Here is a 56,526-nt window from a genome sequence, read left to right as displayed (position 1 = left end):
ACTTCCGCCCGCGCGTTGCCGAGCCTGCCCCATGTCAGCGCAAGGTCGAGCGTGCCGGTGTCAACGGCCTCGACGAGATGCGTCCCACGGTCCACCCGTGCCTCGACGCGGGTTTTCGGGTGCGCGCGCTGAAACCGCGCCAGAAGGTCGGGCAGCCACGTCTCGGCGAAATCCTGGGGAATGCCGATCCTCACCCAGCCTTCGAGCGCCGAAAGCCCGCTGAGCGCCGTGCGCGCCTCGTCGTTCAGGTCCAGCATGCGCCTTGCATAGCCAAGCAGAATTTCGCCCGCCTCTGTCAGGGCAAGGCCGCGTCCCTTCTTCTCAAACAGCGTCTGGCCCACCTGTTCCTCAAGCTTGCGAAGCTGCAGACTGACGGCGGAGGGCGAGCGGCCGACCCGCTCCGCCGCCCTGGCGAAACTGCCAAGTTCGATCCCTGCGACGAAGGTCCGCAGCACATCCATGTCAAGATTGACGGGTGACTCAACCATTTAGTTATTCCAAATTATCAATTTTGGATTACGCGATTTTCAAAATAATCATGCGAAAGCACTATGCCTCCCGTCAAGCGACAAATCACAAGCAGCAAACCGGGAGATCGTCTCATGCCCTTCGTTCACATCCGCGTCGCCGGCCCCAGGCTCTCGCCCGATCAGGTCCGGGAACTGCAGCGCGAGGCCACCGCCCTCATGGCCGGCATCATGCGCAAGAAGCAGGAGCTGACCTCCGTTCTGGTCGAAGGTGCGGAAATCTCCGGCTGGGCAATCGGGGGTGCTGCCGTCCCCGTCGCCGCTCATCTGGACGTGAAGGTCACACAAGGAACGAACACGGAGGAGGAAAAGGCCCGCTTCGTCAGGGCGGCGAACGATCTTCTGAAAAGCGTGCTCGGCTCACAGCTTCCCCTTGCCACCTATGTGGTCGTCCACGAAATTCCCTCCACCGCATGGGGGTATGATGGTCTTACACAAGAAGCGCGGAAGGTAGCTGCGGCTTGAGCTTGAAGGCGCGCGAGCTGAAAATTTTTTGGCTCATATCAGCCGCGTTGCCGCGCGGAAGCGTCGGCATATCCGCCGTTCGCGCATCTCCAGGCAGTTCGGACCGATAAACGACAGCGTGGATTCTCTACTCCGTGGTGTTAATCTTCGGGGCGAAGGAGATGAGACGTGGAGCGCAGGCTTGTCGCCGTTCTGGCCGCCGACGTCGTGGGGTACACGGCCCTGATGGGCGCTGACGAGGCCGGTACGCTCGCGCGCCTCACCAGCCTGCGTGAAGGCTTCCTCGAGCCTTTGATCGACGAGCACCACGGCCGCATCGTCAAGCTCATGGGCGACGGGCTTCTGGTGGAGTTCGCCAGTGTGGTGGATGCGGTTGCCTGCGCCATGCTCTGGCAGGACGGCGTGGCGGAACGGGAGACTGAGGCCGAGGAATTCAGGCGTCTGCGGTTCCGCATCGGCATCAACCTGGGCGACGTGATCGTCGAGGGCGGCGATATCCATGGCGAAGGCGTCAACGTCGCCGCGCGTCTGGAAGCCATGGCCGAGCCCGGCGGCATTTGCATATCCGGCGATGCTTTCCGCCAGATGCGGGGCAGGGTCGAGGCGACGGTTGAGGATCTGGGCGAGTGCGACCTCAAGAACGTCGCCGAGCCGATCCGGGTTTATCGCATCGCGACCGCTGCCGGCGGTGCTGCGCCGGCCGCGGGCGAAGCTTCGGATGCATGGCCGAAACCCGCGATCGCGGTTCTGCCCTTCGCCAATATGTCCGGCGATCCCGAGCAGGAATACTTCTCCGACGGCATCACCGAAGACATCATCACCGCGCTTTCCCATTGGCGCTCCTTTCCGGTGATCGCCCGCAACTCAAGCTTCTCCTACAAGGGCCTGAACGTGCGGGTGCAGAAGATCGCCCAGGAGCTGGGCGCGAGGTATTTGCTGGAAGGCAGCGTGCGCAAGGCCGGTGCGCAGGTGCGCATCACCGCCCAGCTCATCGATGCCAAGAGCGGCCATCACGTCTGGGCCGAACATTACGACCGCCAGCTGGAAGATATCTTCGAGGTCCAGGATGAAATCACCAACCGGATCGCGGCGGTGATCATGCCGGAGCTGGAGCATTTCGAGCATCGCCGCTCCCGGGCCAAGCCGACGCACGATCTCAGCGCCTGGGATTATTACCTAAAGGGCCTGGACGCCTTCTACAATGAGACCTGCGAAGGTACCGCCGAAGCGATCGCCATGTTCGAGGCGGCGACAAATCTGGACCCCGCGTATTGCGACGCCTGGGCAAGGCTTGGCTGGTGCCACGTGCGGCTCATCATGTTCGACTGCGTGGAAGACCGCCAGGCGAGCCTGGCACGCGGATTGGACGCGGCGCGCAAGGCCGTCGCGCTTGATGACAGCTCGGCCCTTGCTCACATGAGCCTGGGTGCCGTGCACATCTGGACCGAGGAAACGGACCTCGGGCTGGCCGAGGCGCAAATAGCGCTGCAACTCAACCCCAATTTCGCCCATGCGGCCATGGCGGTGGGCAATCGCCTTGACCTTGTCGGTCGCGGCGCGGAGGGCATACAGCAGATGGAACGGGGCCTCGCTCTCAACCCGCGCGATCCCGTCCGCTGGCGTTACATGGCCTATCTCGCGCGTGCCTACATCAGCCATGGCGAACCGCAGATCGCCGCCGACTGGGCACGCCAGGCCGTCTTCTTGCGGCCCGACCTGCCGGAGGCCCAGTTTCGCTATGCGATTTGCCTTGCCCATCTCGATCGCGTGGAGGATGCGCGCGCCGCGCTTGAGCGTTGCAGCGCCCTGGACCCGGACTTCGTGGCGAGAAAGGCCAACTGGCGCCCCTATGCGGACGATGACAGAAACCGGCATCTGCTGAGCGGCCTTCGCCGGCACGGGTTGCTGCCGTAAGCGTAGCGACCGGGCAAATCCGTCGTCTTCGCCCCGCCGCCGGGCCGATAGCGACCGCATCCTTGGCGAAACTCCGCAAGCGCGGAAACTGGCAGCCTGCGTTTCTTATTCCCTGCGTCACCCCGCCTCAGCCGTTGTCTCACCCGTTGCCGTCGCCCCATCCTCAGCCGCCACCCCGCGTCCGAGCTGCTGTCCGGTTAAGACTTCGCCTAAGCGGTAAACGTCTTGAGAAACCTGCCAAATTGAACCTTTCCCGGAACCGGACATGGTTTGCGCAGGTCGGCCGCTTCGTTCCCCGGTTGCCCGGCACTGGGAACCGGCAGTGTCCATGCCTACTCCCCAGCGTCATCCCGCCTCTGCCGCTGGCTTACCTGCTGTCGTCGCCCCACCCTCAGTCGTCACCCCGGGCTTGACCCGGGGCCTAATCCACCTCGCCAGATACGACGAGATATCGGCAGTTTCCCGACAACTGCCTACTGCAACCAATGCGGCCCTCACTTGCGGAAACCTCATTGGACCCCCGATATTCGCCGCACTCTCAGTGTCATCCCGCCTCCGAGCGGGAACCAATCCACCTCGCCAATTACGACGAAATATCGGGAGATTTCCGGCATCCCCCTCTGAAATCTGCATCGTCCCCGCATGTTGCACGGTGACTGGGGGCCGGGTCCATGCCCGGGCGAAGACCCGGGTACTGGCGTGACGGCAGGGCGGGGAGACGCTGTGCAAGGAGCCGCTCGAAGTCTTCCTCGCCGGACTACGGCGCTATCGCATGGGGTTACGGCGGCAAAACGCTAGAAGTTGGGAAGGGAGCGTGATCGGCTTCAAGAACTAAACTCGAATCTTCCGCCAAGTTGGGCTATCAAAACTACTAGGTACCGCTGTCATGCGACGCCGGTACCCCTCGGCAGTGTCATTGGTGAAGACATAGCGCCTATTCCGAAGTTTTAAAAAAGAAGGCCATTTTTGCGGCACTGGCCTGACCGATTTTACGTGGACAAGTATGTCCCCGTCATCAGGTATGTCTTGCTTAGGTATAACAGCGTATCGGGTGTGAGTATCTGTGCTATAGTCACGAATTGCTGTGTTTAGTTCGAAGGGTTCTGTTGGTCTAAATTTTTTGTCATTATGTGCAATAGACTTGACATAATCCTTCGAGTCCAAATCACCGAAGTATAGATTTGCCGCGCAGTTCAGAACCTGCTGATGGTTGCATGCGTCGACGTCTAGCGGGTTCGATAGATCAATCCAACCGCTAGAATGTTCGGCCCTATAAACATCTCCGTCAAACAGGATGGCCAGCAATGTGGGTGATAGAGGTAAAAATAGAATGATACCTGCATTGTAGATGCCGAAGCCACTATGCTTAGCATATCGGCGGCTCTGATGCCATCTATTTGCAATTATAGCTGGGTCATCAGAAGTAATAAATGGAGTAGTAGTGGTATTTCTAACGATTCTAACTTTTAGATCATCTACAGATTCCATTGTTTCTGCGAAAATTTGCATAGCTATGATTACGCTATCTCTTATTGCATCTTTCATCGGCGGGTGTTGGAAGCTTGCTCCACCAATAGATGACACTGCAAAAGTCATCTCCGCTGAGCGACGCGCGGCGGCTTCCGTCCGTAGATGCTGCAGATAGGCGAAGCGCCTGAGGGCTACTTGGTGAAATTCGTCAATCGATGCATCTGGCTCATGCAATGATGATACGCATTTGGCGTAACCCCTCTCGACTGATTGTATGGCTTCTTCAAGTTTCTGGTTGCGTCCGTAAAAGTAGTCTTGTGAGCATTGTTTCTTTACAGAGGCATTGAATATTATTCGCATGTTATCTAGGTTAAAAAGATGAATGGCACGCCCTTCTCTGTTAATACTAAAAGGTTTGAAATGAGATTTTGGAACAAAATGCTGATTTTTATTATTTGCCATTTGAAAGAACTTTCAATTTAAGCTGATGAAGCTGATTTTTGATGGTGTTTTCGGTGTAGTAATGCTTGGACATGTGGGGCAGAATTATAATTATTAAATATTATTATAAGTTGTTATAGGGCATACAAATTATGTGGCTTCGTGTAAAGTCTGCCACCATACTCAAATCGCATCTCCCCCTCTAAAACCCCGTCAGTCGCGTTATCGCAGTCCCAATCACCAAACTGATCAGGAAATCGAGCATGACGATGCCGATGGCAAGGCCGACCGTGGCGTCGAGAGCGATGCGCGCCACCATGTAGCGGTAGCGGATGACGATCAGCATGGCGACGAAGCTCAAAAGCAGCATCGCAGACGCCGAGATGATGCCTATCGCATATAAAAGCGCCGGGATCGTATAAGGGATGACGGCGATCAGCGTCGTCCAGTTGCGCGCGACGATGAAGGGCACATAGGCCTGGCCCAGGTTCAGCGGGCGCGCCAGGAAAGCCAGCAGCACGGGCAGGATCACCCAGTCGAGGCCGAAGCCGATGGACTGCGAGAGGAGGTAGACCGCGTCATTGAATTCACCCGCCGGCAATTCGGGATTGGTGAGGATCAACTTGCGTTCCGCCAGAATAGCGATCAGGAACGGCGGCACCAGCAAAACAATGACGAGGAACGACCGCCAGAAGCCGGAAAGGCTGAGGTCGAAGCCCCGCATGCTTTCCGCCCGGCCCAGGAACAGGCCCCAGGAGGCGGAAAGCGACCGCTTTATTTCATCGCCCTGCAGCAGCATCCGCGCGTCGCTTGCCTTTCCTTCATTTGGGCCTTACCGGGCCGGAAAATAGCCTTCGAGGAACCTTCGGTAGATATTTGCAAGCCGGTCGAGATCGGCAACCGCCACACGCTCGTCCACCTGGTGCATGGTCTTGCCCACTAGGCCGAATTCCACCACGGGGCAGTAATTCTTGATAAAGCGCGCGTCCGACGTGCCGCCCCCGGTCGAAAGTTCCGGCTCCCGGCCGGTTTCCGTTCGGATCGCCGATGAAAGCATGTTTATCAGCGCGTCGTCGCGGGTCAGGAAGCTGTCGCTGCCGTCGCGCGAGAATTCGACCTTCCAGTCGAGCCCTTCGGGCGCGGCATCGTTCAGCGTTTCGCTCACCCGCGCTTTCAGCGTCTCGAGCGACCATTGGTCGTTGAAGCGGATGTTGAAGCGCGCGAAGGCGCTTGCCGGGATGATGTTGCTGGCCGGATTGCCGACATCGACCGTGGTCACCTCAAGGTTCGAGGGCTGGAACCGCTCGTTGCCGTCATCCAGATGCAGCGCATCGAGTGCGGTAAGCAGGCTCACGAGGCCGGGTATCGGGTTTTTCGCGAGATGCGGATAGGCGACATGGCCCTGTGTGCCCGTCACGGTGATTTCGCCGGTCAGCGAGCCGCGCCGGCCAACCTTGATCGCGTCGCCGAGCTTTTCCGGGTTGGTCGGCTCGCCGACGATGCAGGCGTCGAACCTGTGGCCCTGAGCTATCGCCCATTCCAGCAGCTTCACGGTGCCGTTCACCGCCGGGCCTTCCTCGTCGCCGGTAATCAGAAACGAGATCGTGCCGCCGAAATCCGCCCCCCGCGCGGCTCCCCTATCGGCAACGAACTCCAGCGCGGCGGCGGCGAAAGCGGCGACGCCGCCCTTCATGTCCGCCGTGCCCCGGCCGATCATCTCGCCGTCGCGGATTTCGCCTGAAAACGGAGGGGCGCTCCACTTCGCCTCGTCTCCGGGCGGCACGACGTCCGTATGGCCTGCGAAAACGAAATGGGGGTGGTCGGAGCCGATTGTCGCGAAAAGGTTTTCCACGTCCGGCGTGCCTTCGTCTGAAAAGACGGGCCGGGAGACGGTAAAACCCGCCTCGCTCAAGGTTTTGTCGAGGAAGGCGAGCGCGCCACCTTCCTCAGGCGTGACGGAGGGGCAGCGGATCAGCTCGCGGCAAAGCCGTGCGGCGGTGGAAAGCGTTTCGGACATCGGCGTTGAAAGCCTCGGCTGCGGAGTGTTCGATCAGGTCTTGCCGGGCCTTTGCCAGCGCGAATTTGCATAAGGGCCGTAACGGTTCGGCCTGTCTTCGCCGGGGATCAGCCCGAGCGCGATTATAAACAGCACATTGATGATGGGGAGAAACACCAGAATGGCGAGCAGCCCCGTCAGCCCCCGGTCCTGCAGCCGCTTGATGACGAGCGCCAGTTCCACCCATTGCACGGCGAAAAGCAGGATGGGGATAAGCGCGTTCGATTCCACGAAATCGGCAAGCGCCAGTTCCTCTATCCCGCCCGAAAAGTCGATCGTGCGGATCCAGATGTTGAAGGGAATGCCCATCAGCGCCCAGACGAGGGCAAAGCCCAACCAGTAGGGTTCGCGTGAGACGCGGCCGATCGGGTTGAAGAGGAGCCAGAGCACGCTGGGCGGGCCGGGGTGCGGTTGAGGTTGGGACATGGCCGGTCTTTATCACTCGGAGCGGTCGGGGGTAAAGCTGTCTCAGCCGAAGTAGGCACGGCGCGAATGCCGATCAAGCGCCTTTACCGGCTGACTTTTCGAATTGTGCCAGCTTTCTTGGAATTTCTTTCGCCAGCCAGTCGAGCACGCATCTCACTGTCGCGCGGGACTTGAGGTCCTCATGCACGACCAGCCAGAGCGGGCGGGTGACGGATATCGCAGGCTCGGCGGGCTCAAGCTCGCGGTGGGCCGCGATCGTCGCCAGCGGCAGCATGGCCGCGCCTAGCCCCGCGCCTGCGGCCTGGGCGATGCCTTGAAGCGAACTTATCCTCGCAATGGGCTCGCCATCGTAGACTTCCCGGATTTTCCGGATTTCGGGAAGGTCGTCGAGATCGCGCTCATAGGCGATGAAATGCTCCGGCTCTGTCTCCCGACGGGCTGCAAGTGCGAATTCGACCTCTCCGATCTTGCGGGCGGCGAGCTTTCCCCGCTCGGGGCGGGCGAGGCGGATCCCAATATCCGCTTCTCTAAGGGCAAGGCTTGCCGTCTCGTTGGAAGGCACAAGCTCCAGCGTGATGTCCGGGTGGCGGGCGACGAACTCCGGCAGGAGGGGGGCGATCAGCGTGTCGATCACGAAGGAGACGCTGCTGACGCGCACAAGGCCGCGAAGGAATTCAGAATCACCTTTTTGACCCATCAGGGAATTTTCCATCGCGAGTGCGGAATTGACCACGACGCTCCCTTTCGCGGTGGGTGTCAGGCGGCGGTTCCGGCGGGTAAACAACGTTGCGCCCGCGCGTTCCTCCGCTGCCGCAAGACGCCGCGAAACCGTGGTTTCATTGACGTTCAGCGCCTTCGCGGCGGCGGAAAGCGTGCCTTTCCGCGAAATCAGCAACACCAGATTATAGTCGTCCCATGTCAACATACCTGCATATTTGCAGGGTTACTCCGCAATATCGAGAGGTTTATTTGCGAATTTGCAGGATTATCATCGGAGCAGGATCTGAAAATCTGCGGGAAGTGGAGCCTAAGCACATGATATCAAATGAGAATTCAGAGCCGAAAACCCTTCTGGATATGGCGAGCAAGGGCACCTGGGTCCGCCCGGAAAGCGGTGTCGCGGTTATCATCATCGATGCTCAGGGCGAGTATCTCGATGGCAAGTTGCCGCTCTCCAGCATTGAAAAATCTCTGAATGAAATCAGAAAGTTAAGAGATTTCGCGGTATCCGAAGGCTGGCCTGTGGTCCACATTCGCCATGTCGGTCAGCCGGGCGGTCTCTTCGATATCGAAGGCCCGGGCGGTGCCTTTCTGGATGTCGCGGAACCTCGCGAGGGCGAAGCGGTGGTAGACAAGCGCCTGCCGAATTCCTTCGCCGGCACGGAACTCAATAAGCTATTGAAGGAGAAAGAAATTTCTACGCTCATCGTCGCCGGTTTCATGACGCATATGTGCGTTTCGGCGACCGTGCGCTCCGCCCTCGACCACGGATATGCCTCGGCGGTGATCGCCGATGCCTGCGCCACCCGTCCGCTTCCAAGCTACGACGGCGGCGCCGTGTCGGCGGAAGATCTGCACCGCGCCGCCCTTGCCGGCCTGGGGGATCGCTTCGCGCATATCCTGCCGAATGTTTCAAGTCTCTGATATCAAATAAAAAAGGCCGCACCGGATGGCGCGGCCTTCGAACCCGAAATCGGGTAATCAGTCCCGCAGCAGGTCGTTGATCGACGTTTTGCTGCGCGTCTTTTCGTCCACCCGCTTCACAATCACCGCGCAATAAAGGTTCGGCCCCGGCGTTCCGTCCGGCAGAGGCTTGCCCGGCAGCGAGCCCGACACGACGACGGAATAGGGCGGAACCTCGCCCATGAAGACCTCGCCCGTCGTGCGGTCGACGATCTTGGTCGACGCGCCGATGAAAACGCCCATGGAAATCACGGAGCCTTCGCCCACCTTCACGCCCTCGACGATTTCCGAGCGCGCGCCGATGAAACAATTGTCCTCGATGATGACGGGGCCGGCCTGGAGCGGTTCAAGCACGCCGCCGATGCCGACACCGCCGGAAAGATGCACGTTCTTGCCGATCTGCGCGCAGGAGCCGACCGTCACCCAGGTGTCGACCATGGTGCCTTCATCCACATAGGCGCCGAGGTTCACGAAGGACGGCATCAGGATGGCGTTCTTGCCGATGAAGGCGGAGCGGCGGACGATGCTGCCCGGAACGGCGCGAAAGCCCGCATCCTCGAATTCCGAGGCGCTCCAGCTGTCGAATTTCGAAGGCACCTTGTCCCACCAGACGGCCTGGCCCGGCCCGCCCTTGATGACTTCCATCGGGTTCAGCCGGAAAGACAGGAGCACGGCCTTCTTCGCCCACTGGTTCACCACCCATTCGCCGCCCTTCTTTTCCGCCACGCGCAAGCGTCCGCGGTCGAGAAGATCGAGCGTCGTCTCCACGGACTTGCGGATTTCGCCGGTCGTGCGGGTGTTGACGGAATCACGGTTCTCGAAAGCGTCGTCGATTACGGCCTCGAGCTTGGCAAGGTCGACTTGGTTGGTCATGGGCAGGCGTTCCCGTCAATGTGGCGGTTGAAATTGTGCGGACTAGGTCATGGACCCATAAATAAGGTTGGAATGGCGCTAAAACGGCAAAGAGATGCAAGGAGAAGCGCGCGGGGCGGGTCGGCCACCCGATCAAGCGGTTCGACGAAGCAGATCAAAGCCGTTTGCGCGTCCTCTTAGGATATGGCGGATTTGCCCGGCAACGTCGTTGTAAGCCTTTGAAAACCGGACGGTTTCCTGCAGGCGCGCGCCTCGTATCCGAACAAATCCGCTCATACCATTTCAATCTTACTTATGGGTCCATGACCTAAGCCGGACCGGTGAAATGTGTCAACCGGACAATACGCCATTGCGCGGCAGCGGGCGTAATTTCACCCCGTTGCGCAGAGAGCCGCCTTTCGGTTGTTGCATAAGTTTGCACTGACCGGCTATCGAGAAGCTCAGCCCTTCCGCCTCGAACGGTTCCATTCCAAACACAGGCCCGCCAGATGGATCTCTGGATCCCGATCACGATCGCCGCCGCCTTTTGCCAGAACCTCAGGTCCGCGCTGCAAAAACACCTGAAGGGAAAGCTCGGCACAACCGGCGCGACTTTCATCCGCTTCGGCTACGGCTTTCCTTTCGCGCTCGTCTATCTGGCCGGGCTGAATCTCGTGGCGGGTTACCCGTTACCGTCCCCGAATATGGATTTCATCATCGGCGGAGCAATCGGCGGCATTTGTCAGATAATCGCGACGTTTCTGCTCGTTTATCTGTTTTCCTTTCGCAATTTCGCGGTCGGAACGGCCTATTCGAAGACCGAGCCGGTGCAGGCGGCGGTCTTCGGGCTCCTGATCCTGGGGGAAACCGTCACGCCGGCCGGGGTGCTGGCGATCATCGTCGGTGTTGCGGGCGTTATTCTGATTTCCGTTGCGCAAGCGCCGTTGAACGCGCGGAATGTGGTTTCCTCGCTTGCCGGAAAGCCTGCGTTCTTCGGCCTGGCATCGGCGGCGTTCTTCGGTATTTCGGCGGTGAGCTACAGGGCAGCGTCGCTATCTCTCGGCGGGCCGAATTTCCTGATGCAGGCCGCATTCACGCTTGCCTATGTCACCGTTTTCCAGACGATCGTCATGGCACTTTGGATGCGCTGGCGCGAGCCGGAACAACTGGCGGCAAGTGGCGCGAACTGGCGGGCGGCCATTATCGTCGGCCTTTTCGGCGTACTCGGTTCCGCCGGCTGGTTCACCGCGATGACCTTGCAGAAGGTGGCCTATGTTCGCTCGCTCGGGCAGATCGAGCTGGTCTTCACTTTCCTGTCGTCCTGGCTCGTTTTTCGGGAGCGGATCGTCTTTCAGGAAATCGTTGGCTGTGTGCTGATCGTGCTTGCTATCCTGATCATCATGCTGGTGGCTTGATGCTCTTGTCGGGCGTGGCCCCGAGTGCGCCCAGGATAGCTTGCAGAAAGCCGGCCAGGTGATCCGTTACGAAATCGACGTGGGGCGCATCGCCGCCCTCCATTTCCCATGCCTCGCGGAAAACCTCGCGTGTGCCCTGCGGGACGACCAGAACTGTGCGCATGCCGAGCCGATGCGGCACCGCCAGATTGCGCGAGAGATCTTCGAACATGGCCGAGCGGGCCGGTGAAACGCCGGTCTTTTTCAGGAAAAGGTCGTAGGTTTCCCTGTTCGGTTTCGGCAGCAGGCCCGCGGCAACGATATCGAAGATGTCTTCGAACTCATCGGTCACGCCGAGGCTTGCAGCCGTGCGTTCGGCATGCGGACGGTCGCCGTTGGTGAAGATGAACTTTCGTCCCGGCAATGCGGCGATCGCCTTGCCAAGCTCCGGGTCCGGCGTTACCGGCGAATAATCTATGTCGTGGACGTAATTCAGGAACTCGTCCGCATCGATCCTGTGTTCTTCCATCAGGCCGCGCAATGTGGTGCCGTAATCCCGGTAAAGCTCTTTCTGCTTGCGCCGGGCATCTTCCTTGGCGATGCCGAGAAGCTTGGAGACGTAAGTCGATATGCGTTCGTCGATCTGCGAAAACAGGTTCACATGCGCCGGGTAAAGCGTGTTGTCGAGATCGAAAATCCAGGCCTCAACGCCCTTGAATGTGCGCAGGTCGGAAAGATGCGCATGCCGGCCTTCGCCGGCGATGGGGGCGATTTCGTCGTTCACGGGCGGATCAGCGTTCCCGCGCCATGTTCGGTGAAAAGCTCCAGAAGCACCGCATGGGCAACCTTGCCGTTCAGGATGACGACGCCTTCCACGCCGCGCGACAGCGCCTCGATGCAGGTTTCCACCTTTGGGATCATTCCGCCGGAAATCGTACCGTCCTCGATCAGTTCCTGGGCCTGCGAGACCGTGAGTTCCTTGATGAGCTTGCCATCCTTGCCGAGCACGCCCGGAACGTCGGTCAGGAAGAGGAGGCGTTTGGCGTTGAGCGCGCCGGCAATGGCGCCCGCGAAGGTGTCGGCGTTGATGTTGTAGGTTTCGCCGTCCCGTCCCGGCGCGACGGGTGCGACGACCGGAATGAGCTCCTCTTTCATGACGAGCTTCAAAACCGTCGGATTGATCTCCGTGGGCTCTCCGACGAAGCCGAGATCGAGAATCTGCTCGATCGCGGAATTCGGGTCGCGCACGCGCCGGTGAAGTTTTTCGGCGGTGACCAGGTTGCCGTCCTTGCCGCAAAGGCCGACCGCGCGGCCGCCTTCCGTATTGATAAGGTTGACAATTTCCTTGTTGATCGAACCTGCCAGCACCATCTCGACGACTTCGACGGTGGCCTTGTCGGTCACGCGCAAGCCGCCCTTGAACTCGCTCTCGATGCCAAGGCGTTTGAGCATGGAGCCGATCTGCGGGCCGCCGCCATGCACGACTACGGGCATGACGCCCGACTGGCGCAGCAACGTGATGTCCCGCGCGAACGCCTGGCCCAGCTCCGGATCGCCCATGGCGTGCCCGCCGTATTTCACGACGACCACCTGATCGTCGTAGCGCAGCATGTAAGGCAGCGCTTGCGAAATCACGTGAGCGGAATTATGCGGATCGTTCGTGGGCATGGCTACTCTGGTTACTGGCCCGTGGCCGGACTTGAGAATAACAGGATCAGGCGCTTTGCCTGATGACGCAAGTGGATCTACGCTTCGCTCTATAGCCGGTTTGGGCGGCGCGCTCAATCAACCGCCGAGGATCGCGACAAGGCGGGCGACTTCCGCCTTGAGTTCGGCAATGCCCCAGCCTTTTTCAGACGAGGTCGCCAGAATGACCGGATGTGCGGCGGGCCGCCTGGCGATTTTCCTGGCCGTTTCCTCCTTGAGCCGCGCAACGGCGGGCGGCTTGATCTTGTCAGCCTTGGTAAGAACGATCTGGTAGTTCACCGCCGCCTTGTCGAGCGTGGTCATTGCGTCCTCGTCGTTCTTCTTGATGCCGTGGCGCGCATCGATGAGAAGAAAGACACGGGCCAAGCTCGGCCGCCCCTTGAGATAGGCGAAGACAAGCTCCGTCCATGCATCGACCATGCCCTTCGGCGCTTCGGCATAGCCGTAGCCCGGCATGTCCGTTATCGCGAGCGTGGCTTCCGGCGGCGCGAAGAAATTGAGCATTTGCGTGCGCCCGGGCGTGTTGGATGTGCGCGCAAGCCCCTTTCTCCCGGTGAGTGCGTTGATCAGGCTCGACTTGCCGACGTTGGAACGTCCCGCAAAGGCTATTTCGATCGGGCCTGTCGGCGGCAGCTGGCCGATCTCGGCCGTGCTGGTGACGAAGTCCCAGGGTTTGGCGAACAGCAGGCGGCCTGCTTCGATATCGGTTTCGGTGTAGTCGAGTTCGTCTTCCATAGTTCGCCTTTTATCGGCACGCGGGGTGCGCGTCGAGCGCCTTCCGCTTGTCGGCCTCAGCCTTCCTTCGCCGCCCGTTCGAGCATGGCGAGATCCGCGCCGCGAATCGCATCCATGTGCCTCGTGATCTTGCCGACGGGCCAGTTCCACCAGGCGATTTTGAGGAGCGTTTCGACAATCTCGAGGGGAAAGCGGTAGCGGACGATGCGCGCCGGATTGCCGGCGACAACGGCAAAGGCCGGCACATTGCCCGCAACAACGCTGCAGGCGCCGATAATCGCACCATCGCCGATCGAGACACCCGGCAGGACCGTCGCGTCGCGGCCGATCCACACGTCGTTCCCAACATGCGTGTCGCCCCGATATCCTTCCGCGTATGTCGCCGGGTCGAAGCCTTCGGCCCAATCCTCGCTGAAGATGTTGAACGGGAAGGTCGAAAAACCGGACGTCACATGATTGGCACCGTTCATGATGAAATGGCAGCCTGTGGCAAGCGCGCAGAACCGGCCGATGACCAGACGGTCTCCTACGAAATCGAAATGGTAGAGCACATTGCGGCTCTCGAAATCCGCCGCGTGGTCGGGGTCGTGATAATAGGTGTAGTCGCCGACGATGATTGTCGGCTTTGTGATGACGGTCTTCAGAAAAACGGTATGGGATTCGCCGTTGAGTGGATGGCGATTTTCCGGATCGGGACCGGGCATGGGTTCTCCAATGAGCCTTTTATTCTGAAACGCTGGTTGCGGCTATCTGCATCCAGCCGCTGTTCGCGAGGGAAAGTTCCCTCAGGCTCAGTGGATCATCGTCCCGGTTCTCCGGTTTTGTTGTCCAGAGGCGGCTACAAGAGCCGCCTCCAGATTCTTCAAGTCGGTCAGCTCTTGTCCTCGACCGGGGCCTTCTTCTTGAAGGTCGATCGCAGATTGTCCCAAAGCTCCACTTTCACGCCCTGCCTGCGCATGATGACGTATTGCTGCGCGATCGAGAGCGAGTTGTTCCAGGCCCAGTAGATCACGAGACCTGCAGGGAAGGATGCCAGCATGAAGGTGAAGATGACCGGCATCCAGGTGAAGATCATCTGTTGCGTCGGGTCGGTCGGCGCGGGGTTCATCTTCATCTGGACGAACATCGTGATGCCCATGATGAGCGGCCAGATGCCGAGCATCAAAAACTGTGGCGGGTCCCAGGGTATTGCGCCGAACAGGTTGAACAGGGACGTCGGATCGGGGGCAGACAGATCCTGGATCCAGCCGAAGAACGGCGCATGGCGCATTTCGATCGTGACGAAGAGCACCTTGTAGAGCGAGAAGAAAACCGGGATCTGGATCACGATCGGCAGGCAGCCGGCCAGCGGGTTGATCTTCTCTTTCTTGTAGAGCTCCATCAGCGCTTGTTGCTGCTTTTGCTTGTCGTCCTTGTACTTGTCACGGATTTCGGTCATCTGCGGCTGCACGAGCTTCATCTTGCTCATGGAGACGTAAGACTTGTTGGCAAGCGGGAAGAAGATGAGCTTCACCATGACCGTGACGAGCAGGATGGCAACGCCGAAGTTTCCGACCAGCTTGAAGAGCCAGTCGATGACGAAGAACATCGGCTTCGTCAGGAAGTAGAACCAGCCCCAATCGATCAGCAGGTTGAGCTGCTTCACGCCGACGCTTTCCTCATAAGCATCGAGCAGGGTCTTCTCCTTGGCGCCGGCAAAGAGATTCGATGACGTCTCGCCGCTCGCGCCGGGGGCCACTTCAATCGCATCGCCCAGATAGTCCGTCTGGAAGTTGTCCGCCCCCTGGACGTAGGAAAAGCGCGGCTGGAACGAGGAACCGGGCGTGGGGATAAGCGTCGCCGCCCAATATTTGTCGGTGATGCCGAGCCAGCCCTGATCCACACGCTCGGGCCGGATGTCGCCGTCGTCCTGAAGGTCCTTGTAATCGACCTCGCGCAGCCCCTCCTCGCCGAATACGCCGATGAGACCTTCGTGGAGAATGTAAAAGCCGGTGGTTTTCGGTGTGCCGTGCCGGGAGAGAAGGCCGTAGGGGTAAAGGGTGACAGCTTCTTGCGAGCTGTTTTGCACCGACTGGGCAACGGAGAACATGTAGTTCTCGTCGATTGAGATCGTGCGTGTGAAAACGAGGCCCTCACCGTTGTCCCACGTGAGCGTGACCGGCGAAGAGGGTGTAAGCTTCACGCCTTCGGGCGCGCTCCAGACGGTATCCGGGCCGGGCAGGGAAACGCTCGCGCCCTGGTCGGCGACCCAACCGTAATCGGCGTAATATGGACGTGGCGAGCCCTTGGGCGAGAAAAGGACGATTGTCGGGCTCTGCGGATCCACGGTCTCGTGGTAGTCCTTGAGGCGCAGATCGTCGATCCGTCCGCCAGTGAGGTTGATGGAACCGGACACGCGAGGCGTGTCGACCTCGACGCGGGGGGTCGCGGCGAGCGCGGCGTCGCGATTGACAGCCGCCGCCGCGCCTTCGCCCGCGCTGGGTGCCGAGGCCTGACCGCCGCTGGCGCCGGGTGCCGGGGCCTGTGCGACGCTCTGGGTCTGCGCGGCCTGTTCCTCGGCCTGCTGCTGTGCAATCTGGCGCTCGCGTTCGATGCGGGGCTGAGCGACGAAATACTGCCATCCCAAAAGGACGATCAACGACAACACGATTGCGAGGATGGTGTTCCGGTTTTCAGCCATCGGTCTCGTTCATCCTTTCGAACGGCGCTGAATCAATGAATGGAATTTCGTTCGGAGGCGGTCTTCGGCCTTTTGCGGCTTCCGGATCGGTTCGCATCGGCCCGCGTGCGCGGGTTTTTCAACGCGGCGGCCAATTCGTCGACCATGACCTTAAAGTCCGCCTCGAGCGCACCCTGACGCCCGATAAGGACATAGTCGATACCCGGCCGCGCGCAATGGGCCACTTCGCGTATCGCCGCCCTCAAGCGGCGCTTGACCCGGTTGCGCACAACGGCGTTGCCCACCTTTTTCGTCACGGTAAAGCCAACCCGCGCTCTCCCGGCCTGCCGGTTCTGCGCCGCATCCCGCTCGATCGCCTGTAGCACAAAAGCGCGCCGAGCCAGCCTGCCGCCCTTGGCGACGGCAAGAAACTCGGAGCGCTTTTTCAGTACCGGCAACGCGGCTTTCGCGGGATCGCCATTCACGAGCTATCCCTCCGCGCAAAATAGATCGAGCTGGCCTGCTCAGGCCGAGAGCTTCTTGCGGCCCTTGGCGCGGCGGCGCGCCAGCACCTGACGGCCGTTCTTGGTCGCCATGCGCGCGCGAAAACCATGGCGGCGCTTCCGGACGAGACGGCTCGGCTGATATGTACGCTTCATTGTTCGATCCCCGCGCTCCGAGCGCGGCCCTTATTGCGAATTGTCCTGCTTGGAAAGCGTCCGTGCACCGGTGGCGCCCGGCCCCGATTGGAAGCCCGACGGACGGCAAGTCCCGATCGTGCGCGCTTATACGGGTGGCGGAAGGCGAAGTCAATGCGCTGCAAGCCGCAGGCCTCTGGCCGAGGCTTTCACGGGCGCTTGAGTGAATCGCAAACCTCAATCAATTCAGGGTGAAGCGCCGGATTTTCGTTCCGTCATTTCCTAGATTGCCCGCATATCAATGCTCTTTCCCGCAGGGGTGAGGCAGTAAACCTACAGGCATCCGGAGCCGAAGCATGAACGGACCGTCCGCAAGTAACAACGGCCACGCGGCAAGGGCGAAACTTTCCCGGCGCGGCTTCATCGCGGGCGTCGCGGCTGGCGGATTTGCACTGGCGGTGCCAGCTCGCGCCCTGGCGGGCGCCGATGACAGCGCCTGGACGTCGCTTCTTGAGCGATACGTCGTCTCGTCGGAAGATGGCATCAACCGGGTGCGCTACGCCGCCTTCAAGCGTGAGGCCTACGGCGAACTTTCCGCTTATTTGCGGGAAATGCAGCGGGTGAGGGCTTCCTCGCTCGGGCGTGCGGATCAATTCGCCTTTTGGGTCAACCTCTATAACGCGGAAACCGTGCGGGTGGTGCTTGAGCATTATCCGGTGCGCTCGATTCGCGACATAGACCTGGGTGGTGGGTTGTTCACCAGCGGCCCCTGGAGGAAGAAGCTGCTCGTCGTGGAAGGGCGTCAGCTTTCGCTCGACGATATCGAGCATGAAATCCTTCGCAAGGATTTCGGCGACAAGCGGGTGCATTACGCGGTCAATTGCGCATCGATCGGCTGTCCCAACCTGCAGCGCCAGGCCTTCGCCGGCTCGAGGCTGGATGCGATGCTGGATGCCGGCGCGACCGGCTATATCAATCATCCGCGTGGCGTGAACGTGGCAAACGGGCGAATTACGGCGTCGAAGATCTACAGCTGGTTTTCCGAAGACTTTGGTGGCAAACCGGACCTGATCGGCCATTGGCGCAACTATGCTCGCTCCGAACTCGCTTCGAAGCTCGACGAGACGCAGCGCATTTCCGACTATGTTTACGATTGGGGCCTTAACGATGCAGGTTGAACGCGGCCGCACTGCGAAGCCCCGCGCGGAGGAGCATATGATCGACCCGTCCGACCTGCCATCGCGGGAGGGCATCTGGCCGAAGTTCAGGCGGTGGGCGCCGATCTGTGCGATCGTCCTGCTGATGGCCGTGGGATTTCAGCAGGGCTGGCACGAGCATCTGACGCTTTCCAACCTCATACGCGAACGCGCCCGGCTGGTCGGCATGGTAGAGGGCAATCTGACGGTTGCGATGCTCACATACATGGCGGTCTATGTCGCTGCGGTCGCACTTTCCTTTCCCGGCGCGTCGTTCCTGACGATACTGGGTGGCTTCCTGTTCGGGTGGCTGGCAGCAGGCACGATAACGGCGGTTGCAGCCACCATCGGCGCCTGCCTTATCTTCCTCGCCGCGCGCAGTTCGCTGGGGAATGCGCTGAAAGACAAGGCCGGCCCGTTCGTCAACCGCCTTTCCGACGGATTTCGCGAGGACGCATTTCACTATCTTCTGTTCCTCCGGCTGACGCCGATTTTTCCGTTCTGGCTCGTGAATATCGCGCCGGCGCTGTTTCGCGTTGCATTGCCGACTTATGTGGGTGCGACATTCTTCGGCATCCTGCCAGGCACCTACGCCTATTCCTTTGTTGGCGCCGGTCTCGATAGCGTGATCGAAGCGCAGGAAGCCGCCAACCCGGGATGTGGCGCAGCAGGAACATGCCGGATCGATGTGTCCGCGCTGGTGACCAAGGAACTCGTGCTGGCCTTCGCCGCACTCGGCATCGTCTCGCTCATTCCGGTTGCCCTCAAGAAATGGCGAGCCGCGAAAAAGGCCCGAAAAGATTAGACACACATGCGCTGGCCGCGAACATCTGACTTGAGGTCGGGTTCATACCGAAGGGAGACTGCATGGCACGGGTTCTGACACCCGATATCTGCGTGATCGGAGCCGGGTCTGGCGGACTGACCGTTGCGGCAGCGGCGGCTGCCTTCGGCGTCGACGTCGTTCTCATCGAAAAGGGAAGGATGGGAGGCGATTGCCTGAATTTCGGCTGCGTTCCCTCCAAGGCATTGATTGCTTCCGCGCGCCGCGCGCAGAACGCCAGGACAGGCTCGCAACTCGGTGTGAGTACGGACGGCGTGAACGTGGACTTTGCCCGCGTGCACGAACACGTTCATTCCGTCATAGCGGCGATCGCCCCGCATGATTCGGTGGAGAGATTCGAGGGGCTCGGTGTTACCGTTATCCAGGAAACGGGGAAGTTCCTTTCGAACGATACGGTGCAGGCGGGCGAGACGACGGTCAAGGCCCGCCGTTTCGTTATAGCGGCAGGGTCGCGCGCCGCCATTCCGCCGATACCCGGACTGGCCGAAGTTCCTTATCTCACGAACGAAACGATCTTCGATCTCACAGACTGTCCGCAACATCTGATCGTGATCGGCGCGGGCCCGATCGGCCTGGAGCTTTCACAGGCGCATCGCCGCCTCGGGGCCGAAGTCACCATTGTGGAAGCGGATCGCGCGCTTGCGCGCGAAGACCCCGCGGCTGCGGCTCTGGTTGTCGAAAAACTGCGCGGTGAAGGCATCGATCTTCTTGAAAACGCGGCCGTCAAGCGGGTTTCGGGTGCTCAAGGCGATGTTCGTATCATCGTCGAAGGAGACGGCGGAGAGCGCGAAATAAGAGGCTCGCATTTGCTGGTGGCGACCGGCCGCAAGCCGAACACCGATACGCTTTCCCTGGAAAACGCAGGAATTGCGTATGAGCGAAGCGGGATCACCGTCGACAAGGGATTGCGGACATCGAACCGCAAGGTATTCGCGATAGGCGACATTGCGGGGGGGCTTCAGTTCACCCATGTCGCGGGATACCAGGCGGGCCTTGTCATTCGCTCGATCCTGTTTCGCCTGCCCGTTGCCTATGATCCTGACATCATCCCGCTGGTCACCTACACCGATCCGGAAATCGCGCATATCGGCCTGGATGAGGAGGAGGCGCGAAAGCGCTACGGCAACAAGGTGAAGGTGCTGAAAGCGGAATTTTCACAAAACGACCGTGCGCAAACCTCCCGTTCGACGGAAGGGTTCGTGAAACTCGTCGTGGGTGCGCGAGGTAGGCTGTTGGGGGCGGGTGCCGTGGGCCCCTCGGCCGGGGAGATCATGAACCTCCTGTCGCTTGCCGTCGGCCGCAAGATGAAAGTCGGTCATCTTGCCGGCATGGTCTCGCCCTATCCCTCTCTCAGCGAAGCCGTGAAGCGGGCCGCGATATCCTATTATTCGCAAGCGCCTAGCAACCCCTGGATTCGGCGCGTGATAGGCTTTCTTGCCAAGTTCGGTTAAACTGGACCAGCTCGCGGCGGGTATTTGAACACCTTGGAGACGGCAGAACGTGAACGATGGCGAGGCCAATGCAAGGTCTATGAAGAGCGGAGATCAACCGGTACAGGAAACGCCCGAAGATACGATGCGGCCCACGCCGGAGGAAAAGAGGCGGAACTGGGCGGGGCTTTCGGGAAAGCTCCTTATTCTGACGATCCTGTTCGTGATGTTGAGCGAGGTGATGATCTATGTCCCGTCCATCGCGAATTTCCGCAATAACTGGCTTAACGAACGCCTGACGACGGCAGGCGTTGCGGCGTCGGTTCTGACCGAAACGAACACGCTCGCCCCCCGGCTGCAGGAAGAACTGCTGCGCGCGACCGGTGCGGTGGCCATCTCGCTCGATGAGGGCGACCGCCGCCGCTTGATCGCGCGAAGCGATGCTCAGCTTGAGATCGACAGCACCGCGGATATGAGCGTGATGTCGCCGCCGCGCGCCATCGGGGAAAGCTTCGAAATTCTGCTCGGCGACGGCAGCGGTCTGATGCGCGTTATCGGGCGCAGCCAGATGGGCTCCGGCGAGCGGGTGGACATGGTTCTGCCCGAAAAGCTGCTTCGCGACGACATGCTTGCGTTTTCCGTGCGCATCCTGGGCCTGTCGCTCTTCATTTCCGCGATCACCGCGACGCTCGTCTATTTCTCGCTGCGCTGGCTTTTCCTCAGACCGATGCAGCGCCTGACGCGTTCGATGGCCCGGTTTGCCGAGGCGCCAGACGATGCGTCGCGCATCATCGTGCCGTCCGGCCGAAAGGATGAACTGGGCGATGCCGAAACCCGCCTCGAGGCGATGCAGCGCGCGCTCAAGGATACGCTCAACCAGCAACAGCATCTTGCTGATCTTGGACTTGCCGTTTCCAAGATCAATCATGACCTGAGAAACCTGCTTGCCTCCGCGCAGCTTTTTTCCGAAAGGCTCGAGGCGAGCCCCGATCCGACCGCCAAGCGAATCGCGCCGAAAATCATCGCGGCGCTCGACAGGGCAATCGGCTACACGCAGTCGGTGCTTGCCTACGGCAGTACGCGCGAAGCGCCACCCCAGCGCAGGCTGGTGCGCTTGAGACGCGTTGTCGACGATGTCGGCGACGTCCTGGGCCTGACGGGGCATGAAACCATAAACTTTGAAAATTTGATCGCCGAAGAGATCGAGATCGATGCCGATCCGGATCAGATGTTCAGAGTCTTGATGAACCTTTCACGTAACGCCATGCAGGCTCTGGAAGCCAAAAGCGATCCGGCGCTCGTCTGCCGCATAGCGATCGAGGCTGAGCGCGAGGGTGGGGTGGTTTCGATTACCGTCAGCGATACCGGGCCCGGCATTCCCGAAAGAGTGAAATCATCGCTGTTCCGCCCTTTCCAGGCTTCGACAAAACGCGGTGGGACGGGCCTTGGTCTGGCAATAGCCTCCGAGCTTGTGCGCGCTCACGGCGGTGCAATCCGACTGGTGGAAACGAATGGTCCCGGCACCACATTCGAGATCGTCGTGCCCGACCGTGCGGTGGACCTGAAGCACTGGCGCAGGAGGGCGCAGCGGCAGCGGGCTTCGTGATCGCATGCACTCGTGGCGAAGCGCCCGTGAAGCTTTTCAACAGGTTGGACGATTGGAGAAAAATTCGACAAGACGGCCTTGCATTCGCTGAAATAGCGGAGTAGAGGTAGCGCCCTGTTCGGGAGCGTTTCGAGCGCGAAACGCAGCAACATCAAGCTTGTCGCTTCGCAGTGAGCTTGAATTGTACCGATAGATAAGCACCGGTAGCTCAGCTGGATAGAGCACCAGACTACGAATCTGGGGGTCGGGAGTTCGAATCTTCCCCGGTGCGCCATAATTTTCAATAACTTAGCTGATATCGGAGTTTTATGTTTTTTGATGGCGTCCAAATGGCGTCCACGCGTAATTCAACTGTCGGCTACCAGAAGCAATTTAGAGATAGCTTGGAAAGTAGCCTCACTGGCAAAATGTTCCAGTCGTACAGCGGCGACCCAGACACAGCCAAAGAACAGCGGCGCGAAATCCGCAGCGCTTTCAGGATGTGAAGCAAGGCATTCCCCAATCAAGAAGCCGCTTGGGCCATCTCAAGAAGCAAATACTGTGGATGATGCTCGTCGAAGACGGCACGCGTGAGCTTTAGGAAGTTCACCACACTCGGATTGCAGACTAAGCCGAACTTCGCCAGATGCGCCCGCAGGGCGTTCGCCACCATCGTGCGCTAACGCACTACGAGGGCCCGGGTCCGGTGAACCATGAGGATGCTTTGTTGCTCCGGTGTCTTGACCGGAACAAAGCGCATGGTCGGCCGCTGAACGGCTTCGCGGATCGCTTCGGCATCCGCAGCATCGTTCTTGCCCCGCTTCACGTTAGGCTTGACGTAGGCTGGTGGCATCAGCTTCACCTCATGCCCGAGTGCCGCCAGGGCTCGCGCCCAATGATGCGCCGTCGCGCAGGCTTCCATGCCGATCTGGCAACTCGGAAGCCTGGAGGAGAAGCCGGTCACCTGCTTCCTCAGCTGCCTCTTCGCCACGACCACGGTCCCGTCATCGGCGATGCCATGAACTTGAAAACGCTCTTGGCCAGATCGAGCCCAATCGTTGTAACCTTCATGCGGACGCTCCTTCCTCGGTGGTTCCGATCATCAACGACCACCTTAAGGCACGTCGATGCCGGTGCAGGGGGGACGTCCACCCCATCAAGATCCCTTGTAGGGCACCTGATGGGCGCCCTTTCGGACCTTTCCCTGAATGTTCTTCAAATAGAGTTCCATGCTGTGGTCCTTGAGATGCACTCGTCCCAAGTTGCGCCAAAACTCGCCGACCGAAAGGCGATCCGCATCATGCGCATCCAGGAAAACATAGTCTTGGCCCTTCTCCAGGATCAGTTCGGGACCGACGTGGCCATATCGTATCGCTAACCCTGCTGGTGGGATCATCGGAATAGGGTCATTTGGTCGGACAACGCGGGTGATCTTGCGAAGGCTCGGATTTGCTCGCCAGTACAGACTGTCGCTTTTGTCCTTAGTCACCTTCGGCTGACCGAACGTGACCAGACGTTCGACCATGTAACCGTCCTTGTAGAGGTAATTTGTTAGTATGAGAGCGATCGCTCCGCCCAGGGAGTGGCCTGTCACTCGGATTTCGTAGTCATTATTGAGGTGTGGTTTGACATCGTTGAAAACCTTCAGCGAGTCATTCTGGAAGCCTCGATGCAGCCAGAACCCTAGAAAGCTGTCTTTCACCAGAAGAATCTCGGCGTCCTCCCAGATATTGGGTTTATTGGCTGTTCCCCGGATTGTGATGGTCTGGGTCCTGTTTCGTGGATCGGTTTCCAGGAAGTACAGAACATCGATGTCGCTGATGGTCTTGACGAGCGTGGTATCCGGAAACTTGCGTTTGATATTCTCCGGCGAGGTATAGGATGCCCGCGAACGCAGCGCGAAATATTCAAGTTCGCGGAAGTCGATTTTTTTTGGCGCGACTTGCGTCAGCGAGCGCTGCATGTCCATTGGCAGGATGCCCGCACAACCAGGCATCAACACCAGAGAGAAAACCACAACAAAGCGTGCCAATAACCTCAGGGAAAGATAAGAGGACAGATTTCGGATTTCCATGAAGGGTATCCTCTTCAAATCCGCCAGACTGTTACGCGAACACTAGCACGAACTTGACGTCCGGAACGCTGGCGAGTTTTGCGATTGCGAATGGCGCAGCCGCAGCGGATGGAATCAATCATGCTCCGCCTGCGAGTAAAATCGTCCACCTTTTTCCCGAAAGAGCGCCTCTTGTAGCCTTCCGGCACTAGCTCTTTATTGTTTTTCCTGCGGTTCTGGCATCGCCTGCAAGACGTAAAATCCCTTCCCCATCGCGGTCGGGAAATAGACGCGCCCTCCGAACCCTGGCGTGGTCAGCGAATTCGGTGTCAGCGGCTCGAAGAAATCCGATGCCGCCAGAATTTTTCCAGTTGCAGCATCGCGCCAGGTTAGTTGTTCTGTGTAGTCCGACTTCTGCACGACTACAGGAATGGGCTCAGCCTCAATCGGCAGCTTGATGTTGGTTAGCACCAGAACACGCTTGCTCGCTGGACCCAAGACGGGTTGGAAGGTGTTGGTGATGTCATTGATGATGAAGGCGGTCTCGAGCTTACCGGTCACCTGGTGGATCTTTATGCCAGCGACCTTCTTCATGCCCATATCTGCCGAGTAGATCATGCTGTTTTCAGATCGGCTCCGATTTTCGGAGGGGCAAAGCTCCATTGGTGCGCTTCAAGTTCGCCGAAAGGAAAAATGGTTTCGACCTTGCTGGCATCGTCCTGATGGATGACGATCACGCTTGAGGCTTTTTTGTCGCTGAACAGGCCGTTCGTCTGGATCGCGATCCAGTCGCCGACCACGGTTGGCGCTGTCATCGCGCGCTGACCTTCGGCGAGCGGTTTGATCTGCCAGGTCTCGTCGGCCGACAGCTTCTTCGCGGCCAGATCCCAGAAGAAACGCCCAGCTGTATTCTCCATGCCCATGTAGATCGCGATCTTGTCGCGATAGGGTACGACAATATGCGGCGAGGGAGCAGGTTCTGGTAGGTTCAATTGATCGAGCACCTCAAGGGTATCGGGATCGACAGCAACGAGAACTGAATTTGGCGACTTCATTCCCTCTTTCGCACAGGTAATTATCGCCATCGTGCCTTGCAGCGTGCAGCCGACGGGGCGTGTCTGATCCTTCAAAATCAGTGTGCCGTCGGGTGCGATAGTCAGATGTTTGAAGTTCACGTCTTCGATCGGCGCTTCTCCATGCGGCAGGGTGTTGGTTTTCAGGATTAAGCCAGTATCGCCGTGGATCAACACAATGAAGTGCGACCAGGCAAACGCAATGTTGCCGTTGGGCAGGATGTTGAGGTTGGCATTGCCGATCCAGCGCCCCGAGATGTTTGCGTTCTCGAGGTATGTCCGCCACATCTGCTTGCCCGTGGAGGCGTCGGCCTTGGCAATGTAGGGGCCGACCTGCCTCGGATCGTCGGGCGTAGGGAACTCGCCACCAACGATGTAGAGTTCACCCGGCTTGCGGTTGTTGATATAGGAGATGCCCGGATAGTCGTCGACGCCGCGGAAAGCGAAGACCCCATTCGGCCCGTCATGGCTGCCGGTGAAAGTGGCGCACGGGAAAATACCGCTGCGCTGCGCATCGGCGATTTCCGCGCCGTTGAGCGAGGAATAGTAGCCGGGCGTTGAGATATCTTGCTGGCAGGCGAATTCCTCTGCGTAAAGGGTCACGTTGCCAGAGATCGGACCGTTCGCCGCCTCGAGATTGGATTCCGCGGCATTCGCCGTCGGGGGGAGTGCAATGGCCACGCTGAGTGTGATGGACAGTGCCGCGATCCGCCGTGTCATTTGGCTTCCCATTTTCGGACTTTCCTTCTTCGTGCGCTCCTGGCGGGGCGGCGCCCCGAATTCTTGCTTAGAATCAAGGTTTGCTGCCAAGCGCTTCGAAAGCTTCCTTCGTCGAATATTTGCCGCGCGGGTAGTAGGCGCCCATGACCGCTTCCTCTTCCCCGGGCTTCGTGATGTTCGCCGGGCTCTCTGCCCAATCTGAACTTGGTGCCATGATGCGGATCATCAGCATGCCGAAGTCTGTCCTGTTCGCAGGGGTGTCGAGACCCTCACCCCTCTGGCTCCATTCGATCCAGGCGACGCCGTTCTCGGCGGTCGCGTTTTTCGGGCGATCCTCGGCGCGGCTGTAAACAATGATGTAGTTGCCGTTCTCGTCGATCGGGATCTGCATGTCGGCAAGCCCGTCGACAATCTGACCGGATGGCGCGGCTTCGCAGCTGACAATCGAGAAATACTGCATCTGTGCTTTCGGCATTATCTCGAGCCCGCGGCCGGCAGCGCCCGCATATGTGTCGGGGAACGTCGGCAGCTTCCCGCGGGTGACAAAGACTGGCCCGAATTTCCGTGACAGCTGTATGAACAGATAGTTCGTGTCCGGGTCGCCTCCGCCGTCGATTGGTCCGGCATAGGGGATTCTGGCCCGCTTTTCGGCGGTTTTAAACGAGCCAAGAATTGAATACTGGATGTTCCAGTATTTCTCCCATTTCGGGTCCTTGCGAGCTGGAGCGGTGGCCGGATCTAGGGTGGGATCGTTGTCCTTGGCGTTGATTAACGCGTCCCACTGGGCGGCGGTGAAGGGTTGCGCTGTATTTCCGGCTATGGGCTTACCGATTGCTGCGATGGCTTCGTCGCCGGTCAGTTGACTGCCGTCCGCGAGTGTCAGTTCGATATCGGGCAGGCCGCGTCGCCGCACCGCCGATGCCCAAGGGGCCCAGCCTGCGCCGTCGCTGCCAGCGTCGGAGAGATAAATGCGCGTAACAAACTGCAAATCTCCACCGCCGCTACCGGCGTAGAGTGTGTTCGCTTCGCGATCCTCCTTCTTCGCCGGGGCGTCCTCGGCAACGATGGTGACCGTGTCGTCGCGCGGATCGCCGAGCCTGTAGTTGCCGACGACGAACGGATTAGTCGAGCCCGGATCGGGAGAAATGTCCCATCCGGCGATATCCTCGCCCGTCGACACGAAGGTGCCCTGCTCGGCCTTGTAGAGCGCGAACTTGAAATAGCGCGCCCGCGGGAACGCGCCTCTGAGCGTCAGGGTGTCGCCGGCCGGCAGAGCGAAGCGGGACAGGAAATAGGTGGACTGCGAGTCGGGCCAGAGATTTGGGTTCTGGATCGGCTTCGGATACTCAAGCAGTTTCCAGTAGGGCCAGCCGCGCGGTCCCTCGAAGAAGACGTCGCCGCCATAGCGATGGTCGGTGCGAATGACCGTTTCCAGCGATTTATCGCCAAAGCGTCTGGCGTCGAGGGCGCGCGCATTGGTCACGGGAACGATGCCCGGCGGCGCCCAGGTGCCGCTCCCGAGCGGCAGGACCGAAGGTGCCTCCGTCTTCGGCCAGTAAAGACGCATGACCACGAACATCGGTCCGTCGGGCGCCGGCAGCCAGTTCGTCTCCCCGGTCCTTTCCGGGCAAGTCGTGTTGGATGTAGATCGTCATTGAACCATCAGGGTTCTTTTTCAGCTCCGGCAGCATGGGCGAATTGATCAGATACCGGTTGACCGGATTGTCGATCAGGAGCTTTGCGCCCGCCGCCCTCAGTGACCAGTTGCCGTCGAAGAAGGCCCGGCTCCCCGCCGCCGCACCGATCTGCCAGCCGTCGATCATGGTGCCGACGCTCTCAGCGGCGGCGGAAATCTTCGCGTTGCCCTCCTTTATCGCCGAGCTCAGCGCGTCCTGCTTTTCGGGTGAAAGCTTCGTCGGATCGAAGGCCTTGCCCGCGCCGATGCCGATTTTGGCAAACTCCGCACGCAAAGCCTTCTCCGACGCCGGGATTGCGGCGTCGGGCATAAACTGCAATAGGAAATTGAGATAGCGCGGAAATTCCGCACCAAACATCTCATTTCCGACCGCTGGCCAGTCAACCCTCGGAGCAGGCTCAGGTGCAGGACGTCCGAGGTGGCTTGACAGCGACACGACCGAATAACCGGCTTGCACCTTCTTAACATTCGCAAGGTCTGAAGGATCGAATAGCTGGGTACGGAAGATGGCGAAGGTGAACGCAGTTTCCGCTTGAAACATCTCGGCGATATCGTTGGGCACGTCGCCCGACGAGGCGGGTCCTGCGACCATGTAGCAACCTGCGCCGTTGCCTGTGCTGCGGCTATCCATATAGCCGAAGTTGAAGGTATACATATCGGTGAGCTGGACGTCGTAATAACGTTTCGGATCAATATCCGGCAGGCAAATCACCATTGGCTCCGCGCGCAGGTCGAGTTGAAGGAAGGAATACGGCGTGTCGCTGTTCGGGGTGCTAACGGCCGTGTCCTTAGGCGAATAGACGCGCGCTTCGTTGTGCAGTTCGTTGAAAGGTGCGATGTAAGCGCCAGAATTTTTGTCTACTTTATAGTTGTATAGAACTTGATAGGCGACGAGCAGAGGAAACGCGTAGATATAAGCTTTCTCGGCGATTTCCTTAAAGCGCGCTGCGTCGACCTGTGATTTGTCTTGTGCGTTCACCAGAGACGGCGCAACGCTCAAGGCAAGCAAAGCGAGAAGACCAACTCGCAATTGCGAGCATAATTTCGACCTGCTTTTCATTATCTCCGGTTCCGCGTCCAGATTCCGAAAATATTCATGTTGCTTCGTCAGGATTTTTCGGGCTATTTCGAAATTGTTTTCGCTTCACACGCCAAATTCGTCGTGTCAGAAATATTACTTACTTTAAGTTAGAGTAAGGAGCGCGCATGGCGCACGCCATTCCCATGGTCCGGGCGATGTCGCTTTTGCCCGTCCTGCGGTGGCTGGATTCCAACGGGCATGATGCAAGGCCATTCTTGCGCGACTCCGGGCTCGTCACCGCGGTTCATAGCGACCCGCTTCGCCCGACTCCACTTCTGCGCGTTGGCAACCTTCTACGATTGATTTCGCAAACGGAGGGACCTGATATCCCATGTCGTATCGTGTCCGACGCAAGCATTCTCGATTTGACGCTTGTTGGGCGGGTTGCGCTCGGCAGCCGTTGCCCAATGGAAGCTCTGCAAAGGATATCGGCGGCGCTTCCACTGTTCTGTTCGCACGAAAATCTTTTCGTTTCGGATGACCAGGATACTCTGGTTGTTCGGCACAATTATGGGTGTCGCTTCGACACGGAAGCCGCGCATCTGATGCTGCTCTATGCAATCGCGATGTGTGACCGACTTTGCGCTATGACAGGGGCCACTGTACCGCGAATTCAGCATATCGAGGTTCTTCCTCATCCGATTGCCGGTGTAGACCATCTTCGAGAATTGTTCGGGGTAGGGGTGGTCCCCGTTCGTAGCCATGCGGTCGTACTCCGCGTACCTCGGGGCATCGCCGAGCGTTCGGTTTCATCGATCGCGCGCGATCGCATGGCGACTTCGAGAACGTCGTCGTTGTTACCGCTGAGAGGAGACGGAACATTTGCAAGCTCAGCTCGCATAATGCTTGCCTCCATGGTGGAAGACGGTCTTCCGGCACTGCGTGATCTTGCGATCGCCGCCGGTACGAGCACGCGAACGCTGCAGCGACGGTTTAGCGAGGAGGGCACTTTCTTTGGTGCTGTGCTCGACGAAGTTCGGAAAGAGCGTGCGGAGAGACAACCTGCGGGAAGCGACGTGTCCTTCCTGTCAATTGCGACCGAGCTCGGTTACGAACGCCAAAGCTCACTTACACGAGACATGCGTCGTTGGACCGGGAAAACACCTTCAATTTTCAGAAAGCGCATTCGTGAAGGCGAATAAGAACAATTCGCAAGAAGCATTGTATAGAGGCTCATGCCATGACAGCGCTCGAGGAGTACGCGTCTTCGAAGACGAGCGTGACGTTCTGAACGCATATCAACACAAGGGCGCCAGCCTACTACAGCCGTGCCTTCATGCTGCATATGAGTATCCTGCCTCGTGCCTATAGGTTCCGACAGAAAGCGCAGGGTTGGAGCCGTTCTCTCCACGGCAGCTCTGTCAGGAAAAACCTCTTCGCCAGAATGGCGACTTGATTATCGTGAGATGATACGTTTTCGCGATAAGATCGGTTCATTATAGGCTCATCATGAAGCCTGCTGAATGGATTTCCGTCGCGCCGCTGCGCGACCTTCGTTCGCGTAGGAATTTGCTGCGAAAACCTGGGAAAACGGATCTTAAAGACCGGCTTCGGCCAAAAAGTTACGTTGCGTAACTTAATCTCTGTGCGATGACCTCTGTTCGAATACATTTGAAGGAGAAGCGAAATGCTTAAGTTCTTGGCTAATTGGGCGAAGATCGTTTTGGGATCCGCACTCATCCTCGGCACTCCTGCGCTAGCGCTGGCGGACTGTGCGGAGGATATCGACAAGGTCGAACGGGCTCTTGGTAACCCGGGCGATAACGATCTCGACGAGACGACTATGGAACAGATGCGGGCCCTTATGGCGCAGGCCAATGAGCAGCGTGAAGCGGGCAATGAAGCCCAGTGCCAGGAGATCATCAATCAGGCAAAAGAGATTGGTGGCGTGGATTGACGGAAACCTCCGTTCGAAACGGTAGCCGATGGCGCTCGGCGGCTAAGGGCAGGGCGGACGGTCAAGCCGATGCGGCCCGCTCGTCTTCAAGCATATCGGGAAGCCATCGCCTTCCGACAAGGAACGAATACATGAACCGAAGAGATGCTATTCTTGTGGGAGCCGCGATTCTGGCCGGACCGGGAGTCGCCCGGGTTGCGGCGGACGATGAGGCCGTGGAACTTCTATTCGTCCAGACGAGCGGCGGCGTTACGCTTGGCGACGGCAAGCTCACGTTGCAAGTGGCAAGCCCGAATACGCTTTACTTTTCTGACCGTCCCGAGCGTATCGTGGGGCGGGTGACGACCAAGGATTTCGTCGATCACTGGGCATCCGGGGACGACAGCTTCAAGCAGGATCCGCCCAATGCCGTCTTGACTGCCGACAACGGCGGGATGGCGGAAGAAGTGACGGTCGTTCTGCGCGATCCACGCCTCGAAGGGGGCGACCTCGTTTATGACGTTGAAATTCTGAGTGGCGCCAAGGAGCTCAGCGGAAAATGGGCTTCGCTCTTCATCGACCTGATCGGGCGACCGCTCACGCCGTTGTCCTATGCCGGTGTCGCACGGCGGGCGGGACGCAGAACCGCGCGGCGGATCATGTGGCGCTGATCGACTGGACGTTTTTGGCCTCCGATCCGTTCAGATGGCGCAGCGATTTTTTCGCCATCTTTGCTATCTGCCGGGAAATCAGGAGGCGGACATGCCGAACCGCGAAAGCAATGCATCGGGTTTCAACGACCGTTCAATAAAATTGCTGGGCAAGCCGACTGTTTTCGCCGGGATGGCGATGCTTGCCTCGTTGGGTGCATCGGATCCGGGCCTCGGACAGGAGGCGGCCGATCGCAAGGCGTGGTTCGGCGAACAGCACATCCACACGAGCTGGTCGGTCGATGCATGGCTCTTCGGCAATCACACAACCGGGCCTGACGATGCTTTGAAATACGCCCGTGGCGAGACGATCAAGCATCCATTGGGCTATGACATCACGATCGACAAGCCGCTGGACTGGATGGGCGTGACAGACCATTCGGAATACGTCGGCATCACCAAGCAAGCGAACACGCCCGGCACTGCCGTCAGCAAGATGCCGCAGGCCCGGCCCCTGATCCTGAAAGATCCGAACGACCCGGCGGACGTGCAGAAGGTTTTCAACTATCTCGTATCGCTGGTGAGCAAGCCACCGATCAAGGCTTTCATGACACCGCAGGTCGCAGGCTCGGTATGGAAGGACAACGTCGACATCGCCAACAAGCACAACAAGCCCGGCGAGTTCACGGCCTTTTGCTCCTACGAGTTCACATCGCAGTATGATCTCCGTAACCTCCACCGGAACGTCTACTTCCGCGACTGTGCCAAGGTGCCTGAACAACCGTATTCGGCGCTGTTCTCGTGGCATCCAGAGGACCTCTGGAAATGGATGGACGAGCAGCGCGCCGCGGGAAACGAATTGCTGGCGATCTCTCACAATGCCAATCTCTCGGATGGCTGGATGTACCCGACCGACGTCGACAGCCTCGGTCGACCGATCGATGCGGCCTGGGCGGAATCGCGCACGCGAAACGAGCGCCTGATCGAGATCAAGCAGATCAAGGGTCAGTCCGAGACGCATCCGCTGCTCTCGCCGAACGACGAATTCGCAAATTACGAGATTATGAGCTTCCTTATCGGCCAGCCGGAAGATTCCGGTCGCGTGCCTGCTATCGTTGGTTCCTACGCGCGTCAGGCGCTCAAAGACGGTCTGACGATGCAACACGCGAAGGGCTACAACCCCTTCAAGTTCGGTTTCGTCGCCGGATCAGATTCTCACAATACAGGCGCGCCTTATCGCACGAACAACGCCTTTGCCGGGCATGGCATCAACGACGGCCTCGTTCAGCGGCGTATGTCGGGCCATCTTTTCACTGGTATGGATGTACGTAAAGAAAGCACGGCCGGACTAAGCGCTGTCTGGGCCGAAGAGAACACGCGGGAGTCGATCTGGGACGCCATGCACCGGAGGGAGACTTTCGGCACCAGCGGTGTGTGGATACAGGTGCGCATGTTCGGTGGCTGGGATTATGGCGAGGACCTGCTGCAGGATGCGGAATGGGTGGCGAAGGCCTACGAGCGCGGGACGCCCATGGGCGGTGACCTTGCCGCGGCCCCGGCGGATGCCAAGGCGCCCTCATTCCTCGTCTGGGCCGTGAAGGACCCCGACTCCGGCAATCTCGACCGCATCCAGATCGTCAAGGGCTGGACGAAAGCCGGCCAGAGCTTCGAAAAGGTCTACGACGTCGTCTGGGCCGGCGACCGCGAGCCCGCGCCTGATACGGGTCGTCTCCCGCCCCTTCCCAGCACGGTGGACCTCACCACGGCCACATATAGTGACGAGCAGGGGGCGACCGAGCTATTCACGGTCTGGACCGACCCGGATTTCGATCCGGATCTGAACGCCTTCTATTACGCGCGCGTCCTAGAGATCGAGACGCCACGCTGGACCACGGTCCAGGCCGTCAAGCTCGGCGTCGAACTCCCGGATGTCGTGCCCGCCACGGTTCAGGAGCGCGCCTGGGGCTCCCCCATCTGGTACACCTCGCCGAGCGACAGCGCGGCCGCATCCGACGCGGTGACAGTGGCGAGCCTCGAGGAAAGCGGCGCCACCGCCCTGACTGACGACGAGTTGGCGGCCCTGATCGTCGACAAGGCGATCTGGATCAGGAACAACGTGACGGGCGAAGTGATGAAGGTGCACTACGACAAGTCCGGCACCTTTGACGTGAACTACGTCGGAAGCAGAGCGCAGATGCCAAGTCTCCACGGAGACCTGCCTCGTGAGTCCTATCTGGTGCTCGCAAGGCCCTATACCATTGCGGACGGCCAGATAAACACCTTTGTCTCGAGCACACCGATCGGCATGAAGGTCTACAAGACCGCAGGCGCCCAAGGCGGAAACACGCATAAGGAGCACGCCACCTACTACGGCGCCCGGAGCAACGAGTTCGGCTATGCCAACTACGAGGTTCTGCTGAAGGGGCCGGGCAATCTGGTCGACCTGCCCAAGGACAAGATGGACATCCCGGCCGGCGAACAGCCCAAATACCTGCACGAAACCGTCGAGCAATAGGCGAGACCGAGGGTTCTATTCCAGGAGGATTTCATGGCAGGTTCCAGATCGAGCCCAAGGTCATCCGCATCTCCTGCCGGACTGTTACTGGCGGCTTCGGGCCTTGCGCTGGCGGTTCTATTGAATTTGCCGGTTGCTTCCGTGGCACAGGATGCAGGTCCAGGCGATCCGGCAAGTCGCAGGGCGCTCTTCGGCGAGACGCACCTCCACACCAGTTGGTCGTTGGACGCCTGGATATTTGGAAATCACGCCACGGGTCCTGCTGACGCCTACAAGTACGCCAAGGGTGAGACCATCAAGCATCCGCTCGGCTACGACATCACCATCACCACGCCGCTCGACTTCATGGGCGTGACCGACCACTCTGAATATGTCGGGGTCACCAAGCAGGCGAACACGCCGGGCTCGTACACCAGCAAATTGCCCGAGGTTCAGGGTCTGATCATTACGGACCCGAACAGCAAGGAGCAGCAACAACGCGCCTTCCTGGCGCTTCTCAAGATCATGACCGGTCCACCCATCAAGGCGTTGATGACTCCGGAGGTTGCCGGCACCGTCTGGAAGGACAACAACGACGCCGCCGACGCGGCGAACGAGCCGGGCAAGTTCACCGCCTTCTGCTCCTACGAGTGGACGTCAATGCCCGACAACCGGAACATGCACCGTAATGTGTTCTTCCGCGACTGTGCCAAGGTCCCGGAAATGCCTTACTCTGCGCTGGACTCGGTGCACCCCACGGACCTGTGGACCTGGATGGACGGTCAGCGCGCCGCTGGCAACGAACTGCTGGCGATCTCGCACAACGCCAATCTGTCCGATGGCTGGATGTATCCCACTGATGTCGACAGCCTTGGCCGGCCTATCGACGCGGCCTGGGCGGAGTCGCGGATGCGTAACAATCGGCTCGTCGAGATGAAGCAGGTCAAGGGCCAGTCCGAGACCCACCCGCTGCTTTCGCCTAACGACGAATTCGCCAGTTTCGCAATCTGGAACGTATTGCTCGGGCTGCCCCCGGACTCCGGACGCGTCGACAAGATCGTCGGCAGCTACGCGCGCCAGGCATTGAAGTACGGCCTCGCGATGCAGGACGTGCGGGAATTCAACCCCTACAAGTTCGGGATGGCAGGCGGCTCCGACTCTCATAATGCCGCGAGCCCCTATCGCCAGGAGAACTTCTTCGGCGGGCACGCACACGAGGACGGGACGATCGAGACGCGCATGGCCGGCCACAACTTCGCAGGCATCGATGTTCGCTATCTGGAACCTGGCGGACTCACCGGCGTGTGGGCGGAGGAGAACACGCGCGAGTCGATCTGGGATGCCATGTATCGCAAGGAGACTTTCGGGGTCAGCGGCCCGCGCATCAAGGTGCGCTTGTTCGGCGGCTGGGGCTACAAACCCGAAATGCTTGATGACCAGGACTGGGTCAGTGTTGCCTACGCCGCCGGCGTGCCGATGGGAGTCGACCTGCCGCCGAAGCAGGCCGAGGCGCCGACATTCGTCGTGTGGGCGGTGAAAGACCCAACCTCGGCCAACCTCGACCGAGTGCAGATCGTAAAGGGCTGGACCAAGGACGGCCAGAGCTTCGAGTGTGTCTTCGACGTGGCGTGGTCGGGCGAGCGCGAGCCCGATAAGTGGACAGGCAAGGTCCCTCCGATCAACAGCACGGTGGACATCGACGAGGCGACCTACACCAACAGGGTTGGTTCGGTTGAGCTGAAGAGGGTATGGACCGATCCGGCGTTCGACCCGAGTCAGCACGCGTTTTACTACGCGCGTGTTATTGAGATTCCGAAACCGCGCTGGACGACCATTCAGGCCAAACAACTCGGCATAGCGCCGCCGGATGTGGTGCCGCCGACCGTGCAGGAGCGCGCCTGGAGCTCGCCCATCTGGTACACGCCCGCGGTCGAGGCCCGCGAGGCGGCGAAGCCAGGGCTCACGGTGGCCGAGCTAACAGGCAAGGGAGCAACTCAGCTGAACCAGCAGCAGGTCGAGGAGTTGCTCGTCGGCAAGGCCCACTGGTACCGCAACAACGTGACCGGCGAACACTTCAAAGTCAGCTACAGGAAGGAAGGGCAGCACACTGTCTATCACGTCGGCAAGAACGTCCCTCAGCCGAATGAGGTCGGCGATGTCGCCCGCAACGGTTACGAAGGAGCGAGTTCAGCCTATTTTATCAAGGACGGCAAAGTGGTGACCTATCTTCAGGACCATCCCTTCGAGGTCGTCTTCTACAAGCTCGGCGATACGATCTACGGGGCGCGCAGCAACGAGTTCGGCTACGCCAACTACGAGATCCTGCCCAAGCCGCCTGAGTTGATTGACCCACTGCCCACGGCTGTGACGGAAAAATACGCCAAGCAGAATCAGGCCGAATTTCTCCACTTCGACAGCGAGAAGAAGTGACGGAGGATAAGGATATTGCCGCACAGCAGGTGCGTTCGAAGTCTGTGAACCGGACTGGCGAACGTAATGCTATCCGCGATCAAACGACTGCTGCAAGAACTGTCAGCGAGTTTGGATATGCCGATAACGAGCTTCTGTTCGAAGGGCTGTGGAAGGACAGGATGGAAATTCCAATCGACGATCAGCCGGACTATCCGCATCGCGACGTCGGGTGATCGGCCCGGCATTGGGGAGCTGACATGCCAAGGACAGCAATAGGACGAGCCGCGCGAAGCGTGGCTCGCGACCCGCTTTCGCATTTCCTCGTTCTCGGCTTCGTATTGTTCGGGGCTTACCAGATCCTGCAGCCCGACCTGGAACGTGTCGACCCGCCGACCGAGATCCGCTTCACGGTCGACGACCTCGCGCAACTGGTGATCGGCTTCGAGGCGCAGTGGAGCCGGCCGCCGACGCAGGCAGAGTTCAACGCGGTGCTCGAGGATCGCGTCCGGCAGGACATCCTCTACCGCGAGGCGCTCGCGCTTGGGCTCGACAGGGAGGACACCATCGTCAAGCGGCGGATGGCGCAGAAGATGCAGTTCCTCGCCGAGGACCTTGCGGCGGCGCGTGAACCCACGATCGACGAACTGAAGGCATGGTACGCGGATAACACTAGGCTCTTTGAAATGTCGCCACGCCTAAGCTTCCGCCACATCTACTTCTCGCCCGACAGCCGGGGCCGGAAGGCCCGCGACGATGCCATGGCTGCGTTGGCCACGCTTGCCGGCGCCCCCCAGACGCTTCCTGAAGGGACAACTCTCGGCGACAGGTTCATGTTCCAAGACTATTACGGAGAACGCTCACTGCAGGAGATCGCACGGGAGTTCGGGCCGCAATTCGTCCAGGAGGTCGTGCAACTGCCAAGCGGTGCCTGGATCGGTCCTGTTCAGTCGGGATTGGGCTGGCACTTAATCTACATCGACAAGGTCATACCCGGTCGAGTCCCGGCGTTCGAGGAAGTTGCGAGTGACGTGAAGACAGCGTGGTTGGGTCAGCAGAAGGCTGAGGCGTGGCAGAAGGCCTATGACGAGATGCGGGCCAAGTACACAGTTCTGCTGCCGGTGCCGGAAACTGCGGCGGCCGGGATCGGAGCAGCGATTTCAGGACCGGCCCTACCCGAAGGAGATTCCTGATGCCTTCCGCCCCGTTGTTGCGCGCGGTCGGCCTGATTTTTTTTGGCCTGATCGTTGCTACGATCCTGTCTGGATGTTCAGCCGATGCGCATGAATCCCGCCCAGCCTATCTGCAGATCACCCAGACCGCGCCATCGCAGTTCACCCTGCTCTGGCGAACGCCGATGCGCGGCAGCGTTCCACTTCCGGTAATCGTGAAACTGCCGGCCGACGTGAGAGATATCCGCAATCCGTTGGTTCAAACACTAAGCGACTCGCGGCTGGAAAGGCGCTGGATCGAGATCGGGCCAGAAGGCCTTGCCGGCGCTCGGATCGGTTTTCCGGGGCTGGAACTGACCATTACTGATGCGATCACGCAGGTGAAAATGCTGGACGGACGATCCTGGATGGCGATTGCCCGCCCCAGCCAGCCTTGGGTCGAAATGGAGCCGGACCGTGGCCGCGCCGAGATTTTTGCGGACTTCCTTCGACAAGGCGTACATCACATCCTCTACGGCTTCGATCACCTGCTATTTGTGTTTGGCCTTCTGCTGCTCGTTCCCGCACGGTGGATGTTGGTGAAGACGATCACCGCGTTCACGGTCGCTCATAGCATCACCCTCGCTGCGGCAACCTTAGGCTATATCAGCCTCCCGGCGCCGCCTATAGAGGCGGCGATCGCACTCTCCATTCTCTTCCTCGGTGTTGAGGTCGTTCGGGCGCAACGAGGGGGAACAAGCATTGCCATCCGCCATCCCTGGGTCATTGCTTTCGCATTCGGATTGTTGCACGGATTCGGATTTGCAGGCGCGTTGTCGGCGGCGGGCCTTCCGCCTGCGGACCTCCCGTTGGCGCTTGTGTCTTTCAACTTAGGCGTAGAAGCCGGCCAACTGGCCTTCGTAGCTCTGGTGTTGTTGGTGGTCGGCAGCATGCGGCGGCTTGGAATCGCCTGGCCGCAGCAAGCGGAATTAGCGCCGGCTTACCTGGTCGGCGCACTTGGCGCGTTTTGGTTCCTGCGGAGATTGGCTTTCCTATAGCCGCGCTGGCTGGCGGCATTCTGAGCTACCTCCCGAAATTAGGAAACTAACGTAAGCTACGATTTGTTGTCTGCTGGTCTTCAAGAGCAAGGCGATCGGAGATGTCGAGACGCAAGCAGCATTCGCCGGAATTCAAGGCGAAAGTCGCGCTGGAAGCCTTGAAGGGCGAGGAGACGGTATCGGAACTGGCGAGCCGCTTAGGCGGTCACCCGACCATGAACCATCAATGGAAACGGGCTCTTCTTGAAGGTGCCTCGGATGTGTTTACCCGTGGCGGCAAACCAAATCAGGAGATTGACGAGGACCAAGTGAAAGAGCTCCTTGCCAAGATTGGGGAGCTGGCGGTCGCCAACGATTTTTTGTCCAGCAAGCTCAAGCCTTGGGGCGTGAAGTGAGGCACAGCATGATCGAGCCGGGACATCCTGGGTTGTCGGTCGGCAAACAGTGTTCTCTGCTATCGATCTCGCGGTCGTCTTTCTAATAAACGCCAAAGGGCGAGAGCGCGATGAACTTCACCTTGATGCGCCAGATCGATGAACAGGTCCTGCAGAAGCCGTTCTTCGGTGTCCGGCAGATGATTTTTGGTACCTGCAGAACGAAGGTCATCCGGTGAACGAGAAACGGATCCGGCGGCTGATGCGGCTCATGGGTCTGATGCCGACCGACCAGAAGCCCCATAAAGGCGGGTCGGCCAAGGGGCACAAGATCTGGCCATATCTGTTGAAGGGAATGAGGGTGGAGCGACCGAAGCAGGTTCGGGCGTCCGACATCACGTATTTACCGATGCGCCGTGAGTTCCTCTACCTGGTTGCGATCATGGGCCAGTTCACCCGCAAAGTGTTGACCTGACGCATCTCCAATACGTTGGAGGCCGACTTTTGCGTCGAGGCGTTGAACGAGGCAGTCCACAAATTCGGTGTGCCGGAAATCATGAATACGGACCAAGGATCGCAGTTCACCTCCTTTGTGTGAACGGACCGGCTGCGGCGGATGGGCGTCCGCATCTCGATGGACGGCAAGGGACGGTTCCTCGAAAATAATCTCGTCGTGCGGCTGTGGCGCACGCTCAAACACGAGTGCGTCTACCCCTGCGCTTGGGAAACCGGATCGCAGGCCAGGGCAAGTGTCCGAAAGTGGGTGGATTTTTATGATCGGAAGCGCCCGCACTCTGCCTTTGGCGGAAAACCGCCCACCTTGGTCTATTGGCAGCGCATCGAACAAAACCAACCCGATCAGCAGGTCCAGAGAGTAGCTTAACCCTTCGAAACGAACTGACTTCGAAACGCTCTTCGGTGCGGCAACGCAACCGCGACCAGCATCAACGCATTTGGGCTCGATCACATTCTTTGCCTGGGGGCTTGCTATCTTCGTGCCCAAGGGGCGGTCATGGATCTAAGCTTGTTTCTGGAAGCTATGAGCCGAGACGATTTGCAATCGGTTGCAATATTTGTAGCAAAACTTCATACTGCCGCTCGGTCCGACATGCGATATGACATCAATGACAACAAATCGGACTTGAATTCGCCCATGGCCGTAACCTTGAAGGAAGTTGCCGAGCTTGCCGGTGTTTCACGCTCGGCTGTTTCGCGGACATTTACCGATGGCGCTTCGGTCTCCGACAAGACGCGGCGCAAGGTCGAAAAGGCGGCTGCCGAGCTCGGGTATTTGCCGAATATCCTCGCCCGAGGCCTTACCACCCGACGGACAAAGCTTATCGGACTGGTTTCGAATAATTTCCATAATCCGATTTTTCTGGAGGTCTTCGACCAGTTTACCCGCAAACTACAGGAGCAGGGCTTGCGGCCGCTCCTCGTTAATCTGTCGGAGGAGACGGATCCCGAGGCGTCGGTCAGGATGCTCCGACAATATTCGGTGGATGGTGTCGTCGTGGCCTCGTCCACTCTGCCACCCGGTTTTTCAAGGGCGTTCAAGGATGCTGGCGTGCCCGTCGTGAACAGCTTCGGCCGGTGCTCCACCACCCCTGAATGCCATGTCGTCGGTATCGACAACGTCGAATGCGGCCGGATCGCTGTCTGGGAATTCATCAAGCGCGGGTATGAGCGTATCGCCTTTCTCGGCGGTCCGGAAATGGCGACATCCACGCAAGACCGGCTTCGAGGCTTTGAGGAGGAGGCGGGGCGTCATCCGGATGTCGAGGCAAGTTTCAGCTTTGCGGACGCATATACCTTTGAGGCTGGAAGGAGGGAAATGCGGCGTCTGCTGGAAGCTGGAAATCCGGCGGAAGCTTATTTTTGCGGTGACGATGTCCTGTCGATCGGCGCATTGAGCGCGATAACCGACGCCGGCTTGAAAGTCCCGGAGGATATCGGGCTCCTGGGCCTCAACGACATGGAAATCGCCGGCTGGCAAAACATCAATCTCACGACGATCCGTCAGCCGGTCCAACAGATCATCAACTCGTCTGTCGAACTGCTTGTTTCCACACTGGATGATCCGGCGCGCTATCCGGAAGCGCGGCTGTTCCCGTGTCAGGTCATAGAACGGGGAACGTTGCGGCCGGTGGCCGGATGAACGGGCGCCAGATCCTTGCAGCCGTCTGGTTTACCTGAACATCGGCGGGCGGGCGTCGAGCCATTTGCCATTTGCCTTGCCGGATTCGGCAACCGCAAAAACAGCCGCCATGGAACGCAGGCCGTCTTCAGCCCGTGGATACAGGTCGGCAGCCAGGTCCATCGACCGTCCATCCTTCCTGGCTGTGATAGCTTCGGCAAGATCCTTGTAGATATTGGCGAAAGCCAGCGGCATGCCCTCCGCATGACCGATCGTCACGCGGGATGTCCGGTCCGCTTCCGGCGACAGATTGCTTTCGCCCCGTTCGATCGTCTCAAGACGGCCGTTCAGCGGCATCCAGTGGAGCTGGTTTGGTTGCTCCTGCGACCATCTCAACCCCCCTTTCTCTCCAAAGACCTGGAGGGTCAGCCCATGCTGGCGACCGATGGCAATCGACGATGTCCATAGCCGGCCGACAGCACCGCCGCTCATGCGGAAATTCACCATGGCGTCGTCTTCCAGCTGGCGGCTTTCAATGCAGGAGACGGTATCGGCGGACAATCGCTCCACTTCCTGGCCCGTGACGAACGACGCCATGTGCAAGGCATGAATCCCACAGTCGGCGAATTGGGCGGAAACGCCGGCCTGGGCCGGGTCGTAACGCCAGCGGACCCGTGGATTGTCGGCGGCCTCTGCGTCGGCGTGATGACCATGCGCGAATTCCGCCTTCACAAGCCGGATCTTGCCAAGGTCGCCTCGAGCGACCATCGCCTTCATGTGCCTGACGAGCGAATAGCCAGTATAGCCGTAGTTTACGGCGCAAATATTGCCGGTCTTACGGGCCAGCCTGACTATTTCCTCGCCCTCTTCGACCGTCATGGTCATCGGTTTTTCGCAAAGGACGTTAAAGCCGGCCTCCAGAAATGCTTTGGTAATTTCGAAATGGGTCGCGTTTGGGGTGGCGACCGTAACCAGGTCTATACGGTCGTCTCGTCCCCGCTCGCCTTCCAGCATTTCACGCCAATCGCCGTAGGCGCGGTCCGCGGCAAGCCCAAGCCGCCGTCCGTATTCCCGCCCGGCTTCCGGCCGGTGGTCGAGGGCGCCCGCCGTAAACGCAAAGGCCCCGTCCAGCCCGGCGCCCAATCGATGCGCGGGGCCGATCTGGCTGCCCTCGCCGCCACCGATCATTCCCCAATTCAAGCGTGTCATGCCGTTTCCTCAAATGAAGCCGATGGATTCCAGATAGTCGCGGTTGGTTCGAGCGTCAGCGATCGGGGAGACATCAAGCGTCGGATCGCAATCCTGTTCGACGGTGCACCAACCCTCGTAGCGGTTGTCCAGAAGTATCCGGCGTACCTCGGGAAAATCGACATCCCCCTGGCCGAGATTGCAAAAGATACCCTGTCCGCAGGCATCGTAGAAGCCGGTGCGGTTCTCTATGACGTCTGCCTTCACTCCTGGATCGATATCCTTGAAATGCATGTAGGATATCCGGCCGATATGCCGTTTCATGAATGAGACGGGCTCGAACCCGGCGTAGGAATGGTGGCCGGTATCAAAACAGATTTTGAGATGCTTTTCGTCGACTTCGTCCAGAAGGCGCTCCAGTTCCGGCTCAAAGTCGATGAAACCGGCGGCGTGAGCATGAATGCCGACCGTGAGGCCATATTCTTCCGTGCCGATACGGGCTGCCTCGGCAATCCGGTTGCGGAAGGCGCCCCACTCCTGGCCGTCCATTTGTTCCGCCTCATTCGGGCGCCCGGCGGTTGGGGCGCGGCGCGGAGAAATGGAATCGATCAGCACCATGTGCTGCGCCCCGTGTGCCCAGAGCGCCTTTCCGGTGCGGTGAATGGCATCGAGAACGGTTTCCCAGGAACCGGGGTCATGGAACGGGCGGAAAACGACCCCGCCGATCAGTTGCAATCCATTCCCGGCCAAGGCTTCCGCCAAGATTGTCGGGTCTTCCGGCATGAAGCCGACAGGGCCAAGCTCGATCCCCCCGTAACCGGCCTCGGCGCATTCCTTCAAAACGGCTTCCCATGGCGGATTGCGCGGATCGTCCGCAAACTCAACGCCCCAGGAACAGGGAGCGTTGCCAATCTTTATGCGCATGTCAGTGAACCTTGCAGATCATTTTATGAGGTTGTGATCGTTTGCCAGCTTTTCGTCCTCGACGAAGTCAACGCGGCATGGACGATACGCTTGACTTCGAGCCCATCCCGAAACGTCGGCCAGCGGGATTCGCCGGTGGCAATCGCCTCCAGAAAGTCCCTCGCTTCGATGATGATCTGATCCTGATACCCCGTCCCGTGGCCGGGGCCCTGGCAGAACGGCAGATAATCGGGATGAGCCGGGCCGGTAAGGATTTTGCGGAACCCGCGCTCGGCCTCCGGTCCGTCCCGCAAATAAAGCCAGAGCGCATTTTGGTCTTCCTGATCGAAGCGGATCGCGCCCTTCGTCCCGGAAATCTCATAGGCGTAACCCATCTTCCGGCCGGTTGCGACGCGGCTGAAATACATGTGCCCCATCACACCCCTTTCGAAGCGGACCATCATCTGCGCGTGGTCGTCGTTGGTAACCATCCCGCCGGGCCGGCTTTCATGCACGCATTCGACTTCCGCCATGACGTGGGACACAGGCCCGACAAGGGCAAGGGCCGCGTTGATCATGTGAGGAGCAAGATCTCCCATGGTGCCATTGGCTTCGCCTTGCGTTCGCCATGTGGCGGGGGCTTCGGGGTCGGCATAGAAATCTTCGGTATGCTCACCGCGGAACCAAGTGATCTCGCCAATCGCTCCTTCGGCAACAAGCTTTCGCGCATATTGTGTCGCGGGCGTGCGAACATAGTTGTAGGCGACCATGGTCACGCAGCCGCTTTTTTCGGCGGCGGCGACCATGGCCCTTGAATCCTCAAGGGTCGCGCCCATCGGCTTTTCGCAAAGAACAGGTTTTCCCAACGAAAGCGCTGCCTCAGCGACTTCGCGATGGGTCGATTGCGGTGAGGCGACGACGACCGCCTCGACCTTCGGGTCTTCCACCAGTTCCCGCCAGTGCCGGGCGGCCCGCAGGAAGCCATAGGCATCGCGGTATTTTTCGGCCGAAATCGCGCTGCTTGCGCCCACCATCTCAAGACGCGGCCGTAATCTGGTCTGAAAAACCGCGCCGACTGCGGACATCGCGACCGCGTGTGCCTTGCCCATATAACCGCCGCCCAAGATTCCAATCCCGATTTCCGGCATGTCCCGTCCCTATCTTCGGATCCGGCGACCCGGTTTCGAAAAAGATTTGCAACCGGTTGCAAAATTTGTATCTTGAGATCCGGCGATACGCAAGCGGCAATCGACAGCGCCTGCTATCTGGAAACACGCCTGGGAGAGGTCGCATGGGTACGAAAACGGTCACGCTTACGACCGCTCAGGCGATCGTCCGCTATCTCGCAAACCAGTTTATCGACGTTGAAGGCGAAGTCATTCGCGTGTGCGGCGGCGGGTTCGGTATTTTCGGCCATGGCAATGTTACCTGCCTGGGTGAAGCGCTCCATGACCACCAGAAAGAACTGCCGCTCTACCGTGGGCAGAACGAGCAGAGCATGGGCTTTGCCGCAGCCGCTTACGCCAAACAGTGGTTGCGCCGGCGTTTCATGTTCTGCACCGCGAGCGCGGGGCCGGGCACGACCAATCTCGTCACCTCGGCCGCGCTTGCTCATACCAACCGTTTGCCGATGCTGCTTCTGTGCGGCGATACCTTCCTTACACGCCTGCCCGATCCGGTATTGCAGCAGCTAGAGCACTTCAACAGCCCGGCCCTTGGCGTAAACGATGCCTTCAAGGCCGTCAGCCGTTATTGGGACCGCATCACGCATCCGGCGCAGGTCATACAGTCGCTTTCGGCGGCATTGGCGACGCTCCTTGATCCAGCCGATTGCGGCCCGGCCTTTCTGGGTCTGCCGCAAGATGTGCAGGGCTGGGCGTACGACTATCCGGAGGCTTTTTTCGAAGCCCGGGTCCATCGCATTCGCCGGGTGACGCCTGATGGCGGAGAAGTCGCCGATGCGGCTACGCTGCTGAAAACGGCCAGACGTCCGCTCATCATCGCAGGCGGCGGCGTTCAATACAGCGGGGCTGTCACGGAGCTGACCGGTTTTGCGGAGAAACATCAAATCCCGGTGGCCGAAACGATTGCGGGGCGCGCAAACCTATTGGCCGATCATCCTCTGAATGCCGGTCCAATCGGAGTTACCGGGTCGGACAGCGCCAACAACATCGCCTCGCAAGCAGACGTCATCGTTGCGGTCGGCACGCGGCTGCAGGACTTCACAACCGGGTCGTGGACGGCTTTTGCCGGCGACGCCCGTTTCATTTCCATCAATGCGGCTCGACATGACGCCGGCAAACATCTTTCGCTGCCTGTTGTCGGTGACGCCAGATTGAGCTTGCTCGCCCTTGAAGAGCGGATCGCGGACTATCGAGCGCCGGCGGACTGGGTTCGCAAGGCCGCGGATGAACGCAAAACATGGAACGCCTATGTCGCGAAGAATGTTTCCCATGGCAAACGCCCGAATTCCTACGCCCAGGCGATAGGCGTTGTGAATGCGCTGTGCGACCCGCGCGACCGTGTGGTGACCGCAGCCGGTGGCTTGCCGGCCGAACTGGCTGCGAACTGGCGCACGCTCGATACCGGAACGGTCGATATCGAATTCGGCTTTTCCTGCATGGGATATGAGATCGCCGGTGGCTGGGGCGCCCGCATTGCGCAAAGCGAGCGCGAGGCGAACAAGGATACGATCGTCTTTGTCGGCGACGGGTCCTATCTGCTCATGAATTCCGATATCTATTTTTCGGTTCTGACCGGAAAAAAGCTGATCATCCTTGTGCTGGACAACGGTGGCTTCGCGGTGATCAACAAGCTTCAGAACAACACGGGCAACGAGAGTTTCAACAATCTCATCAAGGATTGCCCAACTGTTTGCGAGGCTTTCGCTGTAGACTTCGAAGCGCATGCCGCGGCAATGGGCGCGCATGCCGAGACGGTTGAAAATCCGGCGGAGCTTGGTGAGGCCTTCAAGCGGGCCAAGGCGGCGGACAGGACCTATGTCATCTGCATGAAGGTGGACCCCTATGAGGGATGGACCGAGCAGGGACATACATGGTGGGAAGTCGGATCGCCGCAAGTCTCTATAAGCGGCAAAGTGCTTGCCGCCCATGAGAAATGGGAATCCTCGCGCACCAGGCAACGTCGGGGGATCTGATGCTTCTTGAAGGAATTTCCCGCAATCATTTCGTCATCATCGGGCGCGCCGGTATCGATTTCTTCACCGATCCGGGTGTGAGGGCGGAGGATGCGGAACGGGTCGGCGTCGGCCTTGGCGGTTCGGCTGCAAATATAGCTGCAGGTATCTGCAAGCTTGGCGGAAAGGCAGCGCTCGTAACCCGCGTGTCAGACGACAGTATCGGCAGCTACTGCATTCGCCAGCTTGAGAAATACGGTGTCGAAACCACGCATGTCAGGCCGGTCGGCGGGGAATATCGAAACTCGCTTGCCTTCTATGAAACGGTAAGCGGGGGCCATCGCAACGTCATCTACAGGAACGGCGCCGCCGACTTCCAGATGGATGAAAACGACGTTTCGGCAGTGGATTACGCCAGCTTCGGTGCCTTGATAACCGCCGGTACCGTCTTCGCCGCCGAGCCTTCCCGTTCGGCCAGCTTCATGGCTTTCGAACGCGCGAAAACCTCAAGCCTGCCGATTATATTCGATGTCGACTACCGGCCTTACTCCTGGCCGTCGGCCGAGATTGCCTCCGATATTCTTTCAAGAGCTGCCGCACTGTCCGACATGATCGTGGGAAACGATGTCGAGTTCGGTTTCATGGCCGGAGATTATGACAAGGGACTTGAAAAAGCCCGGGAACTTGCCCGCACGAGCGCGCAACTGGTGATCTACAAGATGGGCGAAGAGGGCGCTATCACAATCACCCGCGACGAGGAGTTCAAGACGGGCGTCTATCCGGTTACGGCACTGAAACCGGTTGGCGCGGGCGACAGTTTCATGAGCGGCCTGCTGACATCGATCGCCAATGGTTTCAGCCTTGAAGATTCCGTTCTGCACGGTTCCGCCTGCGCGTCCATCGTCGTTTCAAAACCGGGGTGCGCCTCGGCCATGCCTGACCCTTCGGAACTCGAGGAGTTTCTCTCCTCCCATCCCGGTCCCACCTCCGCCTGAAAGGATCGCCCCATGCATATCGCCCCATATGACAACCGGAACAAGCCAATCGTGGACGCTGGCGATCCAACAGTGCCGCTCAACTATTTTAACATCGTCAAGCTGAAGAAGGGCGAGACATTCGAGTACCAGGTGCCTGGATACGAAACCTGCATCGTCCCCGCGACCGGTACCGTTAGTGTCGATGTCGAGGGAGTATCTTTCGACAAGCTCGGCAACCGCGGCGAAGATGTCTGGGATGGGGAGCCGGAAGGCGTCTACGTTCCTGTCGGCGCAAAGGTAAGGATTGTTTGTCAGTCCGAACAATCGGAAATTTTCGTTGCCGGCGCACGCTATGATCGGGCTCTGGAGCCGTTCGATGTGCGCGGGGATGACATCGATCTGGTTCAATACGGCTCCGATGACACGAAGACCCATCGCAAGATCAAGCACATCCTGGGCCAGAAACAACGAGGCAAGGTCGGCCGTCTTCTGGTTAGTGAGCTTTTCACCGTCGGTCAGGGCGGCTGGTCGGGCTTTCCGGCGCACAAGCATGATACCGACCGCCTGCCGCAGGAGACCCGGCACGACGAGACCTACAACTTCCGTTTCCGCCCGAAGCATGGTTCCGGTGTTCAGGTCCTCCAGCGCGAGGATGGTGTGCCGGGCGAAGCGTTCCACATTGTCGACGGTTCCACTTTCGTCATCGACAAGGGCTATCACCCGTGTGCCGTTATGCCTGGTTATGAAATGTACTATTTCACGATCCTCGGCGGGTTGAGCCAGCGCCCGCTCGTGCAGTATTTCCAGCCGACCCATGCATACCAGGTGGAGACGATCCCGGGCATCAAGGACATGGTGGCAAAGTTTAAATGACGCTTGCGACCCTTGCCGAAGTCCTCCAGCCGGCTTTGAAGAACGGCTATGCCGTCGCCGGCCTCGTGGCACTCGGCTGGGAAGATATGCGAGCCTATGTTGCGGCTGCGGAAGGGGAGAATATGCCAGTGGTTCTGCAGGCTGGCCCCTCCTGCAGGAAGCACACGCCTCTGCCGATTGTCGGAAAGATGTTTCGTTATTTGGCAGAGAATTCCAGTGTCCCGGTGGTTGCCCATCTCGATCACGGCTTTTCGCTTGAGGAATGCCGGGAGGCGCTCGACAGCGGGTTCACGTCGCTGATGTACGACGGCTCCCGAAAACCGCTTTCCCAAAACATCGACGAGACGGCGCGTGTCGCGGAGCTTGCGCATTCGGCGCGTATATCCTGTGAGGGGGAGATCGGCTTCGTCGGCTACGCGCAAGGTGTGGCCTCGAAAGGAACCGATCCGGATGAAGCCCGCCGGTTCGCGGCCGAAACCGGCATCGATGCGATGGCGATTTCCGTTGGCAATGTGCATCTTCAGGAAAAGGCGGAAATCGGGTTGGATGAAGCGCGGATCCGTGCAATCGAAGCCCTGACGGATGTGCCCCTTGTCATTCATGGCGGCTCGGGCGTGCCGGTCGATCAGCGCCGGAGGCTGGCGGCAACGTCGAATATCTGCAAATTCAATATCGGCACCGAATTGCGAATGGCATTCGGGTCATCGCTGCGTGAAGCGGTCAATCGGGATCCAGACCGGTTTGACCGTGTGGCGATCCTTTCGGAAACGCACGACGCGATGGTTGCGGCCACCCGGGCAGTGTTGAGGGAATTGGGCAGACCGCCAAGGAACTGAAGGTGGCGGTATTCATGGCGAAGTTTCCGCTTCGTTTGGGGCGCGGTTCAGCCCGCCATATCACGGTGCGGGCCCCAACGATGCCCGTTCGACGATATGCGTATCGAGCGTTACGTGCCTCGGGCTGGCATTGTGTCGCACCTGATCCAGCAAAACCTCCGCCGCCAGACGCCCCATCTTCCGATGGGGGACATGCACCGTTGTCAATGCCGGGCTAATGACCGTAGCGAGTTCGATGTCGTCGAACCCGGTGATCGAGATGTCTCCCGGCACATCCAGCCCCATATCGCGGGCCGCCTGAACCGCGCCTGCCGCTAGCACGTCGTTGCCGCACATAACAAGTGTCGGCCGAGGAGAGCGGCGAACCAGCGTGCCGAAGGCCTCACGAGCGCTGCGAATGGAATATTTCGTTTCCACAACCGGCATGGAAGAGGGGTCAATGCCTCGTTCTTGCAAAGCTTTGCGGGCGCCGATGACACGGTTGCGCGCCCGGTCATTGGTTCTGGTAAAGGCGGACAGAAACGCAATGTCATGATGACCGAGGTCCAACGCCTTTAAGGCAAGTTGGCGTGTTGCCTCCACATTGTCGAATCCGACGCAAGACAGCGTAGCCTCGGTGGTGCACGCCCAGGCAATTACAACAGGAAGGCCCCGCTCCTCGAGGAACTCATGGATGCCGGGGTCGCGGTCGGTGCCGATAAGGAGCAAGGCATCAGCGCCGCGAGATATCAGTGTTTTTATCTGGTTTTCTTCGATTTCCGGATCGTAAGCCGAACTGGCGACCAGCATCGTGGCGCCGTTGTCGACAAGGACTTGTTGAAAGGCCTGCAAGCCGCGCGCGAAAATCGCGTTGTCCATGGTCGGGATCACGGCGCCATAGGTGTTAGTTCTCTTCGCGGCCAGGGCGCGTGCACCGAAATTAGGCGAATACTTGAGCTCGCGTACCGCCTCCATCACGCGCTGTTTCGTGCTCTCGCTCACCCGGTCCGGAGAGTTGAGGCAGCGTGAGACGGTTGCGGTCGAAACGCGTGCCGCCTTGGCGACGTCTTCAAGTGTAGGCAGGTCGTTTTTGGGCGGAGTGACGTCCATGGACGGGTAGGTTCCTCAGATGAACAGTTGAATCATAACCATAATCACTCCCTTGGGAAACCGCGAAAAATAGCCGATGTAAGCTCTTGCATAAAAAAATGTAAGCGCTTACACTAAATTAATGGTGCTGGAGGGCGCCTGTGGGAGGGCTCGATGTTTCTTATTGTGGCTGGCGTCTTTTTCGCCGTCTTCGTCGGGAACGTCTTCTTCGTATCCGTAGGAGGCGCATCGCCCGTGGGCGATGTTGGTGAGCTCATCTTGCTCATGATTGCCGCGGTATCGTTCGTCGTCGCAATTTTGCGCGCTGAAAGCCGCCGCGAGTTCGAACGCGTAAGTTCCAATAATCGCTGACTGGGAGGAAAGCACTATGAATGCAGACGACGGGATTCGCTCGGCGGAACGCCGCAATTTCCTGAAACTGACGAGCGCCGGCGCTTTTACCGCGGCCATGGTCGCAGGAGCAGGCGGACTGCTGTGGTCCGAAGAGGCATCCGCGCAAACCGCGAAGGAAGAAAGGGAGCGTGAGGGCGCGGCCGATCACGTCATGACCATTGCGACGGCTTATGTTCTGGGCGCGTCGCGCAGCTACCCGATCATGCAGCTCGACCTGAAGGAAAACATTCAAAACGCCACGAACGGCAAGGTCTACGTGAAGCTTGCTCCGGGTGGCCAGCTCGGTGCCGGCGGTGCGCTGGTGCAAAAGGTTCAAGGTGGCACGATACAGGCCGCGCAGCATTCGATCTCGAATTTCGCGCCGTTCGCACCTGCTGCCGACCTTATCAACCTTCCGTACTTTTGCGGCTCAAACCAGCGTTTCGTGAACCTCGTGAATTCGGACGCCTGGCGTTCTCAAGTGCATCCGAAGGTTGAGGAAAAAGGTTTCAAGCCGCTCTTCTACGTCGTTATCGACCCGCGCGTGGTCGCGGTACGCAAGGGTGGAAACGTCGTTATGACCCCGGGCGACCTGTCTGGCGTCAAATTCCGCGTTCCAGGCTCGGAAATGCTGCAGCAGTATTATCGCCTTGTAGGTGCCAATCCCACGCCGGTTGCCTGGGGTGAAACGCCCTCGGCGATCAAGCAGGGCGTTGCGGATGCGCTCGATCCGTCGGTCGGTGCACTTTATGTGTTCGGCTTCAAGGATATCCTGAGCCACGTGACCTTTACGCAGGCCGTGCCTGACAGCCAGATCTACTCCTGCAATCTGGAATGGTTCAACAGCCTGCCCGCCGACGTGCAGGAGGGGATCGAATTCGCCTCCGAGATCACGGCCCAGCAAAACCTGGCTAAGGTTCCTGCCGCACGGAACTATGCGATGGCGGAGCTTCGCAAGGCTGGAGTGGAATTCCACTCTCTCAATGACGATCAGCTTGCCGAGTGGCAGGAGGCGGGCGGTTACCAGCGTAGCGAATGGGACCAGTTCAAGACGGATCTGGCCGGTTCGGCGGACGCCTTCTCCAAACTGGAAGACGCGGCAAACACGCAAGGCCGATATTACGTCCACGACGCTTGACAATCGCATCCACCGCCGGCGCCCGGATGAGGGGCCGGCGGCTCCCATGACGCTCGGCAACATGTGTCCGCATACCGCGCACGCTTTTTTGGTGCCGGCGGGCGGCTCGCCTTTACCAGGACAAGACGGTGCGACCGATGCTCAAATTGCTCAACGAGAATTTGGAAAGGTGGGCCCTTCTCGGGTTCTACGTGATGCTCGTTCTCACGATGGCCATAGAGGTCGTCCGGCGCGAAGTGTTTGCATACTCATCGATCTGGGGTGAGGAAATCGTCCGCTATTCGTTCATATATCTGGCCTGGATCGGGGCGGCGTCAGCTGTGCGCGAGCGCGCGCACATCCGCATCGATGTTCTTCTGCACTACCTGGGGCCGCGCGCGAAGGCGCTGATCTACATGCTGGGCGACATCGTCATGTTCGCCGTGGCGCTGGTGGCCCTCTACTGGTCGTTCGAGACGGTTCTCGTTTCGTGGAAGTACGGATCGGTCACGGATGGCCTGCGCATTTCCAAGGTCTGGTTTCTGATGGCCGTTCCCGTCGGCTTCTTGCTGATGGTTATCCGGCTCATTCAGTCCTTCGCCCATGATTTTCACGCGCTTCGAACCGGCGAGCCGGTATTCGAAGGCAACCAGTTGTTCGATTGAGGCGCACCATGCTCTGGCAACAGCAATTGAACGCTGTCGAACTGGGTTGGGATTTCTATCTCCCGGTTGCGATTTTCATAATCATGTGCGTCCTCGCCATTCCGGTGTGGGCGGCAATCGGCTCGGCCGCCATCGCCATGCTGCTGCTATCCGGCGCTTTACCGTTGTCGCTGGTGGGCGAATCCTTGTTCGACGGGATCGACGCTTTCGCTCTGACCGCCATTCCCCTCTTCATCCTGACGGGCGACGTTCTGGTCCGCACCGGCCTCAGCCGCAAGTTTCTGGATGTCGCGGAGGCGTTGACGTGTTGGACAAAAGGCGGTTTCGGATCGGCGACCGTGCTTGTGTGTGGCATGTTCTCGGCCATTTCCGGTTCGGATGCGGCGGGAGCCGCCGCCGTCGGGCGCATGACGATCGATCGTCTTGTCGAAAGCGGCTATCCGCGCCCCTATGCCTGTGCGCTCGTCGCCGCCGGCGCTTGTACCGGCATCCTTATTCCACCGTCGATCGCCTATATCATTCTGGGCCTCGTCCTGGGGATCTCCGCCTCGACGCTCTTTCTGGCGGCTCTCATTCCGGGGCTGGCAATCCTGCTGTCGATCCTCATCACCAACATCATCGTCAACCGGATTTATTCCTACGAGGGTGGAAAACCCATGAGCTTCGGCGAGTGGGCGGCCAATCTCGGGCGTACGCTGAAGCATGGCTGGTATGCCTTCCTCGTTCCCGGGATCATCTTCTACGGCATCTTCTCCGGGAGGCTGACACCGACGGAGGCGGGCGCCACCGCCGTTGTGGTGACGATCATACTAGGCTTCGTATTGCGCACGCTGACGCTCGCCGACTTTCCGTCGATGCTGGTAAGCTCGGCCAAGGTGAACGGCGTAATCCTGCCGATCATCGCCTTTTCCCTGCCGCTTGCCCAAGCGCTCGCGATCCTGGGCGTACCACAGGGTTTCGTTGCTGCGGCGACTAGCGTTTCGGAAAACCCGGCCATCCTCATCCTGATGATGATCGTCATTCTCATCGCGGCCGGCTGCGTCATGGAAACCACGCCGAACATCGTCATCCTCGCGCCAATACTCAAGCCGCTCGCCGACGACATCGGCATGAACGAGATCCAGTTCTGCATCATGATGGTCACGACGCTCGGCGTCGGTTTCATAACGCCGCCTCTCGGTCTCAACCTCTTCGTGGTTTCAGGCATCACGGGTGAATCGATCCTGAAGATCGCAGCTCGCGCCGTGCCCTTTGTTTTCTTCATGCTGATCGTGGTGTTGTTCATCGCCTTCGTCCCGGCGATTTCGACAACGCTGCTGCCGGAAATCTACCAGTAGGAGCTGTGCACAATGCCCCTTAAGTATCTCAAAAAAGCCGATCTCACATCGGCGAGCGACGCTACCGACGTCCATGACACGGTTCAGAAAATCCTCAACGATATCGAGGCGCGCGGCGACGTTGCGGCAATGGAATATGCGTCGAAGTTCGACAAGTATTCCGGCAATATCATCCTGACCCGCGAGGAAATCGACGCGGTTGCGGCGCTTGTACCGGAAAAGCTCAAGCGGGATATCCAGTTCGCCCATGACAATGTGCGCCGCTTTGCGGAGGCGCAGAAGGCGACCTTGAAAGATATCGAAATCGAGGTCATCCCGGGGCTGGTCGCGGGCCAGAAGAGCATCCCGGTGCGTGCCGCCGGTTGCTATATTCCCGGTGGCCGCTATAGCCATATCGCGTCCGCGATCATGACGGTAACAACCGCGAAAGTCGCGGGGTGCGGCGGCATCGTGGCCTGTTCGCCGCCACGCCCGGATGTGGGGATCGCACCGGCGATCATTTACGCCGCGGATCTTTGCGGCGCGGACACCATCCTCGCGATGGGCGGTGTGCAGGGCGTGGCCTCCATGGCCTTCGGGCTCTTCGGCCTTCCCAAGGCGAACATTCTGGTCGGGCCGGGCAACCAGTTCGTTGCTGAAGCCAAGCGCATCCTGTTCGGCCGTGTCGGCATCGATATGTTCGCCGGCCCGACCGACAGCCTGATCCTGGCCGACAAGACAGCGGATGCCGAGATCGTCGCCGCCGACCTCGTCGGACAGGCCGAACACGGCTACAATTCTCCCGTCTGGCTGGTGACGGATGATGAACAGCTGGCGAAGCGCGTAATGGATATCGTGCCCGGTCTGATAGCGGACCTGCCGGAGCTGAACAGCAAGAACGCGGAAGCCGCGTGGCGCGATTATGCGGAAGTCATTGTCTGTGACAACCGGGAGGAAATGGCGCAGACCGCCGATGATTACGCACCCGAACATCTGACGGTGCAGGCTGAAGACCTCGATTGGTGGCTGGACCGGCTGCAGTGTTACGGTTCGCTCTTCCTCGGCGAGGAAACGACCGTCGCGTTTGGCGACAAGGCATCCGGCACCAATCACGTGCTGCCGACATCCGGCGCCGCGAATTACACTGGCGGCCTTTCGGTTCACAAGTACATGAAGATCGTCACCTGGCAACGCGCCACTCGTGATGGCGCCAGGCCGGTTGCCGAGGCGACCGCCCGTATTTCCCGCCTGGAAGGCATGGAGGGGCATGCGCGCACGGCCGACATCCGTCTGAAGAAGTATTTCCCGAATGATACCTTCGATCTTTCGCCCGGCGAATGAGGTCTCGAAATGATCGAGCGATCTCCGCAATCCCTTGTTGATCTGCGCGGAAAGATAGCCTGCGTCACGGGCGCCAGTTCTGGCCTGGGCCGGCGTGCGGCGGATGTTCTGCTCAGCGCGGGTGCGAGCGTCGTCGGGATTGCCCGGCGCGCCGACGCGCTCGAATCCTGGGCTTCAGGCGCCGGGGAGGCGGCGGGGTTCGTTGTTGGTGATCTTGCCAGGCGAAACGATCTCGCCGAAATCGCAAAGAGGGCGGCGGCAGCCTTCGGCGCGCCGGATATCCTTGTCAACGCGGCGGGCATCAATACTCGCGAGGCGGCGGATGAGGTGACCCCGCAGGGCTGGGACACCACGCTGGATCTCAACCTTGCCGCGCCGTTCTTCCTGGCACAGGCCATGGTCCCCGCCATGCGGGAAAAGGGTTGGGGCAGGATCGTGAACTTCGCCTCGCTGCAAAGTTACAGGGCTTTTCCGGGCGGGCTGTCCTATGGCGCATCGAAAGGCGGCATAACGCAGCTTACGCGCGCCATGGCACAGGCGTGGTCGGGCGGCGGCATTACCGCGAACGCCATTGCTCCGGGCTTTTTTCGTACGGAGCTGACCGCCGCGGTTTTCGCGGATCCCGACCGCGCGGCCCGTAACGCCGCGCAGACGTGTATCGGCAGGAATGGCGAACCGTCCGATATCGACGGGCCGATACTTTTCTTCTGCTCAGACGCATCCGGATATGTCACCGGGCAGACCTTGATGGTCGATGGAGGGTTCACGGCGAAATGAAAGCGCTCGTCTATACCGGTCCGAAATCGCTGGAATTCCGCGATGTGCCCGAACCGGCCGCTCAGGCCGGCGCCGTTCTGGTACGGGTAGAAAGTGTCGGCATCTGCGGCTCGGACATGCATGCCTATCTCGGACATGACGAGCGCCGCCCCGCACCGCTGATCCTCGGGCATGAAGCGGCGGGTACAGTGATGTCGGGGCCGGACGAAGGCCGAAGAGTTACGATCAACCCGCTGGTGACTTGTATGAAGTGCGCCGCTTGCAAGTCGGGCCGCGAAAATCTTTGTGCTAGTCGTCAGATTATCTCCATGCCGCCTCGCGAGGGTGCATTCGCCCAATATGTCGTCATGCCGAAGCGTAATCTGGTTACGGTGCCGGATGGTATTTCCTTCGACAAGGCGGCTCTCGCGGAGCCGATCTCCTGCGGCTGGCACGCTGCCAGAATGGCTGAGCGCGCGCTTGTCCCGCCACTTTCCGCCGCTGCCGCGTTGATCATTGGCGGCGGGGCGATCGGCGTCGGCGCGGCGCTATCGTTAAAAGCGCTTGGGGTGGACGACGTAACCGTTGTGGAGCCGAATGCGCTACGGCGCAGGTTCCTTATCGAGAAAATCGGGCTGAACGCCTGCGACCGGGACACGTTGGCGAGTGACCGGACGTTTGAACTGGTGATCGATGCGGTGGGCATGTCAGGCAGCCGTGCCGAGGCGTCGGAACGCGCAAATCCGGGCGGCGTCATCGTTCACATCGGGCTGGGAGAGGCGGCCGGCGGGTTGAATGTTCGCAGGATGACGCTTCAGGAAATCACGTTTATCGGCACCTACACCTATACGATGAAGGACTTCCGCGACACGGCGGCGGCAATTTTCGACGGTCGGCTTGGCGCCCTCGACTGGACAGAGCAACGCAAATTGCAGGATGGGTCGAAGGCCTTTTCCGATCTTCTCTCCGGCGCGGTGAATTCGCCGAAGATCATTCTCCGACCACATCAGGACTGAAAGGAAATCCGGATGGCTGAAAATCCCCATCTGCTTGTTCACGAAGCTGCCGACAATGTCGGCGTTGTTGTGGTTGAAGGTCTGAAGGCTGGCACGAAGATGCTTTGCTGCATCACGCACGACAACTCGACGTTCGAGCTGACATCG

The 56,526-nt window shown here is 59.6% G+C and carries 53 protein-coding genes, 1 tRNA gene and 3 pseudogenes (1 of these 57 only partly in view); 33 read left to right on the top strand and 24 right to left on the bottom strand.

The genetic code is table 11. The features are described 5' to 3' along the window. Window positions 1-488, bottom strand: partial view of a LysR substrate-binding domain-containing protein gene (locus HPQ64_RS00270; protein WP_246270211.1) — the 5' portion only. 385 nt of this gene lie to the left of the window's left edge; only the first 488 of its 873 coding nucleotides appear in the window; its start codon is at window positions 486-488; its stop codon lies beyond the left edge, outside the window. 114 nt (window positions 489-602) lie between these two features. On the opposite strand from HPQ64_RS00270, the gene HPQ64_RS00265 reads away from it, so the two are divergent. Both HPQ64_RS00265 and HPQ64_RS00260 read left to right on the top strand, forming a co-directional pair. After that, complete coding sequence (locus HPQ64_RS00265; protein ID WP_172886413.1) at window positions 603-992, top strand: tautomerase family protein; 390 nt, start codon at window positions 603-605, stop codon at window positions 990-992. A 168-nt stretch (window positions 993-1,160) separates the two neighbouring features. Beyond that, window positions 1,161-2,906 carry an adenylate/guanylate cyclase domain-containing protein gene (locus HPQ64_RS00260; RefSeq protein WP_172886412.1) on the top strand — a complete coding sequence of 582 codons (1,746 nt, stop codon included), beginning with the start codon at window positions 1,161-1,163 and terminating at the stop codon, window positions 2,904-2,906. 831 nt (window positions 2,907-3,737) lie between these two features. Here HPQ64_RS00260 and HPQ64_RS00255 read toward each other — a convergent pair. From HPQ64_RS00255 to HPQ64_RS00235, 5 genes are all read right to left on the bottom strand, one after another. After that, window positions 3,738-4,838, bottom strand: coding sequence for a DUF4238 domain-containing protein (locus HPQ64_RS00255; RefSeq protein WP_172886411.1), 1,101 nt, complete (start codon window positions 4,836-4,838; stop codon window positions 3,738-3,740). 181 nt (window positions 4,839-5,019) lie between these two features. Next, window positions 5,020-5,616 carry a hypothetical protein gene (locus HPQ64_RS00250; RefSeq protein WP_210260031.1) on the bottom strand — a complete coding sequence of 199 codons (597 nt, stop codon included), beginning with the start codon at window positions 5,614-5,616 and terminating at the stop codon, window positions 5,020-5,022. A 33-nt stretch (window positions 5,617-5,649) separates the two neighbouring features. Then, the gene (gene dapE, locus HPQ64_RS00245; RefSeq protein WP_172886410.1) at window positions 5,650-6,834 is read right to left on the bottom strand and encodes a succinyl-diaminopimelate desuccinylase; all 1,185 of its coding nucleotides are present in this window, start codon (window positions 6,832-6,834) and stop codon (window positions 5,650-5,652) included. A 33-nt stretch (window positions 6,835-6,867) separates the two neighbouring features. Further along, a complete protein-coding gene (locus HPQ64_RS00240; protein WP_172886409.1) occupies window positions 6,868-7,299 on the bottom strand; it encodes a DUF805 domain-containing protein in 432 nt (143 codons plus the stop codon). Between the two features lie 73 nt (window positions 7,300-7,372). Further along, window positions 7,373-8,224, bottom strand: coding sequence for a LysR family transcriptional regulator (locus tag HPQ64_RS00235; RefSeq protein WP_172886408.1), 852 nt, complete (start codon window positions 8,222-8,224; stop codon window positions 7,373-7,375). 110 nt (window positions 8,225-8,334) lie between these two features. Between HPQ64_RS00235 and HPQ64_RS00230 the strand changes: the two genes are divergently transcribed. Next, window positions 8,335-8,943 (top strand): cysteine hydrolase family protein, encoded by a 609-nt coding sequence (locus tag HPQ64_RS00230; protein ID WP_172886407.1) that lies wholly within the window; start codon window positions 8,335-8,337, stop codon window positions 8,941-8,943. Window positions 8,944-9,000: 57 nt separating this feature from the next. Here the strand turns inward: HPQ64_RS00230 and dapD are convergent, their stop codons facing one another. Beyond that, window positions 9,001-9,855, bottom strand: a complete 855-nt coding sequence (gene dapD / locus HPQ64_RS00225; protein WP_172886406.1) for a 2,3,4,5-tetrahydropyridine-2,6-dicarboxylate N-succinyltransferase — start codon at window positions 9,853-9,855, stop codon at window positions 9,001-9,003. Window positions 9,856-10,343: 488 nt separating this feature from the next. On the opposite strand from dapD, the gene HPQ64_RS00220 reads away from it, so the two are divergent. Beyond that, window positions 10,344-11,249, top strand: coding sequence for a DMT family transporter (locus HPQ64_RS00220; RefSeq protein ID WP_172886405.1), 906 nt, complete (start codon window positions 10,344-10,346; stop codon window positions 11,247-11,249). Here the strand turns inward: HPQ64_RS00220 and HPQ64_RS00215 are convergent. The 7 genes from HPQ64_RS00215 to rpmH form a co-directional block, all read right to left on the bottom strand. Next, complete coding sequence (locus tag HPQ64_RS00215) at window positions 11,233-12,012, bottom strand: pyrimidine 5'-nucleotidase (protein ID WP_425483785.1); 780 nt, start codon at window positions 12,010-12,012, stop codon at window positions 11,233-11,235. The genes HPQ64_RS00220 and HPQ64_RS00215 overlap by 17 nt on opposite strands. Next, window positions 12,009-12,896, bottom strand: a complete 888-nt coding sequence (gene argB, locus HPQ64_RS00210) for an acetylglutamate kinase (protein ID WP_172886404.1) — start codon at window positions 12,894-12,896, stop codon at window positions 12,009-12,011. Before argB ends, HPQ64_RS00215 begins: the two co-directional genes overlap by 4 nt. A 117-nt stretch (window positions 12,897-13,013) precedes the next feature. Next, window positions 13,014-13,670, bottom strand: coding sequence for a ribosome biogenesis GTP-binding protein YihA/YsxC (yihA, locus tag HPQ64_RS00205; RefSeq protein ID WP_172886403.1), 657 nt, complete (start codon window positions 13,668-13,670; stop codon window positions 13,014-13,016). Between the two features lie 56 nt (window positions 13,671-13,726). Next, window positions 13,727-14,374 (bottom strand): CatB-related O-acetyltransferase, encoded by a 648-nt coding sequence (locus tag HPQ64_RS00200; RefSeq protein ID WP_172886402.1) that lies wholly within the window; start codon window positions 14,372-14,374, stop codon window positions 13,727-13,729. 167 nt (window positions 14,375-14,541) lie between these two features. Next, on the bottom strand, window positions 14,542-16,350 hold the full coding sequence (yidC, locus tag HPQ64_RS00195) for a membrane protein insertase YidC (RefSeq protein ID WP_172886401.1): 1,809 nt from the start codon (window positions 16,348-16,350) through the stop codon (window positions 14,542-14,544). 32 nt (window positions 16,351-16,382) lie between these two features. Further along, window positions 16,383-16,814, bottom strand: coding sequence for a ribonuclease P protein component (gene rnpA, locus HPQ64_RS00190; RefSeq protein WP_210260030.1), 432 nt, complete (start codon window positions 16,812-16,814; stop codon window positions 16,383-16,385). Window positions 16,815-16,853: 39 nt separating this feature from the next. Further along, complete coding sequence (gene rpmH, locus HPQ64_RS00185; protein ID WP_160776617.1) at window positions 16,854-16,988, bottom strand: 50S ribosomal protein L34; 135 nt, start codon at window positions 16,986-16,988, stop codon at window positions 16,854-16,856. A 335-nt stretch (window positions 16,989-17,323) separates the two neighbouring features. On the opposite strand from rpmH, the gene HPQ64_RS00180 reads away from it, so the two are divergent. The 5 genes from HPQ64_RS00180 (at window position 17,324) to HPQ64_RS00160 (ending at window position 22,317) form a co-directional block, all read left to right on the top strand. After that, window positions 17,324-18,145 (top strand): DUF547 domain-containing protein, encoded by an 822-nt coding sequence (locus tag HPQ64_RS00180; protein WP_172886400.1) that lies wholly within the window; start codon window positions 17,324-17,326, stop codon window positions 18,143-18,145. Between the two features lie 37 nt (window positions 18,146-18,182). Next, on the top strand, window positions 18,183-18,968 hold the full coding sequence (locus tag HPQ64_RS00175; RefSeq protein WP_172886399.1) for a TVP38/TMEM64 family protein: 786 nt from the start codon (window positions 18,183-18,185) through the stop codon (window positions 18,966-18,968). A 62-nt stretch (window positions 18,969-19,030) separates the two neighbouring features. Next, window positions 19,031-20,458, top strand: coding sequence for a dihydrolipoyl dehydrogenase family protein (locus HPQ64_RS00170; RefSeq protein ID WP_172886398.1), 1,428 nt, complete (start codon window positions 19,031-19,033; stop codon window positions 20,456-20,458). Between the two features lie 49 nt (window positions 20,459-20,507). Further along, window positions 20,508-22,043, top strand: coding sequence for a sensor histidine kinase (locus HPQ64_RS00165; protein WP_343035883.1), 1,536 nt, complete (start codon window positions 20,508-20,510; stop codon window positions 22,041-22,043). A gap of 197 nt (window positions 22,044-22,240) precedes the next feature. Continuing rightward, window positions 22,241-22,317, top strand: a tRNA-Arg gene (locus tag HPQ64_RS00160). 387 nt (window positions 22,318-22,704) lie between these two features. On the opposite strand, the pseudogene HPQ64_RS00155 reads toward HPQ64_RS00160, so the two are convergent. The 6 genes and pseudogenes from HPQ64_RS00155 to HPQ64_RS20275 form a co-directional block, all read right to left on the bottom strand. Continuing rightward, window positions 22,705-23,093, bottom strand: a pseudogene (locus HPQ64_RS00155) (IS110 family transposase); the annotation flags it as partial. Between the two features lie 85 nt (window positions 23,094-23,178). Further along, window positions 23,179-24,096: a lipase family protein gene (locus HPQ64_RS00150; RefSeq protein WP_172886397.1), complete on the bottom strand. Its 918-nt coding sequence runs from the start codon at window positions 24,094-24,096 to the stop codon at window positions 23,179-23,181. Between the two features lie 195 nt (window positions 24,097-24,291). Continuing rightward, window positions 24,292-24,693: a hypothetical protein gene (locus tag HPQ64_RS00145; RefSeq protein ID WP_172886396.1), complete on the bottom strand. Its 402-nt coding sequence runs from the start codon at window positions 24,691-24,693 to the stop codon at window positions 24,292-24,294. Further along, a complete protein-coding gene (locus tag HPQ64_RS00140) occupies window positions 24,690-25,868 on the bottom strand; it encodes a hypothetical protein (protein WP_172886395.1) in 1,179 nt (392 codons plus the stop codon). The genes HPQ64_RS00145 and HPQ64_RS00140 overlap by 4 nt, the downstream gene beginning before the upstream one ends. A 73-nt stretch (window positions 25,869-25,941) precedes the next feature. Further along, complete coding sequence (locus tag HPQ64_RS20670) at window positions 25,942-27,447, bottom strand: hypothetical protein (RefSeq protein WP_343035882.1); 1,506 nt, start codon at window positions 27,445-27,447, stop codon at window positions 25,942-25,944. A 109-nt stretch (window positions 27,448-27,556) separates the two neighbouring features. Then, window positions 27,557-28,624 (bottom strand): annotated as a pseudogene (locus HPQ64_RS20275) (DUF1254 domain-containing protein); the annotation flags it as partial. Between the two features lie 146 nt (window positions 28,625-28,770). Between HPQ64_RS20275 and HPQ64_RS00130 the strand changes: the two are divergent. The 12 genes from HPQ64_RS00130 to HPQ64_RS00085 all read left to right on the top strand — a co-directional run bounded on the left by HPQ64_RS00130 (window position 28,771) and on the right by HPQ64_RS00085 (window position 40,815). Beyond that, window positions 28,771-29,787 (top strand): helix-turn-helix domain-containing protein, encoded by a 1,017-nt coding sequence (locus HPQ64_RS00130; protein ID WP_172886394.1) that lies wholly within the window; start codon window positions 28,771-28,773, stop codon window positions 29,785-29,787. Between the two features lie 485 nt (window positions 29,788-30,272). After that, window positions 30,273-30,542 carry a hypothetical protein gene (locus HPQ64_RS00125; RefSeq protein ID WP_172886393.1) on the top strand — a complete coding sequence of 90 codons (270 nt, stop codon included), beginning with the start codon at window positions 30,273-30,275 and terminating at the stop codon, window positions 30,540-30,542. Between the two features lie 131 nt (window positions 30,543-30,673). Further along, window positions 30,674-31,192, top strand: a complete 519-nt coding sequence (locus HPQ64_RS00120) for a hypothetical protein (RefSeq protein WP_172886392.1) — start codon at window positions 30,674-30,676, stop codon at window positions 31,190-31,192. Window positions 31,193-31,370: 178 nt separating this feature from the next. Then, complete coding sequence (locus tag HPQ64_RS00115) at window positions 31,371-33,686, top strand: DUF3604 domain-containing protein (RefSeq protein WP_172888424.1); 2,316 nt, start codon at window positions 31,371-31,373, stop codon at window positions 33,684-33,686. Window positions 33,687-33,719: 33 nt separating this feature from the next. Further along, complete coding sequence (locus HPQ64_RS00110; protein WP_172886391.1) at window positions 33,720-36,095, top strand: DUF3604 domain-containing protein; 2,376 nt, start codon at window positions 33,720-33,722, stop codon at window positions 36,093-36,095. Next, complete coding sequence (locus tag HPQ64_RS00105) at window positions 36,092-36,310, top strand: hypothetical protein (RefSeq protein ID WP_172886390.1); 219 nt, start codon at window positions 36,092-36,094, stop codon at window positions 36,308-36,310. The genes HPQ64_RS00110 and HPQ64_RS00105 overlap by 4 nt, the downstream gene beginning before the upstream one ends. 24 nt (window positions 36,311-36,334) lie before the next feature. Continuing rightward, window positions 36,335-37,267, top strand: coding sequence for a peptidyl-prolyl cis-trans isomerase (locus HPQ64_RS00100; protein ID WP_172886389.1), 933 nt, complete (start codon window positions 36,335-36,337; stop codon window positions 37,265-37,267). Next, on the top strand, window positions 37,267-38,283 hold the full coding sequence (locus HPQ64_RS00095) for a HupE/UreJ family protein (protein WP_172886388.1): 1,017 nt from the start codon (window positions 37,267-37,269) through the stop codon (window positions 38,281-38,283). Before HPQ64_RS00100 ends, HPQ64_RS00095 begins: the two co-directional genes overlap by 1 nt. A gap of 101 nt (window positions 38,284-38,384) precedes the next feature. Beyond that, window positions 38,385-38,678 (top strand): transposase, encoded by a 294-nt coding sequence (locus HPQ64_RS20775; protein WP_425483783.1) that lies wholly within the window; start codon window positions 38,385-38,387, stop codon window positions 38,676-38,678. A gap of 214 nt (window positions 38,679-38,892) precedes the next feature. After that, entirely contained in the window at window positions 38,893-39,132 is a 240-nt protein-coding gene (locus tag HPQ64_RS20770) for a hypothetical protein (protein WP_425483782.1), read from the top strand. Window positions 39,133-39,273: 141 nt separating this feature from the next. Beyond that, entirely contained in the window at window positions 39,274-39,540 is a 267-nt protein-coding gene (locus tag HPQ64_RS20765; RefSeq protein WP_425483781.1) for an integrase core domain-containing protein, read from the top strand. 270 nt (window positions 39,541-39,810) lie between these two features. Beyond that, complete coding sequence (locus tag HPQ64_RS00085; RefSeq protein ID WP_172886387.1) at window positions 39,811-40,815, top strand: LacI family DNA-binding transcriptional regulator; 1,005 nt, start codon at window positions 39,811-39,813, stop codon at window positions 40,813-40,815. Window positions 40,816-40,845: 30 nt separating this feature from the next. Here the strand turns inward: HPQ64_RS00085 and HPQ64_RS00080 are convergent, their stop codons facing one another. The 3 genes from HPQ64_RS00080 to HPQ64_RS00070 are packed head-to-tail and all read right to left on the bottom strand — an operon-like array spanning window position 40,846 to window position 44,033. After that, a complete protein-coding gene (locus HPQ64_RS00080) occupies window positions 40,846-42,003 on the bottom strand; it encodes a Gfo/Idh/MocA family protein (RefSeq protein WP_172886386.1) in 1,158 nt (385 codons plus the stop codon). Window positions 42,004-42,012: 9 nt separating this feature from the next. Beyond that, window positions 42,013-42,906 carry a TIM barrel protein gene (locus HPQ64_RS00075; protein WP_172886385.1) on the bottom strand — a complete coding sequence of 298 codons (894 nt, stop codon included), beginning with the start codon at window positions 42,904-42,906 and terminating at the stop codon, window positions 42,013-42,015. Between the two features lie 23 nt (window positions 42,907-42,929). Next, the gene (locus HPQ64_RS00070) at window positions 42,930-44,033 is read right to left on the bottom strand and encodes a Gfo/Idh/MocA family protein (RefSeq protein WP_172886384.1); all 1,104 of its coding nucleotides are present in this window, start codon (window positions 44,031-44,033) and stop codon (window positions 42,930-42,932) included. 143 nt (window positions 44,034-44,176) lie between these two features. Here HPQ64_RS00070 and iolD point away from each other — a divergent pair, with 143 nt between their 5' ends. Genes iolD through HPQ64_RS00050 form a run of 4 tightly spaced genes read left to right on the top strand, consistent with a single transcriptional unit; the run spans window position 44,177 to window position 48,707 of the window. Continuing rightward, complete coding sequence (iolD, locus tag HPQ64_RS00065) at window positions 44,177-46,042, top strand: 3D-(3,5/4)-trihydroxycyclohexane-1,2-dione acylhydrolase (decyclizing) (protein WP_172886383.1); 1,866 nt, start codon at window positions 44,177-44,179, stop codon at window positions 46,040-46,042. Beyond that, window positions 46,042-47,016 (top strand): 5-dehydro-2-deoxygluconokinase, encoded by a 975-nt coding sequence (iolC, locus tag HPQ64_RS00060; RefSeq protein WP_172886382.1) that lies wholly within the window; start codon window positions 46,042-46,044, stop codon window positions 47,014-47,016. The genes iolD and iolC overlap by 1 nt, the downstream gene beginning before the upstream one ends. Before the next feature lie 12 nt (window positions 47,017-47,028). Next, entirely contained in the window at window positions 47,029-47,871 is an 843-nt protein-coding gene (locus tag HPQ64_RS00055) for a 5-deoxy-glucuronate isomerase (RefSeq protein WP_172886381.1), read from the top strand. Beyond that, window positions 47,868-48,707: a class II fructose-bisphosphate aldolase gene (locus tag HPQ64_RS00050; RefSeq protein ID WP_172886380.1), complete on the top strand. Its 840-nt coding sequence runs from the start codon at window positions 47,868-47,870 to the stop codon at window positions 48,705-48,707. Before HPQ64_RS00055 ends, HPQ64_RS00050 begins: the two co-directional genes overlap by 4 nt. Before the next feature lie 60 nt (window positions 48,708-48,767). Here the strand turns inward: HPQ64_RS00050 and HPQ64_RS00045 are convergent, their stop codons facing one another. Then, entirely contained in the window at window positions 48,768-49,796 is a 1,029-nt protein-coding gene (locus tag HPQ64_RS00045; protein WP_172886379.1) for a LacI family DNA-binding transcriptional regulator, read from the bottom strand. 153 nt (window positions 49,797-49,949) lie between these two features. On the opposite strand from HPQ64_RS00045, the gene HPQ64_RS00040 reads away from it, so the two are divergent. The 8 genes and pseudogenes from HPQ64_RS00040 to HPQ64_RS20270 all read left to right on the top strand — a co-directional run. Beyond that, window positions 49,950-50,147 (top strand): hypothetical protein, encoded by a 198-nt coding sequence (locus tag HPQ64_RS00040; RefSeq protein WP_172886378.1) that lies wholly within the window; start codon window positions 49,950-49,952, stop codon window positions 50,145-50,147. Between the two features lie 16 nt (window positions 50,148-50,163). Beyond that, a complete protein-coding gene (locus tag HPQ64_RS00035; RefSeq protein ID WP_172886377.1) occupies window positions 50,164-51,306 on the top strand; it encodes a TRAP transporter substrate-binding protein in 1,143 nt (380 codons plus the stop codon). Between the two features lie 137 nt (window positions 51,307-51,443). Then, window positions 51,444-51,950 carry a TRAP transporter small permease gene (locus tag HPQ64_RS00030; RefSeq protein WP_172886376.1) on the top strand — a complete coding sequence of 169 codons (507 nt, stop codon included), beginning with the start codon at window positions 51,444-51,446 and terminating at the stop codon, window positions 51,948-51,950. An 8-nt stretch (window positions 51,951-51,958) separates the two neighbouring features. Continuing rightward, window positions 51,959-53,287: a TRAP transporter large permease gene (locus HPQ64_RS00025; RefSeq protein ID WP_172886375.1), complete on the top strand. Its 1,329-nt coding sequence runs from the start codon at window positions 51,959-51,961 to the stop codon at window positions 53,285-53,287. A 12-nt stretch (window positions 53,288-53,299) separates the two neighbouring features. Next, entirely contained in the window at window positions 53,300-54,607 is a 1,308-nt protein-coding gene (gene hisD, locus HPQ64_RS00020; RefSeq protein WP_172886374.1) for a histidinol dehydrogenase, read from the top strand. A gap of 9 nt (window positions 54,608-54,616) precedes the next feature. Continuing rightward, a complete protein-coding gene (locus HPQ64_RS00015) occupies window positions 54,617-55,384 on the top strand; it encodes an SDR family NAD(P)-dependent oxidoreductase (protein ID WP_172886373.1) in 768 nt (255 codons plus the stop codon). Next, on the top strand, window positions 55,381-56,379 hold the full coding sequence (locus tag HPQ64_RS00010) for a zinc-dependent alcohol dehydrogenase (protein ID WP_172886372.1): 999 nt from the start codon (window positions 55,381-55,383) through the stop codon (window positions 56,377-56,379). Before HPQ64_RS00015 ends, HPQ64_RS00010 begins: the two co-directional genes overlap by 4 nt. Before the next feature lie 12 nt (window positions 56,380-56,391). Continuing rightward, window positions 56,392-56,526, top strand: a pseudogene (locus tag HPQ64_RS20270) (flagellar biosynthesis protein FlgA); the annotation flags it as partial.

The organism is Hongsoonwoonella zoysiae, from assembly GCF_013266695.1.
Taxonomy (GTDB): domain Bacteria; phylum Pseudomonadota; class Alphaproteobacteria; order Rhizobiales; family Stappiaceae; genus Hongsoonwoonella; species Hongsoonwoonella zoysiae.
This window is presented reverse-complemented; position numbering and strand designations above follow the sequence as displayed.

Coding starts and splice junctions, on each gene's coding strand:
- HPQ64_RS00265 (WP_172886413.1), top strand. CDS start 603: ATGCCCTTCGTTCACATCCGCGTCGCCGGCCCCAGGCTCTCGCCCGAT.
- HPQ64_RS00255 (WP_172886411.1), bottom strand. CDS start 4,838: ATGGCAAATAATAAAAATCAGCATTTTGTTCCAAAATCTCATTTCAAA.
- HPQ64_RS00250 (WP_210260031.1), bottom strand. CDS start 5,616: ATGCTGCTGCAGGGCGATGAAATAAAGCGGTCGCTTTCCGCCTCCTGG.
- dapE (WP_172886410.1), bottom strand. CDS start 6,834: ATGTCCGAAACGCTTTCCACCGCCGCACGGCTTTGCCGCGAGCTGATC.
- HPQ64_RS00240 (WP_172886409.1), bottom strand. CDS start 7,299: ATGTCCCAACCTCAACCGCACCCCGGCCCGCCCAGCGTGCTCTGGCTC.
- HPQ64_RS00235 (WP_172886408.1), bottom strand. CDS start 8,224: ATGTTGACATGGGACGACTATAATCTGGTGTTGCTGATTTCGCGGAAA.
- HPQ64_RS00230 (WP_172886407.1), top strand. CDS start 8,335: ATGATATCAAATGAGAATTCAGAGCCGAAAACCCTTCTGGATATGGCG.
- dapD (WP_172886406.1), bottom strand. CDS start 9,855: ATGACCAACCAAGTCGACCTTGCCAAGCTCGAGGCCGTAATCGACGAC.
- HPQ64_RS00220 (WP_172886405.1), top strand. CDS start 10,344: ATGGATCTCTGGATCCCGATCACGATCGCCGCCGCCTTTTGCCAGAAC.
- argB (WP_172886404.1), bottom strand. CDS start 12,896: ATGCCCACGAACGATCCGCATAATTCCGCTCACGTGATTTCGCAAGCG.
- yihA (WP_172886403.1), bottom strand. CDS start 13,670: ATGGAAGACGAACTCGACTACACCGAAACCGATATCGAAGCAGGCCGC.
- HPQ64_RS00200 (WP_172886402.1), bottom strand. CDS start 14,374: ATGCCCGGTCCCGATCCGGAAAATCGCCATCCACTCAACGGCGAATCC.
- yidC (WP_172886401.1), bottom strand. CDS start 16,350: ATGGCTGAAAACCGGAACACCATCCTCGCAATCGTGTTGTCGTTGATC.
- rpmH (WP_160776617.1), bottom strand. CDS start 16,988: ATGAAGCGTACATATCAGCCGAGCCGTCTCGTCCGGAAGCGCCGCCAT.
- HPQ64_RS00180 (WP_172886400.1), top strand. CDS start 17,324: ATGAACGGACCGTCCGCAAGTAACAACGGCCACGCGGCAAGGGCGAAA.
- HPQ64_RS00175 (WP_172886399.1), top strand. CDS start 18,183: ATGATCGACCCGTCCGACCTGCCATCGCGGGAGGGCATCTGGCCGAAG.
- HPQ64_RS00170 (WP_172886398.1), top strand. CDS start 19,031: ATGGCACGGGTTCTGACACCCGATATCTGCGTGATCGGAGCCGGGTCT.
- HPQ64_RS00150 (WP_172886397.1), bottom strand. CDS start 24,096: ATGGAAATCCGAAATCTGTCCTCTTATCTTTCCCTGAGGTTATTGGCA.
- HPQ64_RS00145 (WP_172886396.1), bottom strand. CDS start 24,693: ATGATCTACTCGGCAGATATGGGCATGAAGAAGGTCGCTGGCATAAAG.
- HPQ64_RS00140 (WP_172886395.1), bottom strand. CDS start 25,868: ATGACACGGCGGATCGCGGCACTGTCCATCACACTCAGCGTGGCCATT.
- HPQ64_RS20670 (WP_343035882.1), bottom strand. CDS start 27,447: ATGTTCGTGGTCATGCGTCTTTACTGGCCGAAGACGGAGGCACCTTCG.
- HPQ64_RS00130 (WP_172886394.1), top strand. CDS start 28,771: ATGGCGCACGCCATTCCCATGGTCCGGGCGATGTCGCTTTTGCCCGTC.
- HPQ64_RS00125 (WP_172886393.1), top strand. CDS start 30,273: ATGCTTAAGTTCTTGGCTAATTGGGCGAAGATCGTTTTGGGATCCGCA.
- HPQ64_RS00120 (WP_172886392.1), top strand. CDS start 30,674: ATGAACCGAAGAGATGCTATTCTTGTGGGAGCCGCGATTCTGGCCGGA.
- HPQ64_RS00115 (WP_172888424.1), top strand. CDS start 31,371: ATGCTTGCCTCGTTGGGTGCATCGGATCCGGGCCTCGGACAGGAGGCG.
- HPQ64_RS00110 (WP_172886391.1), top strand. CDS start 33,720: ATGGCAGGTTCCAGATCGAGCCCAAGGTCATCCGCATCTCCTGCCGGA.
- HPQ64_RS00100 (WP_172886389.1), top strand. CDS start 36,335: ATGCCAAGGACAGCAATAGGACGAGCCGCGCGAAGCGTGGCTCGCGAC.
- HPQ64_RS00095 (WP_172886388.1), top strand. CDS start 37,267: ATGCCTTCCGCCCCGTTGTTGCGCGCGGTCGGCCTGATTTTTTTTGGC.
- HPQ64_RS20775 (WP_425483783.1), top strand. CDS start 38,385: ATGTCGAGACGCAAGCAGCATTCGCCGGAATTCAAGGCGAAAGTCGCG.
- HPQ64_RS20765 (WP_425483781.1), top strand. CDS start 39,274: ATGGGCGTCCGCATCTCGATGGACGGCAAGGGACGGTTCCTCGAAAAT.
- HPQ64_RS00085 (WP_172886387.1), top strand. CDS start 39,811: ATGGCCGTAACCTTGAAGGAAGTTGCCGAGCTTGCCGGTGTTTCACGC.
- HPQ64_RS00080 (WP_172886386.1), bottom strand. CDS start 42,003: ATGACACGCTTGAATTGGGGAATGATCGGTGGCGGCGAGGGCAGCCAG.
- HPQ64_RS00075 (WP_172886385.1), bottom strand. CDS start 42,906: ATGCGCATAAAGATTGGCAACGCTCCCTGTTCCTGGGGCGTTGAGTTT.
- HPQ64_RS00070 (WP_172886384.1), bottom strand. CDS start 44,033: ATGCCGGAAATCGGGATTGGAATCTTGGGCGGCGGTTATATGGGCAAG.
- iolD (WP_172886383.1), top strand. CDS start 44,177: ATGGGTACGAAAACGGTCACGCTTACGACCGCTCAGGCGATCGTCCGC.
- iolC (WP_172886382.1), top strand. CDS start 46,042: ATGCTTCTTGAAGGAATTTCCCGCAATCATTTCGTCATCATCGGGCGC.
- HPQ64_RS00055 (WP_172886381.1), top strand. CDS start 47,029: ATGCATATCGCCCCATATGACAACCGGAACAAGCCAATCGTGGACGCT.
- HPQ64_RS00050 (WP_172886380.1), top strand. CDS start 47,868: ATGACGCTTGCGACCCTTGCCGAAGTCCTCCAGCCGGCTTTGAAGAAC.
- HPQ64_RS00045 (WP_172886379.1), bottom strand. CDS start 49,796: ATGGACGTCACTCCGCCCAAAAACGACCTGCCTACACTTGAAGACGTC.
- HPQ64_RS00040 (WP_172886378.1), top strand. CDS start 49,950: ATGTTTCTTATTGTGGCTGGCGTCTTTTTCGCCGTCTTCGTCGGGAAC.
- HPQ64_RS00035 (WP_172886377.1), top strand. CDS start 50,164: ATGAATGCAGACGACGGGATTCGCTCGGCGGAACGCCGCAATTTCCTG.
- HPQ64_RS00030 (WP_172886376.1), top strand. CDS start 51,444: ATGCTCAAATTGCTCAACGAGAATTTGGAAAGGTGGGCCCTTCTCGGG.
- HPQ64_RS00025 (WP_172886375.1), top strand. CDS start 51,959: ATGCTCTGGCAACAGCAATTGAACGCTGTCGAACTGGGTTGGGATTTC.
- hisD (WP_172886374.1), top strand. CDS start 53,300: ATGCCCCTTAAGTATCTCAAAAAAGCCGATCTCACATCGGCGAGCGAC.
- HPQ64_RS00015 (WP_172886373.1), top strand. CDS start 54,617: ATGATCGAGCGATCTCCGCAATCCCTTGTTGATCTGCGCGGAAAGATA.
- HPQ64_RS00010 (WP_172886372.1), top strand. CDS start 55,381: ATGAAAGCGCTCGTCTATACCGGTCCGAAATCGCTGGAATTCCGCGAT.